At 76.0% G+C, this 55,260-nt stretch carries 56 protein-coding genes and 1 tRNA gene (1 of these 57 only partly in view); 32 read left to right on the plus strand and 25 right to left on the minus strand.

Annotation, left to right across the window (positions count from 1 at the left end; all coding sequences use genetic code 11):
- Positions 1-885, plus strand: an 885-nt coding sequence (locus AC3WUG_RS08240; RefSeq protein ID WP_492327237.1) for an alpha/beta hydrolase, incomplete at its 5' end; no start/stop codon positions are given.
- Positions 886-1,036: 151 nt separating this feature from the next.
- Here the strand turns inward: AC3WUG_RS08240 and AC3WUG_RS08245 are convergent.
- Complete coding sequence (locus AC3WUG_RS08245) at positions 1,037-2,692, minus strand: PucR family transcriptional regulator (protein ID WP_492327238.1); 1,656 nt, start codon at positions 2,690-2,692, stop codon at positions 1,037-1,039.
- Positions 2,693-2,784: 92 nt separating this feature from the next.
- On the opposite strand from AC3WUG_RS08245, the gene AC3WUG_RS08250 reads away from it, so the two are divergent.
- The 7 genes from AC3WUG_RS08250 to AC3WUG_RS08280 are packed head-to-tail and all read left to right on the plus strand — an operon-like array spanning position 2,785 to position 10,639.
- Positions 2,785-3,879: an S-methyl thiohydantoin desulfurase family protein gene (locus tag AC3WUG_RS08250; RefSeq protein WP_492327239.1), complete on the plus strand. Its 1,095-nt coding sequence runs from the start codon at positions 2,785-2,787 to the stop codon at positions 3,877-3,879.
- Positions 3,872-5,449, plus strand: coding sequence for a hydantoinase/oxoprolinase N-terminal domain-containing protein (locus tag AC3WUG_RS08255; RefSeq protein WP_492327240.1), 1,578 nt, complete (start codon positions 3,872-3,874; stop codon positions 5,447-5,449). The genes AC3WUG_RS08250 and AC3WUG_RS08255 overlap by 8 nt, the downstream gene beginning before the upstream one ends.
- A 38-nt stretch (positions 5,450-5,487) precedes the next feature.
- Positions 5,488-7,077 carry an ABC transporter substrate-binding protein gene (locus AC3WUG_RS08260; RefSeq protein ID WP_492327241.1) on the plus strand — a complete coding sequence of 530 codons (1,590 nt, stop codon included), beginning with the start codon at positions 5,488-5,490 and terminating at the stop codon, positions 7,075-7,077.
- Between the two features lie 2 nt (positions 7,078-7,079).
- Entirely contained in the window at positions 7,080-8,108 is a 1,029-nt protein-coding gene (locus tag AC3WUG_RS08265) for an ABC transporter permease (RefSeq protein ID WP_492327242.1), read from the plus strand.
- A complete protein-coding gene (locus AC3WUG_RS08270; RefSeq protein ID WP_492327243.1) occupies positions 8,105-9,040 on the plus strand; it encodes an ABC transporter permease in 936 nt (311 codons plus the stop codon). The genes AC3WUG_RS08265 and AC3WUG_RS08270 overlap by 4 nt, the downstream gene beginning before the upstream one ends.
- Positions 9,037-9,861 carry an ATP-binding cassette domain-containing protein gene (locus tag AC3WUG_RS08275; RefSeq protein WP_492327244.1) on the plus strand — a complete coding sequence of 275 codons (825 nt, stop codon included), beginning with the start codon at positions 9,037-9,039 and terminating at the stop codon, positions 9,859-9,861. Before AC3WUG_RS08270 ends, AC3WUG_RS08275 begins: the two co-directional genes overlap by 4 nt.
- On the plus strand, positions 9,854-10,639 hold the full coding sequence (locus tag AC3WUG_RS08280) for an ABC transporter ATP-binding protein (RefSeq protein WP_492327245.1): 786 nt from the start codon (positions 9,854-9,856) through the stop codon (positions 10,637-10,639). The genes AC3WUG_RS08275 and AC3WUG_RS08280 overlap by 8 nt, the downstream gene beginning before the upstream one ends.
- Before the next feature lie 159 nt (positions 10,640-10,798).
- Here the strand turns inward: AC3WUG_RS08280 and AC3WUG_RS08285 are convergent, their stop codons facing one another.
- Both AC3WUG_RS08285 and AC3WUG_RS08290 read right to left on the minus strand, forming a co-directional pair.
- Positions 10,799-11,476, minus strand: a complete 678-nt coding sequence (locus AC3WUG_RS08285) for a cation efflux transmembrane domain-containing protein (RefSeq protein WP_239199830.1) — start codon at positions 11,474-11,476, stop codon at positions 10,799-10,801.
- Positions 11,473-11,802 carry an ArsR/SmtB family transcription factor gene (locus AC3WUG_RS08290; protein WP_239199828.1) on the minus strand — a complete coding sequence of 110 codons (330 nt, stop codon included), beginning with the start codon at positions 11,800-11,802 and terminating at the stop codon, positions 11,473-11,475. The genes AC3WUG_RS08285 and AC3WUG_RS08290 overlap by 4 nt, the downstream gene beginning before the upstream one ends.
- An 84-nt stretch (positions 11,803-11,886) precedes the next feature.
- On the opposite strand from AC3WUG_RS08290, the gene AC3WUG_RS08295 reads away from it, so the two are divergent.
- The 5 genes from AC3WUG_RS08295 (at position 11,887) to AC3WUG_RS08315 (ending at position 16,986) form a co-directional block, all read left to right on the plus strand.
- Positions 11,887-13,110, plus strand: a complete 1,224-nt coding sequence (locus AC3WUG_RS08295; protein ID WP_492327246.1) for a saccharopine dehydrogenase family protein — start codon at positions 11,887-11,889, stop codon at positions 13,108-13,110.
- A gap of 135 nt (positions 13,111-13,245) precedes the next feature.
- On the plus strand, positions 13,246-14,262 hold the full coding sequence (locus AC3WUG_RS08300; RefSeq protein WP_492327247.1) for an ABC transporter ATP-binding protein: 1,017 nt from the start codon (positions 13,246-13,248) through the stop codon (positions 14,260-14,262).
- The gene (locus AC3WUG_RS08305) at positions 14,259-15,080 is read left to right on the plus strand and encodes an ABC transporter permease (RefSeq protein ID WP_492327248.1); all 822 of its coding nucleotides are present in this window, start codon (positions 14,259-14,261) and stop codon (positions 15,078-15,080) included. The genes AC3WUG_RS08300 and AC3WUG_RS08305 overlap by 4 nt, the downstream gene beginning before the upstream one ends.
- An 86-nt stretch (positions 15,081-15,166) precedes the next feature.
- Positions 15,167-16,351, plus strand: coding sequence for a sensor histidine kinase (locus tag AC3WUG_RS08310; protein WP_492327249.1), 1,185 nt, complete (start codon positions 15,167-15,169; stop codon positions 16,349-16,351).
- Positions 16,348-16,986, plus strand: coding sequence for a response regulator transcription factor (locus tag AC3WUG_RS08315; RefSeq protein ID WP_492327250.1), 639 nt, complete (start codon positions 16,348-16,350; stop codon positions 16,984-16,986). The genes AC3WUG_RS08310 and AC3WUG_RS08315 overlap by 4 nt, the downstream gene beginning before the upstream one ends.
- 129 nt (positions 16,987-17,115) lie before the next feature.
- Here the strand turns inward: AC3WUG_RS08315 and AC3WUG_RS08320 are convergent, their stop codons facing one another.
- Positions 17,116-17,748 carry an FMN-dependent NADH-azoreductase gene (locus tag AC3WUG_RS08320; protein WP_492327251.1) on the minus strand — a complete coding sequence of 211 codons (633 nt, stop codon included), beginning with the start codon at positions 17,746-17,748 and terminating at the stop codon, positions 17,116-17,118.
- Between the two features lie 109 nt (positions 17,749-17,857).
- Between AC3WUG_RS08320 and AC3WUG_RS08325 the strand changes: the two genes are divergently transcribed.
- The 5 genes from AC3WUG_RS08325 to nrdG all read left to right on the plus strand — a co-directional run bounded on the left by AC3WUG_RS08325 (position 17,858) and on the right by nrdG (position 24,381).
- Entirely contained in the window at positions 17,858-18,466 is a 609-nt protein-coding gene (locus tag AC3WUG_RS08325) for a MarR family winged helix-turn-helix transcriptional regulator (RefSeq protein ID WP_492327252.1), read from the plus strand.
- A gap of 142 nt (positions 18,467-18,608) precedes the next feature.
- Positions 18,609-19,103, plus strand: coding sequence for a GNAT family N-acetyltransferase (locus AC3WUG_RS08330; RefSeq protein ID WP_492327253.1), 495 nt, complete (start codon positions 18,609-18,611; stop codon positions 19,101-19,103).
- A 170-nt stretch (positions 19,104-19,273) separates the two neighbouring features.
- Entirely contained in the window at positions 19,274-21,343 is a 2,070-nt protein-coding gene (locus tag AC3WUG_RS08335; RefSeq protein WP_492327254.1) for a discoidin domain-containing protein, read from the plus strand.
- Positions 21,344-21,497: 154 nt separating this feature from the next.
- A complete protein-coding gene (gene nrdD / locus AC3WUG_RS08340; RefSeq protein WP_492327255.1) occupies positions 21,498-23,762 on the plus strand; it encodes an anaerobic ribonucleoside-triphosphate reductase in 2,265 nt (754 codons plus the stop codon).
- 1 nt (position 23,763) lies between these two features.
- Complete coding sequence (nrdG, locus tag AC3WUG_RS08345; protein WP_492327256.1) at positions 23,764-24,381, plus strand: anaerobic ribonucleoside-triphosphate reductase activating protein; 618 nt, start codon at positions 23,764-23,766, stop codon at positions 24,379-24,381.
- A gap of 21 nt (positions 24,382-24,402) precedes the next feature.
- Here the strand turns inward: nrdG and AC3WUG_RS08350 are convergent, their stop codons facing one another.
- Together AC3WUG_RS08350 and AC3WUG_RS08355 are read right to left on the minus strand one after the other, a co-directional pair.
- The gene (locus AC3WUG_RS08350; protein WP_492327257.1) at positions 24,403-24,957 is read right to left on the minus strand and encodes a hypothetical protein; all 555 of its coding nucleotides are present in this window, start codon (positions 24,955-24,957) and stop codon (positions 24,403-24,405) included.
- A gap of 11 nt (positions 24,958-24,968) precedes the next feature.
- A complete protein-coding gene (locus AC3WUG_RS08355) occupies positions 24,969-26,549 on the minus strand; it encodes a GMC oxidoreductase (RefSeq protein WP_492327258.1) in 1,581 nt (526 codons plus the stop codon).
- Positions 26,550-26,683: 134 nt separating this feature from the next.
- Here AC3WUG_RS08355 and zwf point away from each other — a divergent pair, with 134 nt between their 5' ends.
- On the plus strand, positions 26,684-28,090 hold the full coding sequence (gene zwf / locus AC3WUG_RS08360) for a glucose-6-phosphate dehydrogenase (RefSeq protein ID WP_492327259.1): 1,407 nt from the start codon (positions 26,684-26,686) through the stop codon (positions 28,088-28,090).
- Between the two features lie 19 nt (positions 28,091-28,109).
- Here zwf and AC3WUG_RS08365 read toward each other — a convergent pair whose 3' ends face one another.
- Genes AC3WUG_RS08365 through AC3WUG_RS08380 form a run of 4 tightly spaced genes read right to left on the minus strand, consistent with a single transcriptional unit; the run spans position 28,110 to position 33,803 of the window.
- Positions 28,110-29,450: an NAD(P)/FAD-dependent oxidoreductase gene (locus tag AC3WUG_RS08365; RefSeq protein WP_492327260.1), complete on the minus strand. Its 1,341-nt coding sequence runs from the start codon at positions 29,448-29,450 to the stop codon at positions 28,110-28,112.
- Entirely contained in the window at positions 29,447-31,303 is a 1,857-nt protein-coding gene (locus AC3WUG_RS08370) for a glycoside hydrolase family 15 protein (RefSeq protein WP_492327261.1), read from the minus strand. Before AC3WUG_RS08370 ends, AC3WUG_RS08365 begins: the two co-directional genes overlap by 4 nt.
- The gene (locus tag AC3WUG_RS08375) at positions 31,300-32,310 is read right to left on the minus strand and encodes a cytochrome d ubiquinol oxidase subunit II (RefSeq protein WP_492327262.1); all 1,011 of its coding nucleotides are present in this window, start codon (positions 32,308-32,310) and stop codon (positions 31,300-31,302) included. Before AC3WUG_RS08375 ends, AC3WUG_RS08370 begins: the two co-directional genes overlap by 4 nt.
- Positions 32,307-33,803 carry a cytochrome ubiquinol oxidase subunit I gene (locus AC3WUG_RS08380; RefSeq protein ID WP_492327263.1) on the minus strand — a complete coding sequence of 499 codons (1,497 nt, stop codon included), beginning with the start codon at positions 33,801-33,803 and terminating at the stop codon, positions 32,307-32,309. Before AC3WUG_RS08380 ends, AC3WUG_RS08375 begins: the two co-directional genes overlap by 4 nt.
- Before the next feature lie 275 nt (positions 33,804-34,078).
- Between AC3WUG_RS08380 and AC3WUG_RS08385 the strand changes: the two genes are divergently transcribed.
- Positions 34,079-34,330 carry a hypothetical protein gene (locus AC3WUG_RS08385; protein ID WP_492327264.1) on the plus strand — a complete coding sequence of 84 codons (252 nt, stop codon included), beginning with the start codon at positions 34,079-34,081 and terminating at the stop codon, positions 34,328-34,330.
- A 9-nt stretch (positions 34,331-34,339) separates the two neighbouring features.
- On the opposite strand, the gene AC3WUG_RS08390 is transcribed toward AC3WUG_RS08385, so the two are convergent.
- Genes AC3WUG_RS08390 through AC3WUG_RS08400 form a run of 3 tightly spaced genes read right to left on the minus strand, consistent with a single transcriptional unit; the run spans position 34,340 to position 35,869 of the window.
- Positions 34,340-34,534: a hypothetical protein gene (locus tag AC3WUG_RS08390; RefSeq protein ID WP_492327265.1), complete on the minus strand. Its 195-nt coding sequence runs from the start codon at positions 34,532-34,534 to the stop codon at positions 34,340-34,342.
- 28 nt (positions 34,535-34,562) lie between these two features.
- Positions 34,563-35,492, minus strand: coding sequence for a cation diffusion facilitator family transporter (locus AC3WUG_RS08395; RefSeq protein WP_492327266.1), 930 nt, complete (start codon positions 35,490-35,492; stop codon positions 34,563-34,565).
- Positions 35,489-35,869 carry an ArsR/SmtB family transcription factor gene (locus AC3WUG_RS08400; protein WP_492327267.1) on the minus strand — a complete coding sequence of 127 codons (381 nt, stop codon included), beginning with the start codon at positions 35,867-35,869 and terminating at the stop codon, positions 35,489-35,491. The genes AC3WUG_RS08395 and AC3WUG_RS08400 overlap by 4 nt, the downstream gene beginning before the upstream one ends.
- 184 nt (positions 35,870-36,053) lie before the next feature.
- On the opposite strand from AC3WUG_RS08400, the gene AC3WUG_RS08405 reads away from it, so the two are divergent.
- The 3 genes from AC3WUG_RS08405 (at position 36,054) to AC3WUG_RS08415 (ending at position 39,194) form a co-directional block, all read left to right on the plus strand.
- The gene (locus AC3WUG_RS08405; RefSeq protein WP_492327268.1) at positions 36,054-37,649 is read left to right on the plus strand and encodes a vWA domain-containing protein; all 1,596 of its coding nucleotides are present in this window, start codon (positions 36,054-36,056) and stop codon (positions 37,647-37,649) included.
- Positions 37,650-37,786: 137 nt separating this feature from the next.
- A tRNA-Lys gene (locus AC3WUG_RS08410) sits at positions 37,787-37,859 on the plus strand.
- 18 nt (positions 37,860-37,877) lie between these two features.
- Positions 37,878-39,194, plus strand: a complete 1,317-nt coding sequence (locus AC3WUG_RS08415; RefSeq protein ID WP_492327269.1) for a glycoside hydrolase family 3 N-terminal domain-containing protein — start codon at positions 37,878-37,880, stop codon at positions 39,192-39,194.
- A gap of 39 nt (positions 39,195-39,233) precedes the next feature.
- Here AC3WUG_RS08415 and AC3WUG_RS08420 read toward each other — a convergent pair whose 3' ends face one another.
- Positions 39,234-39,809, minus strand: coding sequence for a GNAT family N-acetyltransferase (locus AC3WUG_RS08420; protein ID WP_492327270.1), 576 nt, complete (start codon positions 39,807-39,809; stop codon positions 39,234-39,236).
- A gap of 139 nt (positions 39,810-39,948) precedes the next feature.
- Here AC3WUG_RS08420 and AC3WUG_RS08425 point away from each other — a divergent pair, with 139 nt between their 5' ends.
- Entirely contained in the window at positions 39,949-40,593 is a 645-nt protein-coding gene (locus AC3WUG_RS08425) for a hypothetical protein (protein WP_492327271.1), read from the plus strand.
- Positions 40,594-40,597: 4 nt separating this feature from the next.
- Here AC3WUG_RS08425 and AC3WUG_RS08430 read toward each other — a convergent pair whose 3' ends face one another.
- The 3 genes from AC3WUG_RS08430 to AC3WUG_RS08440 form a co-directional block, all read right to left on the minus strand.
- Positions 40,598-41,812, minus strand: a complete 1,215-nt coding sequence (locus AC3WUG_RS08430) for a Fic family protein (RefSeq protein ID WP_492327272.1) — start codon at positions 41,810-41,812, stop codon at positions 40,598-40,600.
- A gap of 126 nt (positions 41,813-41,938) precedes the next feature.
- Positions 41,939-42,526 carry a DUF2238 domain-containing protein gene (locus AC3WUG_RS08435; RefSeq protein ID WP_492327273.1) on the minus strand — a complete coding sequence of 196 codons (588 nt, stop codon included), beginning with the start codon at positions 42,524-42,526 and terminating at the stop codon, positions 41,939-41,941.
- Positions 42,523-43,122 (minus strand): DUF2231 domain-containing protein, encoded by a 600-nt coding sequence (locus tag AC3WUG_RS08440; protein WP_492327274.1) that lies wholly within the window; start codon positions 43,120-43,122, stop codon positions 42,523-42,525. Before AC3WUG_RS08440 ends, AC3WUG_RS08435 begins: the two co-directional genes overlap by 4 nt.
- Before the next feature lie 341 nt (positions 43,123-43,463).
- On the opposite strand from AC3WUG_RS08440, the gene AC3WUG_RS08445 reads away from it, so the two are divergent.
- Genes AC3WUG_RS08445 through AC3WUG_RS08455 form a run of 3 tightly spaced genes read left to right on the plus strand, consistent with a single transcriptional unit; the run spans position 43,464 to position 44,943 of the window.
- Positions 43,464-44,060 carry a hypothetical protein gene (locus AC3WUG_RS08445; protein WP_492327275.1) on the plus strand — a complete coding sequence of 199 codons (597 nt, stop codon included), beginning with the start codon at positions 43,464-43,466 and terminating at the stop codon, positions 44,058-44,060.
- A 53-nt stretch (positions 44,061-44,113) separates the two neighbouring features.
- Positions 44,114-44,488: an ArsR/SmtB family transcription factor gene (locus AC3WUG_RS08450; protein ID WP_492327276.1), complete on the plus strand. Its 375-nt coding sequence runs from the start codon at positions 44,114-44,116 to the stop codon at positions 44,486-44,488.
- Positions 44,485-44,943 (plus strand): SRPBCC family protein, encoded by a 459-nt coding sequence (locus tag AC3WUG_RS08455; protein ID WP_492327277.1) that lies wholly within the window; start codon positions 44,485-44,487, stop codon positions 44,941-44,943. The genes AC3WUG_RS08450 and AC3WUG_RS08455 overlap by 4 nt, the downstream gene beginning before the upstream one ends.
- Before the next feature lie 45 nt (positions 44,944-44,988).
- Here AC3WUG_RS08455 and AC3WUG_RS08460 read toward each other — a convergent pair whose 3' ends face one another.
- The gene (locus AC3WUG_RS08460; protein ID WP_218705349.1) at positions 44,989-45,597 is read right to left on the minus strand and encodes a TetR/AcrR family transcriptional regulator; all 609 of its coding nucleotides are present in this window, start codon (positions 45,595-45,597) and stop codon (positions 44,989-44,991) included.
- Positions 45,598-45,785: 188 nt separating this feature from the next.
- On the opposite strand from AC3WUG_RS08460, the gene AC3WUG_RS08465 reads away from it, so the two are divergent.
- From AC3WUG_RS08465 to AC3WUG_RS08475, 3 genes are all read left to right on the plus strand, one after another.
- A complete protein-coding gene (locus tag AC3WUG_RS08465) occupies positions 45,786-46,133 on the plus strand; it encodes a VOC family protein (protein ID WP_492327278.1) in 348 nt (115 codons plus the stop codon).
- Between the two features lie 146 nt (positions 46,134-46,279).
- Positions 46,280-46,600, plus strand: a complete 321-nt coding sequence (locus AC3WUG_RS08470; protein WP_492327279.1) for a hypothetical protein — start codon at positions 46,280-46,282, stop codon at positions 46,598-46,600.
- A 120-nt stretch (positions 46,601-46,720) separates the two neighbouring features.
- Positions 46,721-46,990, plus strand: coding sequence for a GlsB/YeaQ/YmgE family stress response membrane protein (locus AC3WUG_RS08475; RefSeq protein ID WP_492327280.1), 270 nt, complete (start codon positions 46,721-46,723; stop codon positions 46,988-46,990).
- A gap of 169 nt (positions 46,991-47,159) precedes the next feature.
- Here the strand turns inward: AC3WUG_RS08475 and AC3WUG_RS08480 are convergent, their stop codons facing one another.
- Together AC3WUG_RS08480 and AC3WUG_RS08485 are read right to left on the minus strand one after the other, a co-directional pair.
- On the minus strand, positions 47,160-47,444 hold the full coding sequence (locus tag AC3WUG_RS08480) for an adhesin (RefSeq protein ID WP_217615461.1): 285 nt from the start codon (positions 47,442-47,444) through the stop codon (positions 47,160-47,162).
- A 270-nt stretch (positions 47,445-47,714) separates the two neighbouring features.
- Positions 47,715-49,547, minus strand: a complete 1,833-nt coding sequence (locus AC3WUG_RS08485) for a mechanosensitive ion channel family protein (protein WP_492327281.1) — start codon at positions 49,545-49,547, stop codon at positions 47,715-47,717.
- Positions 49,548-49,751: 204 nt separating this feature from the next.
- Between AC3WUG_RS08485 and AC3WUG_RS08490 the strand changes: the two genes are divergently transcribed.
- A complete protein-coding gene (locus AC3WUG_RS08490) occupies positions 49,752-50,765 on the plus strand; it encodes a 1-phosphofructokinase family hexose kinase (RefSeq protein ID WP_492327282.1) in 1,014 nt (337 codons plus the stop codon).
- A gap of 75 nt (positions 50,766-50,840) precedes the next feature.
- Positions 50,841-51,620, plus strand: a complete 780-nt coding sequence (gene surE / locus AC3WUG_RS08495; RefSeq protein WP_492327283.1) for a 5'/3'-nucleotidase SurE — start codon at positions 50,841-50,843, stop codon at positions 51,618-51,620.
- 9 nt (positions 51,621-51,629) lie between these two features.
- Here surE and AC3WUG_RS08500 read toward each other — a convergent pair whose 3' ends face one another.
- The 5 genes in view from AC3WUG_RS08500 to AC3WUG_RS08520 are tightly spaced (each overlapping or abutting the next) and all read right to left on the minus strand, a layout consistent with a single transcriptional unit that may run on beyond the window.
- Complete coding sequence (locus tag AC3WUG_RS08500; RefSeq protein WP_492327284.1) at positions 51,630-52,502, minus strand: prenyltransferase; 873 nt, start codon at positions 52,500-52,502, stop codon at positions 51,630-51,632.
- Positions 52,499-52,834 carry a lycopene cyclase domain-containing protein gene (locus AC3WUG_RS08505; RefSeq protein ID WP_492327285.1) on the minus strand — a complete coding sequence of 112 codons (336 nt, stop codon included), beginning with the start codon at positions 52,832-52,834 and terminating at the stop codon, positions 52,499-52,501. Before AC3WUG_RS08505 ends, AC3WUG_RS08500 begins: the two co-directional genes overlap by 4 nt.
- A complete protein-coding gene (locus AC3WUG_RS08510; protein WP_492327286.1) occupies positions 52,831-53,196 on the minus strand; it encodes a lycopene cyclase domain-containing protein in 366 nt (121 codons plus the stop codon). Before AC3WUG_RS08510 ends, AC3WUG_RS08505 begins: the two co-directional genes overlap by 4 nt.
- Positions 53,193-54,869: a phytoene desaturase family protein gene (gene crtI, locus AC3WUG_RS08515; protein WP_492327287.1), complete on the minus strand. Its 1,677-nt coding sequence runs from the start codon at positions 54,867-54,869 to the stop codon at positions 53,193-53,195. The genes AC3WUG_RS08510 and crtI overlap by 4 nt, the downstream gene beginning before the upstream one ends.
- Positions 54,866-55,260 carry the final stretch of a phytoene/squalene synthase family protein gene (locus AC3WUG_RS08520; RefSeq protein WP_492327288.1) on the minus strand. The gene runs 574 nt beyond the window's last position, so only the last 395 of its 969 coding nucleotides appear in the window; its start codon lies beyond the right edge, outside the window — the gene reads right to left on this strand; the stop codon is at positions 54,866-54,868. Before AC3WUG_RS08520 ends, crtI begins: the two co-directional genes overlap by 4 nt.

Genomic DNA, 55,260 nt, shown 5'->3' on the forward strand with positions numbered 1-55,260 from the left:
CCGCCGACCGGCGGCCGGCGGCCGGGCGTCGCGCACCCGACCGCCGCGTCGCCCCACGCCGGGCCCGCCGCCTCGCCCCATGCCGAGCCCGCCCCGTCGCCCCACGCCGAGCCCGCCGCGGGCCCGGCGCCGGCGCGCCCCCGCGGCCGCCGCGTGCTGCGCGCCACCGGCGCCGGGGTCGGCCTCGCGCTGCTCGCCGTGCTCGCCGCCGCGACCGCCTGGCTCCGCCCGTTCCCCGCGACCGACGCCGCGCTCGACGCCCTGCGCGGCGACGACGCCGTCGAGGTGCGGGAGTCGGCTGGCTGGTACGCGTTCGTCCCGCGCGGGGCCGAGCCGACGACCGGCCTGGTCTACTCCCCCGGCGCCCGGGTCGACGTCCGGGCCACCGCCGCCGTGCTGCGGCCGCTCGCCGAGGCCGGGTACCTGGTGGTCGCCCTGAAGGAGCCGATGGGCATCGCGCTGACCTCCCCCGACCAGCCGGCGTCGGCGATGTCGGCGTTCGACGGCGTCGAGCGCTGGGCGGTCGGCGGGCACTCGCTCGGAGGGGTCGCGGCGTCCTCCTTCGCGGCCGCGCACGACGACGAGGTGGCCGGGCTGCTGCTGCACGCGTCGTACCCGCTCGGCGACATGGCCGACGCGGACCTGGTCGTCGCGTCGGTGTCCGGGTCCGAGGACGGGCTGACCACGCCGGCCGACGTCGACGCGTCGCGCGCGGACCTGCCGGCGGCGACGACGTTCACCGAGGTCGACGGCGCGGTGCACGCGTTCTTCGCCGACTACGGGCCGCAGCCGGGCGACGGCACCCCGACGGTCCCCCGCGAGGAGGCGCAGGCGGAGATCGTCGCCGCCAGCCTCGCCCTGCTCGACGAGGTCGCCGCCGGCTGACGTCCGTCCCGAGCGCACCCTGCGCACCCGCGCAACCCGCCGAGCTTGCACTTGTTGCGGGGTTCCGATGCCGCGAACCCCGCAACAAGTGCAAGCTCGGCGCCGGCGGCGAGGGCCGCGCGGGCGGCGCGCGGCCGCGCGGGCTGGCGCGTCAGGAGGCCGGGGCCGCGTCCAGGAGGCCCCGCATCCGGCACGCGAGGTGCAGGCCGAGGCGCACGTCCGGGTCGGCCAGGTCGACGCCCAGCGTCTCCGTGATCCGCTGGATCCGGTAGGTGACCGCGTTCGGGTGCAGGTGCAGGGCGGCCCCGGCGTGCTTCGGCGAGCACTGGTGGTCCAGGTAGGCCGACAGCGTCCGCACGGCCGTCGCCGCCCGGGCCGGCCCCAGCGCGTCGACCGGCGCGAGCAGCTCGCCCATCACGCGGCGGGACAGCGGGGACGCGTGCAGGTCGGCCAGCACCCGGCGCAGACCCGTGGTGTCCATGACGGTGATGACCCCGTGCCGTCCGGTGCGCAGCGCGAGCTCGGCCGCGGACCGCGCCTCGACCGACGACTGCCGGATACCGCCGAGGCCGCGCTGGTCGGTGCCCATGCCGACGTGCACCACGGCGCCCTCGTCCGCGACCAGCCGCGCCACGGCCACGTCGACGTCGGCGCGCGCCGCCCGCACCAGCAGCTGGCCGTCGCCGCCGTCGTCGTCGCTGGCCAGCAGGAGCAGGCTGCCGCCGACCCGGACCACGTGCCACCAGGTGTCGGACGGGTGCATGATCTCGAGGCAGAGCATCTCGGCGCTGGACAGCAGCCGGCGGCGCTCCGCGATCGGCGGGTCGCCCTCGCCGTCGTGCCGCGGGCGCAGGTCGACCCAGAACGCCACGTGGGTGCTGTCGACGGGCAGGCCGATGCTCCGCGCCTGCTCGGTGAGGCCGACCAGGTGGGTCGGCTCGGCGACGACGATCTGCGCCAGCAGCTCCGCACGGGTCTGCGACGGCGCGAACCGGTGCTCCAGGGTGCGGCGGACCAGGCGGCCCACCGCCGCCGCGACGGACGGGATGACGAGGTCCGCCGCCCGGTCGGGGACGGCGCACCGGACGGTGCCGACCACGCGCTCGCCGACGAGCACCGCGCCGGGGTCGGCGGACCCGTCGACGGACCCGGCGGCCCCGGCGGACCCCGCGGACCCCGCGGACCCCGCCGCGGCAGCCCCTCGCCCGACGCCCCCGAGGCCCCCGGCGTCCCCGTGCAGCTCCACCGGCCGCCCCAGCGCGTCGGACACCGCCGCGAGCAGCGCCGCCACCCCGCCGTCCTCGGCCTCGTCGTCGCCGGCCGCACCCCGGGCCAGCACGTCCAGCACCGCCTCGGCCCGCGCCACGGTGTCGGAGGTCCCGCCGCGCACGGTGCGGTTCAGCCAGACGATGAGCTCGTTCACGTCCGCCGTCGCCGGCACCGCGAGCAGCGGCAGCCCGGCGCGCGCGGCGATGCGGGCCGCGGTCACCGGCACCCGGTCGGCGCCGACCAGCACCAGCCCCGCGTGCGAGCGTTGCGCGGACCGGCGGACCGCGACGTCGACCTCGTACGGCTCGGCGGCCCGCAGCGCCCCGGCCATGAGGACGACGAGCGCACCGGCGGCCGGCGACCCGACCGAGGCCAGGTCGCCGACCGTCGCGACCTCGCGCACCTCCGCCGCCTCGGCTGCCGCGCCCGCCTCACCCCCGGCCCCGCCGGCCCCGGCGGCCGCCGCCGGATCACCCGCCCCGAGCACCCGCAGACCGTGATGCGCGCCACGCGCCACCAGCTCACCGACCGTCGCCATGCCCCGAATTGTGTCCGCAGCACAGTTCTGCGCCAAAACTCGTGATGAGACGACATTCTCACCACCCGGACCCGGCCCGCAGACTCCAGAGCGTGAGCGTGTTCTCCCCCATCCAGACCATCGACGCGGAGTCGGTCGGCGCCCTCGGGCGCGGCTGCGCCGTGCTCAGCACCGGCGGAGGCGGCGGCGTCGAGACCGGGCTGCTGGCCGCCGGCCACGCCCTCGAGCAGTACGGGCCCGTCGAGGTGGTCCAGCCGGGCGACGTCGCCCCGGACGCCCTCGTCGTGCCGCTGTCGGGCATCGGCGCCCCCACCGTGTCGGCCGAGATGATCCCCGACGCGGACGACGTGCTGCGGCTGCGGGACGCGGTCGAGGAGCTGACCGGCCGCGAGGTGGCCGCCGTCATGTCCTCCGAGATCGGCGGCTCCAACGGCGTGCAGCCGGTCGCCTGGGCCGCGCGCCTCGGCGTGCCGCTGGTGGACGCCGACGGCATGGGCCGCGCGTTCCCCGAGGTCCAGATGATCTCGATGTACGTCGCCGGGCTGCCGGTGAACTCGATCGTGCTGGCCGACACCCTGGGCAACGTCACGACGATGAAGCCGGTCGACGGCCTGTGGGCCGAGCGGCTGGCCCGCGCGGTCGCCGTGGCCGCCGGGTCGCACGCCCTGATGGCCGACTACCTGCTGGACGGCGCGCAGCTCGACGGCGCGGTCATCCCCGGCACCGTGAGCCAGGCGGTCCGGCTCGGCCACGCCACCGAGGGCGCGGAGGACCCGCTGGCCGCGCTCGTCGAGGCGCTGGACGCCCGCGTGCTGGTCACCGGCAAGATCATCGACATCGAGCGCCGCACCGGCGGCGGCTTCGTCCGGGGCTCCGTCGTCATCGACGGCCTGGGTGACGACCGCGGCCGCCTGGTCCGCGTCGAGATCCAGAACGAGAACCTCGTCGTGCTCGACGAGGGCACACTGCTCGCCTCCGTGCCGGACCTCATCACCGTGGTCGACACCGCGAGCGCCCGCGCCGTCCAGACCGAGAACCTCCGCTACGGCCAGCGCGTCAGCGTCCTGGCCTGGGCGTGCCATCCCCTGTGGCGCTCGAAGCGCGGGCTCGAGGTCGTCGGCCCCCGGGCCTTCGGCTACGACCTGGACTACGTCCCCGTCGAGGAGATCGGAGCCGTCCGTGGCTGACCTGCGGCAGCGCCCGCTGCGCATCGGGATCGACGTCGGCGGGACGAACACCGACGCCGTGGTGCTCGACGAGAGCGGCACCGTCCTGGCCTGGACCAAGCAGGCCACCACCCGCGACGTGACCTCCGGCCTGCAGGCCGCGGTCGGCGCGGTCCTCGACCAGCTCGGCAACGACCGCGCCCGCGTCGGCCGGGTCATGCTCGGCACCACGCACGCGACGAACGCGATCCTGGAGCGCCGCGGCCTCGGCCGGGTCGGCGTCATCCGGATCGGGGCGCCCGCGACGACCGCCGTGCCGCCGCTGTACTCCTGGCCGAAGGACCTGCGCGACGCCGCCCTCGTCGACGCCGTCGTGGTCGGCGGCGGGCACCTGATCGACGGCTACCCGATCGCACCGCTGGACACCGAGGCGATCCGGGCGTTCGTCCGGAAGCACCGGGAGGCGGCCGACGCGTTCGCCGTGACCGGCGTGTTCAGCCCGGCGTTCCGGGACCAGGAGCTCGAGGTCGCGCAGATCGTCGCGGACGAGGCCGGCGCGGACGTGCCGGTGTCGCTCAGCCACGAGATCGGCTCGCTCGGCCTGGTCGAGCGGGAGAACGCCACCGCGCTGAACGCCGCGCTGTACGGCGTGGCCCGGGATGTCACCGACGCGCTCGACCACGTGGTCCGCGCGCACGGCCTGGACGTCGTCACGTACTTCGCGCAGAACGACGGCACCCTGATGGCGCCCGACTACGCGGCGCGCTACCCGGTGCTGACCATCGGCTCCGGCCCGGCGAACTCGCTGCGCGGCGCCGCCTACCTGTCCCGGGTGCAGGACGCCGTCGTGATCGACGTCGGCGGCACCTCCAGCGACCTGGGCGTGCTGCTCAAGGGCTTCCCGCGGGAGTCGGCGCTGGCGGTCGACATCGGCGGGGTGCGGACGAACTTCCGGATGCCCGACATCCTCGGCATCGCGGTCGGCGGCGGCACCCGGGTGCGCGGCACCGCCGACGAGGTCCGCATCGGGCCCGACTCGGTCGGCTACGCGCTGCCGCAGCACGGCCTCGCGTTCGGCGGCGAGACCCCGACGCTGACGGACGGCGGCCTGGTCGCCGGCCGGACCACGATCGACATCGCGGACGCCGCGCGCGTCGGCGAGGACGACCGCGCGCTGCTCGCCGCCGGCCTGGCCGCCGCGGACGAGGCGATCGCCGAGGCCGTCGACATGGTGACGATGGGCCGCTCCGAGCAGCCGCTGGTCGCCGTCGGCGGCGGGGCGTTCCTGGTCCCGGACGACGTGCCCGGCGTGGCCGCGGTGCTCCGCCCGGAGTTCGGCCAGGTCGCCAACGCCGTGGGGGCCGCCATCGCGCTGGCGTCGGGCCGCTGGGAGGCGATCGTCCCCGCCGGGGCGGGCCGCACCGAGGCGCTCGACGAGGCCAAGTCGGTCGCGTGCCGCCGGGCGATCCAGGCCGGCGCCGACCCCGAGCACGTCGAGGTCGTCGAGCTGACCGAGGTCCCGCTCTCCTACCTCCCCGAGCCCGCGATCCGCGTGCAGGTCAAGGCCGCCGGCCCCCTCGGCGCGCTCTGACCCTCCCCTCCCCCTCCCCCGCAGAACGGAGCACCCCCGTGCGACGCAGCATCCTGACCACCACCGGCGCGGTCGCCGTCCTCGCCCTGGTCGCCGCGTGCGGCGGCGGCCAGACGCGCGGCACCGGCGAGACCGCCGCGGCCTCGTCCTCGGACGACACCTTCACGTTCGTCACGAACACCGAGATCGTCACCGAGTGGGACCCCGCCCTGTCCTACTCCAACGAGATCCGGGCGATGGAGAACGTCTACGAGTCGCTGACCTGGTACGACGCGGCTACCGAGACCGTCGAGCCCCGCCTCGCGACCGACTGGGAGTCGTCGGAGGACGGCCTGACCTGGACGTTCACGCTGCGCGACGACGTCACGTTCCACACCGGGCGCGCGCTCGACGCCACGGCCGCCAAGGAGGCGCTGGACCGCACGATCGCGAAGGCCGGCGGCGCCGCGTACATCTGGGACGCCGTCGACTCGATCGAGGCCGCCGACGCCACGACGCTGGTGTTCCACCTGTCCTACGCGGCCCCGGTCGACCTGATCGCGTCGTCCGCGTACGCGGCGTACGTCTACGACACCGAGGCCGCCGGCGACGGCGGCGACCTGGACGCCTGGTTCGCCGAGGGCAACGAGGCCGGCACCGGCCCGTACGCCGTCGAGGACTGGGCCAGCGGCCAGGAGTACGAGCTCACGCTCGGCGCCTACGACGGCTACTGGGGCGGCTGGGAGGACGGCCAGTACACGACGGTCGAGTACCGCGTGACCCCGCAGACCACCACCGCCTGGCAGCTGCTGCAGAACGGCGAGGTCGACTTCGTCGAGACGCTGAACCCGGAGATCTTCGACCAGGCCGAGTCGACCGACGGCGTCGCCACCTCGGAGACCGGCTCGTTCCAGAACCTGCTCGCGCTCTACAACACCGCCGACGGCCCGCTGGCCGACGTGCGGGTGCGGCAGGCCGTGCAGCTCGCGACCGACACCCCCGGGCTGGTCGACGCGCTCAACGGCTCCGGCGTCGCCGCGCAGGGCATCGTCCCCGACGGCCTGCTCGGCTCCGGCGCGGGCATCAGCACCGAGCAGGACCTCGACGCGGCGCGCGACCTGCTGGCCGAGGCCGGATACGGCGACGGCAACCCGCTGACGCTGACCATGACCTACGCCCAGGGCGACGACAACCAGCAGCTCTACGTCACGCTGCTCACCTCCGCGCTCGCCGAGCTCGGCGTCACCCTCGACGCGCAGCCGCTGCAGTGGAACGCGCAGTGGGACCAGGCGCGCACCGGCGACCGCCAGGACATCTTCGTCATGTACTGGTACCCGGACTACGCCGACGCGTACTCCTGGTTCGTCAACGTGTTCCGCTCCTCCGACGAGCCGTACTTCAACCTGTCGTACCTGGCCGACCCCGAGGTCGACGCCCTCATCGACGAGCTGCCGGCCCTGACCGCGACCGACACCGACGCCGCCCAGGCCGCCTACGAGCAGCTGCAGCAGCGCATCGAGGTCGAGGACGCCGCCGTCAGCACCCTGTGGGTCGACACCTACCAGCGCGCGTTCCGCGACGACGTCCAGGGCTACACCGACAACCCGGCCTACCCGAACGTTGTGTTCGTGCACGAGCTGAGCCGCTGACCGTGCTGGCCCGTCACCTGGTGCGCCGCCTGGCGCAGGCCGCCGTCGTCGTGCTCGGCGTGGTGGTCGTGAGCTTCCTCGTCGCGCGCGCGGTCCCCGGTGACGCGGCCGTCTCGGCGACCGGCGCGCGGGCCAGCGCGTCGGAGCTCGCCGCCGCCCGGGAGCGGCTGGGCCTCGACCAGCCGCTCCCGGTGCAGCTCGTCCGCTACCTCGGGGACCTCGTCCGCGGGGACCTCGGCACCAGCCTGCACACCCGGCAGCCGGTGGCGTCCGACCTCGGGTCGGCGCTGCCGGCGTCGCTGGAGCTGGTCGGCGCCGCGATGCTGCTGGCCGTGCTGCTCGGCGTCCCGCTCGGGATCCTGGCCGCGCGGTACCGGGGCGGGCGCGCCGGCGGCGTGGACGTGTCGGTGCGGGTCGGCTCGGTGCTCGCGGTGTCCGCGCCCGTGTTCCTGCTGGCGCTCGTGCTCCAGCTGGTGTTCGCGACCCGGCTCGGCTGGTTCCCGACCGCCGGCGAGTACGACCGCGCGCTCGACTCGACCAGCCCGCTCAGCGTGTGGACGGACATCACCGTCGTGGACGCCCTGATCACCGGGAACTGGGCCATGGTCGGCAGCGTGCTGCACCACCTGGTGCTGCCCGCGCTCGCGCTCGCCGCGTACCCGACCGGCGTCATCGCGCAGATGACCCGCGCGGCGCTGCTCGAGGAGGCGGCGCAGGACCACGCCCGCATGGAGCGGGCGCTCGGCTTCGGGCGGCTCGCCGTGCTGGTGCGGTTCTCGCTGCGGGCGGCCTCGGCGCCCGTGCTGCAGCTGGTCGCGCTGGTGTTCGCCTACGCGCTGGTGAACAGCTTCCTGGTCGAGTCGATCTTCAACTGGCCCGGCCTCGGCTCCTACACGGCGACCGCCATCTCGTCCGTCGACACCCCCGCCATCGCGGGCGTCACCCTGACGGTCGCGCTGGTCTACGTCGTCCTCAACCTCGCCGTCGACCTCGCGCAGACGGCCCTCGACCCCCGGGTCCGGCTGACATGAGCATCCACCCCTCCCCCGTGACCTCCGCGGCGCCCGCCCCGCCGGTGCCGCCGGCCTCCCGCGTGCCGGGCGCCGGTTCGCTCGCCACCCGGCTCGGCCGGCTGGTGGGCCGCGACCGGCTCGCCGCCGCCTCCGCCGTCGCCCTCCTCGTGATCGTCGTGCTCGCGGTGCTGGCGCCGTGGGTCGCGCCGTTCCCCGGCGACGGCACCACCGCCACGCACCCCGCCGACCGGCTGCTCGCGCCCGGTGCGGAGCACTGGTTCGGCACCGACCAGGTCGGCCGCGACGTGCTCAGCCGCGTGCTCTACGGCGCGCGCACCTCGCTCGGCATCGCGGTCGCGGTGCTCGCGATCTCGGCGCTGGTCGGCGTGACGCTCGGCGTCGTCGCGGGCTTCGCCGGCGGCTGGCTGCGGGACGTGATCATGCGGGTCACCGACGTGTTCCTCGCGTTCCCGGCGCTGCTGCTGTCGCTCGCGCTGGCCGCGATCCTGCGCCCGAGCGTGGAGACGACGATCATCGCGATCGCCGCCACGTGGTGGCCCTGGTACGCCCGGCTGTCCGCGTCGGTCGCGCAGTCCGTCCGCACCCGCCCCTACGTCGACGCGGCCCGCTGCCTCGGCGTGCACCCGGTGAAGATCGTCCTGCGGCACGTGCTGCCGAACTCGCTGACGCCGGTGCTGGTGCAGCTCTCCCTCGACGCCGGCGGCGTCATCCTGACCGCGGCGTCCCTGTCGTACCTCGGGCTGGGCGCGACCGAGCCGACCAGCGAGTGGGGCCTGATGGTGCAGTCCGGGCAGTCGCTGTTCACGACGCACTGGTGGGTGTCTGCGTTCCCGGGCCTTGCGATCCTCGTGACGGCCTTCTGCTTCAACATGCTGGGCGAGGGGCTGCGGGACCTGCTCGACCCGCGGGCCGCAGGAGGCCGGTCGTGACCGCCGGGGCCGCCGCCGCGGCGCCGCTGGTGTCCGTCCGCGACCTGGAGGTCCGGTACGGCGACCGGGTCGTGTCCGCCGTGCCGAGCCTCGACGTCCGCCCCGGCCAGTGCGTCGCCGTCGTCGGCGAGTCCGGCTCGGGCAAGTCGACGCTGCTGCTCGCGGTCCTCGGCCTGCTGAACGGGACCCCCGCGCGGGTGTCCGGGTCCGTGGTCGTCGGCGGCACCGAGATGGTGGGCGTGTCCGAGCGCGCCGCCGGGGGCGTCCGCGGCTCGGCGGTGTCGCTGGTGCTGCAGAGCCCGCAGGGGTCGCTGAACCCGACGATGCGGCTCGGCCGGCTGGCGCGGCACGCGCTGCGCCGGCACGGGGTCCGCGGGGCCGAGGCGCGGCGCCGGGTCGCCGCGGCGCTGGAGGCCGTGCGGCTGCCCGCCGACGTCGTCGACCGGTACCCGCACGAGGTGTCCGGCGGCCAGGCGCAGCGGTTCGCGATCGCGACCGCCGTGGCCCTGGGCGCGCCGGTGATCGCCGCCGACGAGCCGACCAGCGCGCTGGACGTCACCGTGCAGGCCGAGGTCATGGCCGTGCTCGACCGGCTGCGGCGCGAGCAGGGCACCGCGGTGCTGCTCGTGTCCCACGACCTCGCGCTGGTGTCGACCGTCGCCGACCACGTCGTCGTCATGCAGGACGGTGCCGTGGTGGACGCGGGCGACGTGGACCACGTGCTGCACCGCTCGACCGTGCCGTACACGCGGGCGCTGCTGGCCGCGGTGCCGCGGCTGGGGCACGGCCGTGCCGCCGAGGAGGAGGTCACCGGTGCCTGAGGCCCCGATCATCGAGCTGTCCGGCGCCGACCTGGCGTACGGGAGGCGGACCGTCGTGCACGGCCTCGACCTGGCCGTGGCGGAGGGCGCGTCCGTCGCGCTCATCGGCGAGTCGGGCTCCGGCAAGTCGACGGCGGCCCGCGCCGCGCTCGGCCTGCTCCGCCCGGTCGGCGGCGAGGTCCGGTACCGCGGCACCGCGCTCGACCGCCTCGACGCCGCGGGTCGCCGCGCCTACCGCGCCGCGGTGCAGCCGGTGTTCCAGGACGGGCCGGAGACGCTCGACCCGCGCCAGCGGGTGGGGTCGGCGGTGGCCGAGGGGCTGGGGGTGCCGCGCGCGCAGCGGGCGCGCGCCGTCGCCGGGCTGCTGGCGGACGTCGGGCTGGACCCCGCCGTGGCCGACCGCCGCCCGCACGAGCTGTCCGGCGGCCAGCGGCAGCGCGTCGGCATCGCCCGGGCGCTGGCGGCCGAACCGCGGCTGCTGGTGCTCGACGAGCCGACGTCCGCCCTCGACGTCACCGTGCAGGCGCGCATCCTCGACCTGCTGGAGCGGCTGCGCGCCGAGCGCGGGCTGGCCATGCTGCTGATCACGCACAACCTCGCCGTCGTCGACCGGCTGTGCGACGACGCCGTGGTCCTCGAGGCCGGGCGGGTCGTCGAGCGCGGCCCCGCCCGGCGGGTGCTGGACGTGCCCGCGCACCCGTACACCGCGCGGCTGCGCGCGGCGGTGCCCGAGCTGGGCGGCGCGCTCCCGGGCACGGCCCCGGCGCGGGGTGCCTGACCGGCCGCCCCCCTGACCCCCGCCGCGGTCGCGGCCCCGACCCCTGCGCGGGACGGCGGCCGCGGCGGGTCTGTCCTCGGCCGAGGTCGAGCGTCTCCCGTCCGCTGACCGGGAGAACCCCTCGACCTCGACGGAAGCCCTCGACCTCGGCGGAGCCGGTCAGCAGCAGTCGTCGTGCGCGGCCCGGGCGTCGCCGCCGACCAGGTCCGCCAGGGGCGTGCCGCAGGCGTCGCCGCGCCAGGCCTCGACGCCCTCGCGCACCGCGAAGCCCGCGATCACCAGCGCCGCCACCGGGTCCGCCCACCACCAGCCGAGCGCGCCGTTGAGCAGCAGCCCGACGAGCAGCACCGCCGACAGGTACGAGCAGATCAGCGTCTGCTTCGAGTCCGCGACCGCGGACGCGGAGCCGAGCTCGCGGCCGGTGCGCCGCTCGATCCAGGACAGCCCCGGCATCACGGCCAGGCTGACGGCGGCGAGCACGACCCCGGCCGTCGAGTGGTCCGGCTCCCCCGCGCCGAGCAGCGCCCGGGCGGCGTCGACGGTCACGAACACCGCGAGCCCGAGGAAGGACACGGCGATCGCGCGCATGGCGACCCGCTCGCGGGTCTCGGGGTCGGGCGCGGCGAACTGCCAGGCGACCGCCGCCGCGGACAGCACCTCGACCACCGAGTCGAGCCCGAACGCGATCAGCGCGGCGGACGACGCCGCCCGCCCGGCGGCGATCGCGACCACCGCCTCGACGACGTTGTACGCGATCGTCGCCGCGACGACGAGGCGGATGCGCCGCTGGAGCACCGCGCGGCGGGCAGGACCGAGGGACGGGGCGGCGGCGGTCATGCGCAGGCGCAGTCGGGGCCGCAGCAGTCCGGGTCGACGGCGACGACCAGCGCGAGCAGGTCGCCCAGCGCCGGCGCGAGGTGCCCGTCCGCGAGCCGGTACCAGACGCGCCGGCCGTCGGGGATCGCCTCGACCAGCCCGCAGCCGCGCAGGCAGGCGAGCTGGTTCGACATGACCTGCCGGGAGACGCCGAGCGCGTCGGCGAGGTCGGAGGGGTAGGCCGGTGCCTCGCGGAGCGCGAGCAGGATCCGCGCGCGGGTCTCGTCGGACAGCGCGTGGCCCAGCCGCGCGAGCGCGGCCGTGTGCGTGAGCGTCACCGTCTCCATGGCGCACGACAGTACAGCGCAGCGTGTACTCCCGGAACCCCTCCGCCGCGCGCCCGGGACCGGCCCGTGCCTACGGTGCGGCGCATGGCCGACCGCGAGCACGACCTGGTCCTGCTGGGCGCGACGAGCTTCGTCGGCGCGCTGACCGCCGAGCACCTCGCCCGCGTCGCCCCGCCCGGCACCCGGGTGGCGCTGGCGGGCCGGGACCCGGAGCGGCTGGCCGCGGTGCGTCGCCGGCTGCCCGCGCGCGCCGCGTACTGGCCGCTGGTCGTCGTCGACGTGACGGACGCGCCCGCGCTGCGCCGGGCGTCGGGGTCGGCCACCGCCCTCGCGTCGACCGTCGGCCCCTACGGCCGCCACGGCCTGCCCGTGGTCGAGGCGTGCGCCGCCACGGGGACGCACTACGCCGACCTCAGCGGCGAGCTGGCGTTCGTCCGGGCCGCCGTCGACGCGACCGACGCGCGGGCGCGCGCCACCGGCGCCCGGCTGGTGCACGCGTGCGGGTACGACTCGATCCCGTCCGACCTGGGCGTGCACCTGCTGCACCGGGCCGCGGCGGACGCGGGCGACGACGGCGGGCTCGGGGACGTGCAGGCCCTCGTCGCGGCGCGCGGCGGGGTGTCCGGCGGGACGGTGGCCTCGCTGCTCGGCGAGGCCGAGGCGGTGCGCACCGACCCGGCCGCGCGGCGGCTGCACGCCGACGCGCACGCGCTGTCCCCCGACCGCGCCGCGGAGCCGGGCACGCCCCAGCCCCGGCTGCTCACGCCGCCGCACCGGGTCGCCGGGCGGTGGGCGGCGCCGTCGGTGATGGCCCCGTTCGACGCGCAGGTGGTCCGGCGGTCGAACGCCCTGACCGGCTGGGCGTACGGCCGCGGGCTCCGCTACGCCGAGCACCTCGACGCCGGGCGCGGCCCCGCCGGGCTCCTGCGCGCCGCCGCGCTGACCGGGGCGACCGCGCTGGGCGCCGCCGCGCTCGCGCTGCCGCCGACCCGCGCGCTGGTCGAGCGCGCGCTGCCCGCGGCGGGCGACGGCCCGGACGCCGCGACCCGGGAGGCGGGCTGGTTCCGGCACCGGTTCCTCGCGACCTCCGCGTCCGGACGGCGGTACGCGGCGCGGGTGCAGGCGTCCGGCGACCCCGGCTACGCGGCGACCGCGGTGATGCTGGGCGAGGCCGCGCTGGCGCTCGCGCTCGACGGGTCGGCGCTCCCCGACCGCGCGGGCTCGCTGACCCCGGCCACGGCGCTCGGCGACGCCCTGGTCGACCGGCTGCGCGCCCGCGGCTTCCGGCTGGACGCGGTCGCCGTCTGAGCGACGGGCGCGGCCGAGCCGCGCGACGGTGCCCCCGACCGGTCGCGCGCGCCTGCACGACGATGACATCCGTCATGCCGAGCCGGTGACGGGCGGCCGGGGAGCGCCGCGACCGCCCGCGCCAGGCTGGTCGGCATGGACACCACCGCACCCCTGGCCGCGACGGGCGCCCCCGCGGCCCCGACCGGGCCGCTCGCCATCGACCTCCGCGGCCTGCGGAAGTCGTTCGGCACGGTCCGGGCCGTCGACGGCATCGACCTGGCGGTCCGCCCGGGCGAGGTCGTCGCGTTCCTCGGGCCGAACGGCGCCGGCAAGACGACCACGATCGACATGCTGCTCGGCCTGGCGCGGCCCGACGCCGGCACCGTGCAGGTGCACGGCCTCGACCCCGACCGCGCGATCGCCGAGGGGCGGGTCGCCGCGGTGCTGCAGACCGGCGGGCTGCTGAAGGACCTGACCGTCCGGGAGACGGTTCGGGTCACCGCGTCGTTCTTCCGCGCCACCCGGTCGACCGCCGAGGTGCTGCGCCGCGCGGGCATCGAGGACGTCGCCGACCGGCCCGTGGGCAAGTGCTCCGGCGGGCAGCAGCAGCGGCTGCGGTTCGCGCTCGCGCTGCTGCCCGACCCGGACGTCCTGGTGCTCGACGAGCCGACGACCGGCATGGACGTCGAGGGCCGGCGCGCGTTCTGGGACGCGCTGCGCGCCGACGCCGACCGGGGGCGCACCATCCTGTTCGCCACGCACTACCTGGACGAGGCCGACGCCTACGCCGACCGGGTCGTCCTGGTCAGCCACGGCCGGGTGGTCGCCGACGGGTCGGCGGCCCAGGTGAAGAACCTCGCGGCCGGCCGGCTGGTGTCGGCCGCGCTGCCCGGCGCCGACGACGCCGAGGTCGCGGCCCTGCGCACGCTGCCCGGGGTCCGCTCGGTCGAGCGGCGGGGTGACCGGCTGCTGGTCCGCACCACCGACTCCGACGGCGTCGCCCGGCACCTGCTGACCGCCACCGCCGCGTCCGACGTCGAGATCACCGCCCGCGGGCTGGAGGACGCGTTCCTCGCGCTCACCGGGGACGGCGCCGCCGACGAGGCGACCGCCGACACGGACGCCGCCCCCGCCGACCGCCCCACCGAGACCGCCCGGAGCCTCGCATGACCGCCGCAGCCGCCCGCACCGCCACCACCACCGCGACCGGCACCGCAGCCGCCTCCGCCGACGCCGCCCGCGCCCCGCGCGCCGGCCTGCTCAACCCCGCGTTCCTCGCGGTCGAGCTGCGCCGCCTGCTCCGCAACCGCCGGACCATCGTGTTCACGCTGGTCATGCCGCCGGTGTTCTTCCTCATCTTCGGCACCGCCGACGCCTACACGACCCAGTCCGTCGGCCACGCGAACGTCACCGCCTGGATCATGAGCTCGATGGCCCTGTACGGCGCGATGCTCGCGACGACCGGGGGCGGCGCGAGCGTCTCCGTCGAGCGCGCCCAGGGCTGGACCCGGCAGCTGCGGCTGACCCCGCTCCGCCCGGCCACGTACGTCGCGACCAAGGTCGTGCTGGCGATGGTGCTGGGGCTGGCGTCCGTGCTGGTCGTGACGCTGGTCGGCCTGGTCTCCGGTGCGAGCGGCGACGCCGGCCGGATCGCGCTGAGCGTCGGCCTGGCCTGGGCCGGGTCGGTGGTGTTCGCGGCGTTCGGCCTGTTCATGGGCTACCTGCTCCCGGCCGAGAACGTCATGCAGATCCTCGGCCCGGTGCTCGCGCTGCTGGCGTTCGCCGGCGGGCTGTTCGTGCCGCTCGGCGACGGGCTGTTCGCGGACATCGCGCAGGTGTCGCCGACCTACGGGCTGGCCGAGATCGTGCGCGCCCCGCTCACCGGCGACGGGGTCTCGGTGTGGGCCGTCGTCAACGTGGTGGCCTGGGCGGCCGTGTTCGTCGGCGGCGCCGCCTGGCGGTTCCGGCGCGACACGGCCCGGGTGTGACCACCGGCCCGCGTGCGACCGCCGGCCCGGTCGCCGGCGCGGACGCCTGCACCGGGGCGTACGGCCACCTGGCTACGGTGGGCGGCGTGAGCACCGACGGGACCGCCGACGCACCCCGGCGCCCCGCACAGGGGGCCGGGTGGGCGCCGGACCACCCGCGCCGCGCGGCGCGGATGCGCGTCGTCGGCCCCGTGCTCGGCGTGGTCTGGCTGGTGTTCCTGCTCCAGCCCTGGCAGGCGGCGTGGGACGCACGCCCCGGTGCGGATCGGGACCTGTCGCTGGCCGCCGTCGCGCTGCTCGCGGCGTCGTTCGCCTGGGTGGTGACCCGGCGCGCCGCGCCGTTCGCCCCGCCGACCCCGCTCCCGCAGGCCGCGGCCGTCCTGGCCGCCCAGCTCGCCCTCGTCGCGCTGTCCACGCTCGCCGCCGACGAGGTCGGGCTCGTCGGGCTGGTGTTCATCGGGGTGTCGGCGATCTTCCTGCTCCGCGACCCGCGGGCGCTGCTGGTCGCCCCGGTGTCGATCGCGGCGATCCTCGTGCTGCCGCGGGTCGTCCCGGGCTGGGAGCCGATCGACGACCTGGTGATCTCCGTCGTGCTGGCGACGCTGGCCGTGTTCGGGTTCACCCAGCTCGTGCAGCGGAACCGCCAGCTCCAGGCAGCCCGGGACGAGGTGGCGGTGCTCGCCGTCGAGCAGGAGCGCGAGCGGATCGCCCGCGACATGCACGACATCCTCGGGCACAGCCTGACGGTCATCTCGGTCAAGGCGGAGCTCGCCTCGCGGCTGATGGACGTCGACGCCGACCGGGCGCGCGCCGAGGTGCTGGAGGTGCAGGGCCTCGCCCGGGCGGCGCTCGCCGACGTGCGCGGCATGGTCGCCGGCACCCGCGCGGTGACCCTGGCCGGCGAGCTCGCCGGCGCCCGGCAGGCGTTCGACGCCGCGGGGATCCAGGCCGACGTGCCCGGCGCGCTGGACGCCGTGCCCGACCACCTGCGCGAGCTGTTCGCGTGGGCCGTCCGCGAGGGGACCACCAACGTGCTGCGCCACGCCGCCGCGACCCAGGTCGCCGTGACCCTGTCCGCCGACACCCTGACGATCGACGACGACGGCGCCGTCGAGGACCCGGTCGACGCCGCCGGCCGCACGCCCGGCACCGGCCTCGCCGGGCTGTCCGAGCGCGCCCGCCGCGCCGGGGCGCGCGTCGAGACGGGCCGCGGCCCGCTGGGCGGCTACCGGCTGCGGGTCACCACGGCGCCGGCCGGGGCCACCCGGTGACCGCGGCCGCCGCCGCCGCGCCCATCCGGCTGCTGCTGGCCGACGACCAGGCGCTGGTCCGCGGGGCGCTCGCCGCGCTGCTCGACCTGGAGCCGGACCTGGCGGTCGTCGCGCAGGTTGGCCGCGGCGACGAGGTGGTCCCGGCCGCGCGCGCCTCCGCCGCCGACGTCGCGCTGCTGGACGTCGAGATGCCCGGGCTGGACGGCATCGCCGCGGCGGCGGCCCTGCGCCGGGAGCACCCCGCGTGCCGGTCGCTGATCGTCACGACGTTCGGCCGGCCCGGGTACCTGCGGCGCGCGCTCGACGCCGGCGCGAGCGGGTTCGTCGTCAAGGACACCCCGGCCGAGCAGCTCGCCGACGCGGTGCGCCGGGTGCACCGCGGGCTGCGGGTGGTCGACCCGGACCTCGCGGTCGAGTCGCTCGCCATCGGCACCAGCCCGCTGACCGAGCGGGAGCGGGACGTGCTCGTGCACGCCGCGGGCGGCGGGACCGTCGCCGACATCGCGCGCGAGACGTACCTGTCCGAGGGCACGGTCCGGAACTACCTGTCCTCGGCGATGGGCAAGACCGGCGGCCGCACCCGGGCGGAGGCGGTCCGGATCGCGCAGGACAACGGCTGGCTGCTCGGCCGCTGACGCGCGGCACCGCGCCGCCCTCGCCGCGCCGCGGTCGCCGCGCGGTCGCCGAGGTTGCACTCGTCGCGGGGTTCCCCGGCCGGGAACCCCGCAACAGATGCGATCCCGGCGGTCGGGAGCGCGCGGAGGTCAGCGCGCCGCGAGCGCCCGGCCGGCGGCCGCGGCCGCCGCCTCGGCCTCCTTCTTCATGAGTTCGGCCGGCTCGGCCAGCGCGTCCATCGCGGGGTTCACGCCGACGAGGGTCAGCTCGCGCTCGATCACGGTGAGGTCCGCGCCCCACACCTCGCCGACGATCCGGCGCAGGTAGTCGATGCTGTGGTCCCAGCCGTGCTTCGGGGTGCCCGGGCCGTAGCCGCCGCCGCGGGTCACGATGAGCACGACCGGCTTGCCCGCCAGGTACGCGTCGCCCGGGGTGCCGCCCGCGATCGCGAGGTCGATCCAGGTCTTCACGTGCTGCGAGACGCCCCAGTTGTACAGCGGGAGCGCGAGCACGGCGGCGTCGGCCGCGCGGAGCTCGTCGGCGACCTCGACCGCGATCGCCACGGCGGCGGCCTGCTCGGGGGTGCGCTGCTCGGCGGGCGTCCAGCCGGCGCCCACGGCGGTGGCCCACGCGTCGGCGGGCAGCGGCTGCTCGCCGAGGTGCCGGCGGACGACGGTCTCGTCGGGGCGCGCGGCCGCGAGCTCGGCGGTGACGAGGTCGGCGAGCGCGGTGCTCGCCGAGCGCGCGCCCTGGATGGAGGCGTCGATGCGCAGCACGGTCATGGGGACTCCCGGGGGGGACGGCGCCGCGGGCACGCGACGCGCTGTTGAATGTTCAACACGCACCCTAGGCACTCCGGTGTTGAATGTTCAAGTCCGGTACCATCGTGGCATGAGCCAGCGGGTCGAGGACGCCACCCCGTGGCTCTCCGACGCCCAGGTCGAGGGCTGGAAGGCCGTCGTCGCGCTGCTCACGACGCTGCCCGCGGCGCTCGACGCGCAGCTCAAGCGGGACTCGGGGATGAACCTCTACGAGTACAACGTGCTGGTCGCGCTGTCCGAGCGGCCGCACGGCGAGATCCCGATGAGCGACCTGGCGCGCCTCACGCAGAGCTCGCCGTCCCGGCTGTCGCACGCCGTCGGGCGGCTCGAGCAGGCGGGCTGGGTCACCCGCGGGTCGTGCGTGGCGGCCGGCAAGCGCACCAGCGCGCGGCTCACCGAGGGCGGCGAGGACCAGCTCCGGCGCGCGGCGCCGGGCCACGTCCGGGAGGTGCGCCGGCTGGTGGTCGACGCACTCGGCCCGGACCGCATGGCGGCGCTCGGCGACGCGGCGCTCACCGTCGTCCGGCAGGCGGCGCCCGAGGTCGCGGACCTGCTGCCGGCCTGCACCGCCGCGGACACCACCGTCTCGGCCGCGTGCGCCGCGGCGGCGGCCGGCGACGACGACGCCCCCGCGGGAGCGGTGAGCGCGATCGCGGCCGGCGACCGCCGGGACGCCTGACCGCGACCTCCCGACCGCCGGCTCCCGGCCGTGCCGCCGCCCGAGCCCGCGGCCGCCCGCGGGCCCCGTCGCACCCGCGTGCTACGTTGCGCGGCGCGCACCCCGGGCCGGGGGCCGCGCGCACCGGGGAGGGACCAGCCGCATGACCACCACGTCCGACGCGTCGTACACGCTCGAGTCCGTCGAGTGGGCCGATCCGCGCGCCGCCGCCCTGCGCGACGCGATGGACGCCGAGATGGGCGCGCGCTACGCGTCGGCCGGCCCGATGAGCGCCGAGGCGCACGCCGCCCTCACCGTCGACCCGGCCGCGGTCCGGCACGTGGTGCTCGCCGTCGACCACGACGGCACCCCGATCGGCCACGCCGCCCTGCGGGACCACGGCGGCGAGTGGGAGGTCAAGCGCGTCGTGGTGGCCGCCGGCCAGCGCGGCCGCGGGGTGGGGCGCGCGATCATGTCCGAGGTCGAGCGGGTCGCCCGCGCCGCGGGCGCCGACCGCGTGATCCTGCAGACCGGCGACCGCCAGCCCGAGGCCGAGGCGCTGTACGCCGCGCTGGGCTGGACCCGGATCCCGACCTACCCGCCGTACGACACCGCGCTGCCGCTGCAGTCCCGGTGCTACGAGAAGCGCCTGGCCTGACCGACCCGATCACCACGGCGCGCCGACGCGCCCGGACGCCCCGCGCGGGCAGGCCCGACCCGCTCTGATCGCCGCGCGGACCCGACGGTGGAAGGTTGTGACCCACACGCCGTCGGCGTGTCCGTCAGGACCTTCCACTCTCGCGCACGGGCCGATCTCAGGGGGCGACGATGTCGGAGCGACCCACCGGGGACGCGCCCCGGCGCCGCGCCCCGCGCGCGCTCCTGGTCGCCGCGGCACTGGTGGCCGCGCTGGCCGTCGCGGTGCCGCTGCTGCTGTCCCGCACCGGGGAGGACCGCGCGCCCGACGGCGACCCCGCCGCCCGGGTCGCCGAGGTGTGGACCACGACCGCGGACGGCGGGCACCGCGTCGAGCGGACCGCGACGGTCGACCCGACCCCCGCCGGCACGCCCGACCCGGGCACCCCCACGATCACCGTCGCCGACCCCGCGGACCCGGCGGACCCCGCCGACCCCGGCCCGGAGGTCGCCGGCTTCGGCGCCGCGCTCACCCTGTCCTCCGCGTCGCTGCTGCTCGCGATGCCCGAGGACGCCCGTCGCGCCCTGCTCACCGAGCTGTTCGACCCGGCCGGCCCGGTGCGGCTGTCGGTCGTCCGGGTCGCGCTCGGCGGCTCCGACTTCGTGCCCGGCCCCGGGCCCGCCCGCACCTACGACGACCTGCCGCCCGGCGAGACGGACGGGGACCTCGAGGAGCTCAGCAGCGCGGGCGACGAGCCGGTGCGCGCGCTGCTCCGCGAGATCCGGGTGCTGGCGCCGGACCTGACGGTGATCGCGTCGCCGTGGAGCCCGCCGGCCTGGCTGAAGACCTCGGGCAGCCTGGAGGGCGGCCGGCTGCTCGACGACGACCGGGCGTACGCGACCTACGCCGCGTACCTGGTGCGGGCGCTCCAGGAGTGGGCCGCAGCCGGCGTGCCGGTCGACGCGCTCACCGTGCAGAACGAGCCCCAGGCCCGGCACCCGGACGGCTACCCGGGCACGGACATGCCGGTCGCCGACCAGGTGCGGCTGCTCGACGCGCTGGGCCCCGCGCTGGCCGACGCCGGCCTCGACCCCGACGTGCTCGCGTACGACCACAACTGGGCGCTGCACCCCGCGGACGCCGCCTCGACCCCGGAGGGCGCCGACCCGGAGGCCGACTACCCGCTGGGCGTGCTGCGCAGCGGCGCCGCGCGCTGGGTCGCCGGGGTGGCCTTCCACTGCTACTCCGGCGACGCCTCGGCGCAGGACGCGGTCCGGGACGAGTTCCCGGACGCGGCGGTCTGGGTCACCGAGTGCTCGGGCTCGCACGCCCCGGGCACCCCGCCGGAGCAGGCGTTCGCGGACACCCTCACCTGGCAGTCCCGGAACCTGCTGGTGGCCTCGCTCGCGCACGGGGCGTCGGCGGTGCTCACCTGGAACCTGGCGCTCGACCCGGACGGCGGCCCGCACGTCGGCGGCTGCGGCACCTGCACCGGGGTGGTCACCGTCGACGGGGCGGAGGCGACGCCGGACGCGGAGCACGACGTGCTCGCGCACGCGTCGCGGTTCCTGCCGCGCGGCTCGACCCGGGTCGGCTCGACGTCCACCGCCGGCGACGCCGTGGTGCAGGTGGCGCTCCGGACCCCGGCCGGCGCGACGGTCCTGCTCGTCGCCCACGACGGCGACGAGGACGCGTCCGTCGACGTGCTGGACGGCGGCGCCCGCTACCCCGTCCGCCTCCCGCCGCGCTCGCTGAGCACGGTCCTCGTCGGCGACGCGGGCGCCCGCGCGGTCGCCGACCCCGCGGCTGCGCGCGCCGCTGCCCCCGACGCCCCCGCGCTCCCCGCCGAGGTCGACCTGGCGGGGGCCACCGCCACCGCCGACCCCGCCGCCCCGGACGACCCGTGCTGCGCCGGCGACGTCGCCGCGCGCGCGGTCGACGGCGACCCGGCGACGCGGTGGTCCACCGGCCGCCCGCAGCGCCCCGGCGACGCGCTGGAGGTCGACCTCGGCCGAGCCGTCGCGGTCCGCGGCGTCGTCCTCGACGCCGGCGCGGGGAGCGCGGGCGACTGGCCCCGCGGCTACGAGGTGCTCGCCAGCGCGGACGGCGCGTCGTGGACCGTCGCCGCCCCCGCCCGCGCGGGGGCCGGGCAGGTGGCCGCCGCCGCGCTCGACGGGGCCGAGGTGCGGTACCTCCGCGTCCGGCTCACCGCCGACGCCGACCCGTGGTGGAGCGTCGCGGAGCTCCGCGTCCTGGCGTGACGGGCGCGGTGCTCCGATCGGGTGAACGGCCCCACCCCGCCCCGCGGGACGGCGCACCTGCGGGACGTTCGTCCCATTGAACCCCACATGTGGGGTTGCGAGGCTGTTCCCGGCACTACATCTAGTGCCGCGAGCAGACCGGGAGTGGATACGCATGACACTGGTGGGACCGCACGTCTCGGAGCTCGCGGGGGCCGCGCCGGCCGCCGTGGCCCCGCACTCCCCCTCGGCCGCCGCGGGGCTCGTCGTGCGGAAGCGGGACGGCCGCGCGCTGCCCTTCGACCCGATCCGGGTGCACAGCGCGCTGGGCCGGGCGTTCGCGCACGTGCACGGCCTGCTGGGCCCGCTGCACGACCTCACGATCGCCGAGCTGGTCGAGCGGATCGACGCCGAGCTCGCCGCCCGGTTCACCGGCGAGGTGCGGATCTACGAGATCCAGAACGTCGTCGAGCACACGCTCCTGGAGGCCCGCGAGTACGAGGTCGCCGAGGCCTACATCGACTACCGGGTGCAGCGGGACCTGGCGCGGTCGAAGGCGCTGGACGTCAACCACTCGATCGGCCAGCTGGTCGGCAAGGACTCGTCCGTCGTCCACGAGAACGCGAACAAGGACGCCGACGTCTTCAACACCCAGCGCGACCTCACGGCCGGCGCGGTGGGCAAGGCCATCGGCCTGCGGATGCTGCCGCCGCACGTCGCGAACGCGCACGCCAAGGGCGACCTGCACTACCACGACCTCGACTACCACCCCTACGCCCCGATGACGAACTGCTGCCTCATCGACTTCCGGACGATGCTGTCCGAGGGGTTCCGGATCGGGAACGCCCAGGTCGACCCGCCGCGGTCCATCCAGACGGCCACCGCGCAGATCTCGCAGATCATCGCCAACGTGTCGTCGAGCCAGTACGGCGGCTGCTCGGTCAACCGGATCGACGAGCTGCTGGCCCCGTACGCCGAGCGGAACTTCGCCAAGCACCTGGCCGACGCCGAGCAGTGGGTCACCGAGCCGGAGCGCCGTCGCGCGTACGCGGAGGAGAAGACGCGCAAGGACGTCTACGACGCGATGCAGAGCCTCGAGTACGAGATCAACACCCTGTTCACGTCGAACGGGCAGACCCCGTTCACGTCGGTCGGGTTCGGCCTCGGCACGGGCTGGTTCGAGCGGGAGATCCAGCGCGCCATCCTGCAGATCCGCATCCTCGGGCTGGGCAAGGAGCGCCGCACCGCGATCTTCCCCAAGCTCATCTTCACGCTGCGCCGCGGCGTGAACCTCACCGCGGACGACCCCAACTTCGACATCAAGCAGCTGGCCGTCGAGTGCGCGACCAAGCGCATGTACCCGGACATCCTCAGCTACGACAAGATCGTCGAGATCACCGGCTCGTTCAAGGTGCCGATGGGCTGCCGGTCCTTCCTGCAGGGCTGGGAGGACGCCGACGGGAACGACGTCGTCGAGGGCCGGATGAACCTCGGCGTCGTCACCCTCAACGTCCCCCGGATCGCCCTGGAGACCCGCGGCGACCCGGACGCGTTCTGGGCCCTCCTCGACGAGCGGCTGGAGACCGTGCACGACGCGCTGCTCTACCGCGTCGAGCGGTGCAAGGAGGCCGTGCCGGCGAACGCCCCGATCCTGTACGTGCACGGCGCGTTCGGGCAGCGGCTGGCGCCGGACGACGACGTCGACGCGCTGTTCCGGGGCGGCCGCGCGACGGTCTCGCTCGGGTACATCGGGCTGTACGAGGCCGCGGCCGCGTTCTACGGCGGCGACTGGGAGTCCGACCCCGAGGCCAAGGAGTTCACGCTGCGCGTGCTGCGCACGCTCGCCGCCCGCGCGAAGGAGTGGACCACCCGGCACGGCTACCAGTTCTCGGTGTACTCGACGCCGTCCGAGTCGCTCACCGACCGGTTCTGCCGGCTGGACACCAAGAAGTTCGGGCGGGTGCCGGACATCACGGACAAGGACTACTACACGAACTCGTTCCACTACGACGTCCGCAAGGCCCCGACGCCGTTCGAGAAGCTCGACTTCGAGGCCGAGTACCCGCAGCACGCCTCCGGCGGGTTCATCCACTACTGCGAGTACCCCGTGCTGCAGCAGAACCCGAAGGCGCTCGAGGCCGTGTGGGACTACGCCTACGACCGGGTCGGCTACCTCGGCACGAACACCCCGATCGACCGCTGCCTGGAGTGCGGGTTCTCCGGCGACTTCACCCCGACCGAGCGCGGCTTCGCCTGCCCGGGCTGCGGCAACAGCGACCCGCGCACCTGCGACGTCGTCAAGCGGACCTGCGGCTACCTGGGCAACCCGCAGCAGCGGCCGATGGTGCACGGCCGGCACGTCGAGATCTCGTCCCGGGTCAAGCACCTCGCCGGCCCGACGTCGCTCGCGGCGGCGGTCGGGGACGCCGGGGGCGCCTGACGTGGCCCGCACGCCCGCCGTCGGCCAGTGGCGCGCGGCGGCCCTGAGCCAGGACCGCGTCGCCGACTACAAGCCGTTCGTCATGGTCGACGGCGAGGGCGTGCGGTGCAGCCTGTACGTGTCGGGCTGCCCGTTCGCCTGCGCCGGCTGCTTCAACGAGGCGGCCTGGTCGTTCCGGTACGGCACGCCGTTCGACGACGCGCTCGCGGACCGGATCGCCGCCGACCTCGCCCACGAGGCCGTGCAGGGGCTGTCCCTGCTCGGCGGCGAGCCGTTCCTCAACACCGGCGCGTGCCTGCGGGTGGTGCGCCGGCTGCGGGCCGCGCACGGGCGGGCCAAGGACGTGTGGTGCTGGTCGGGCTACACGTTCGAGGAGCTGCTCGCCGAGGCGGCCGCGGGGCAGGCCGACAAGGCCGAGCTGCTCGGCGAGCTCGACGTGCTGGTCGACGGCCGGTTCGAGCTCGCGCAGCGCGACCTCACGCTGGCGTTCCGCGGCAGCCGGAACCAGCGGGTGCTGGACGTCCCCGCCTCGCTGGCCGCGGGCCGGGCGGTGCCGCGCGGCGGCCTGGTCGCCGCCGGCGACGTCGGGGCGCCCCCGGACCGGCGCGCGCTGATCTGACCGCGGCACCCGCGCCCGGCGTCAGCCCTCGTCGATCACCCACTGGGGGTCGCTCGACCCCGCGGGCAGCGTGACGTCCCCGGCCGGCCCGAGCTCGACCCGCAGGTCGCCCGAGCCGACGTCCGGCACCGCCACGACGCTCGTCGCCGGCACGTAGTCCGCGGTGCACGCCCCGGCGGTCGGCTCGGGGAAGGTGATCTCGACGGCGGCCGACCCGGCCGCGCCGGTCGCGACGGCGGTCGGGTCCGCGACCATCGGGCAGGTGCTCGACCCGAAGGTGATGACGTAGATCAGCGAGGGGTCGGTGGTGCGCGCCGCCCCGGCCACCGCGCCCGCCGGGGGCGCGGCCACGCGCTCGGGCAGCCCGACGACGGACGACCCGGCGGTCAGCGCGAGGGGGGAGCCGGACGGCGCCGGGGCCGTCGGCGCCGCGGACGCGCTCGCGGAGCCGCTCGGCGACGGGCTCTCCGACGACGCGCCGCCGTACCCGCCGGACCCGCCCGAGCAGGCGGTGGCCAGCGCCAGCAGCCCGGTGACCAGCAACCCGGCGGCCGCCACCCCGTGCCGCGCGCGCACGCCCGGGCCGCTCACCGCAGCCGGTCCAGGAGGTGGTCCCCGACCCGCAGCGCGTTCGCGATCGCGGTCAGCGACGGGTTCACGGCGCCGATGCTCGGGAAGAAGCTGGTGTCCACCACGTACAGGTTGTCGAGGTCGTGCGCCTTGCAGTCGGGGTCGAGCGCGCTGCTCGCCGGGTCGGTGCCGAACCGCACCGTCCCGGCCTGGTGCGCGGTCGCGCCGATCGGCATCGACTTGTGCAGGTACAGGCTGTGGTCGAGCAGGTGGTGCGGCCGCATCCCGAGCCTGGAGAGCAGGCCGTCGAGCTTCCGCCGCAGCCGCCGCACGCCCTCGACGTTGTTGCGCTCGTCCAGCGCGAGGTGCACCCGGCCGTCGCGGTCGACCGTCACGCGGTTGTCCGGGTCCGGCAGGTCCTCGCCGCACAGCCAGAAGTCGACGGCGTGGTGCGCGATCACCTCGAACGGCAGGTCCGGCGACAGCCGCCCCGCCCAGCGCGGCGCCTCGGCGTGGATCATCGCCTGGTCGGACTTGCCGAGCAGCTGGATGCCGCCGAGCGGGTAGTCCCAGTCGTCCGACCCGAGGTACCAGTCGTTCAGCGCGAGGGTCTTCTGGAACCGGGTGGGGTTCGGCTCGGTCGACACGGCCATCACGGCGACGTTGTTGTGCCGGAGGTAGTGCCGGCCCACCACGCCCGAGGAGTTGGCCAGCCCGTCGGGGTGCGCGTCCGACCGGGAGCGCAGCAGCAGCGCGGCGGAGTTGACCGCGCCGCACGCGACCACGACGACGCCACCGGTGAACGTGGTGCTGCTGCCGTCGGCGAGGGTCGCCTCGACGCCCGTGACGGTCGTCCCGGCCGCGTCGGTGGTCAGCCGCTGGACCGACGCCCCCGTGACCAGCGTGACGTTGTCGCGACCCAGCACCGGGTCGACGCAGATCACCTCCGCGTCCGACTTCGCCCGCACCAGGCACGGGAAGCCGTCGACCTTCGAGCACCGCAGGCAGGGGCTGCCGAGCGTGGCGTGCCCGGGCGACTCCTCCACCAGGTCCACCCCGATCGGCAGGTGGAAGGGGTGCAGCCCGGCTCGCTCGAGGTCGTCGCTGAGCTGCTGGATCCGCGGCTCGTGCGCCACCGGCCCGTGCGCGTAGTCCGCACCCGCCGGGCCCTCGCTCGGGTCCTCGCCGTGCCGGCCGTGCACCTTGTACAGGTGCTCGGCCTCCGTGTAGTACGGCTCGAAGTCCGTGTAGGACAGCGGCCACGCGGGCGAGATGCCGCCGTGGTGCACCAGCTCGCCGAAGTCCTCCGGGCGGAGCCGGAACAGCGCCGCCCCGTAGAACTTGGTGTTCCCGCCGACGTAGTAGTTGACCTCGGGCTGGAACTCGTGGCCGTGCCGGTCGTACCACTGCTCCGGCGCGAGGTAGGCGCCGCGCACGAACACCGCCCGGGTGTCCCAGTTGTCGAGCTCGCGGGGCAGGAAGCCCCCGCGTTCGAGCCACAGGACGCGCACCCCGTTCGTCGCGAGCCGGTGCCCGAGGGTGCCGCCGCCCGCGCCCGTGCCGACGATGATCACGTCGTAGTGCCGGTCGTCCGCCATGGCCCCACGCAACTCCCCGCCTCCCCTCCCCGCATCGCCCGCGGCGGATGAGGACGGGCGCGCCGCGCCGGAGTTGGCTCGGACCGGACCCGGGGTCGCGATCACGCGCACCCGGCCCCGCCGAGGAGGCAGCGATGAGTGGAACCCGCGCGGCCACGGAGCCGCGACCCGCCGACGTCCTGGTCGTGTTCGGCATCACCGGCGACCTGGCCCGCGTGATGACCTTCCGGTCGCTGTACCGGCTGGAGAGCCGCGGCCTGCTGGACCTGCCGGTCGTCGGGGTCGCGGTCGACGACTGGCCGCTCGACCGGCTGGTCGAGCGCGCGCGGACCTCGATCGAGGCGACGGGGCAGCAGATCGACGAGGAGGTGTTCGCCCGGTTCGCCAGCCGGCTGTCCTACGTCAGCGGCGACTTCACCGACCCGCAGACCTACGAGCGGGTCGCGAAGGCGGTCGACGGTGCGGCGACCCCGGTGTTCTACCTGGAGATCCCGCCCTCGCTGTTCGGCCGGGTCGTGGACGGCCTCGCCGGGGCGGACCTGACCGAGCACGCGCGGGTCGTCGTCGAGAAGCCGTTCGGGCACGACCTCGCGTCCGCCCGGGAGCTCGCCGACCAGCTGCACGAGCACCTGGACGAGTCGCAGCTGTTCCGGATCGACCACTACCTCGGGAAGATGGGGCTGGAGGAGATCCTGCACCTGCGGTTCGCCAACGCGATCCTGGAGCCGCTGTGGAGCCGCAGCTACCTGGAGTGCGTGCAGATCACGATGGCCGAGGACTTCGGCGTCGACGACCGCGGCCACTTCTACGACCCGGTCGGCGCGCTGCGGGACGTCGTGGTCAACCACCTCATGCAGGTGGTGGCGGCCTCCGCGATGGAGCCGCCGTCCCGGGGCGACCCGGCGACGCTGAAGGACTCCGAGGCCGCGCTGTTCCGGGCGGTGGTCGAGGCCGACCCGCGGCACTACGTCCGCGGCCAGTACGACGGGTACCGGGACGTCGCGGGCGTCGCCCCGGGGTCGACCACGGAGACCTACGCGGCGCTGCGGCTCGAGATCGAGAACTGGCGCTGGGCCGGGGTGCCGTTCTACCTCCGGACCGGGAAGAAGCTGCGCGCGACGCAGACCGAGCTGCGGCTGGTGTTCCAGCGGCCGCCGCGGCTCGGGTTCGGGCCGCGCGGCGGCGTGGTGGAGCCGAACCAGCTGATCGTCCGCCTCGACCCCTCGACGGGGATCCGGATCGTCGTGGACGCGCACCGCGCGGACGTCGCCCGGCTGGCCGCGCCGATCGAGCTCGACATGCAGTTCGCCGACGAGGGCGGCGAGGGCCCGACGCCGTACGAGGTGCTGCTGCAGGCGGCGCTCTCCGGGGTGAGCACGCGGTTCGCCCGGCAGGACGCCGTCGAGGAGACGTGGCGGATCATGCAGCCGCTGCTGGACGACCCGCCGCCGGTGCACGCCTACGCCCCGGGCACGTGGGGGCCCGCCGCCGCCGACGCGCTCACCGAGCGGTCGGGGGGCTGGCGGGGGCCGTGGGTCTGAGCCGCGGCCCTCGCGGGCCTCACGACCCCGGGTCGATGTGCGGCACGTCCGCCGTCGTGTCCTCCCACGCGATCCGGTGCGGGGCGTCCGTCATCTCCACCAGCGCCGAGTGGTCCCGGTCGAAGTAGTCCCACGCCCAGGACAGGAACGCGTCGGTCTTGGAGTGCGCGCCGCTGAGCAGCATCGCGTGCACCCCGAGCCACGCGGCGAACGCGACCGGGCCCTCGACCGTGTGGTGCCGGTGCCCGACCTCGGCGACCGCCGCGTTGCGGCCGATCATCGCCATGATGCCCTTGTCCTTGTACCGGAACGGCTCGGTCGGCGCCCCGCGCCGCTCGCGGAGCACGTTCGCCCCCGCGGCCCGGCCGGACTGCTGCGCGACGGAGCCGAGCTGGGGCAGCGTGCGGCCGTCCGGGCCCGGGATGTTGGCGGCGTCGCCGACCGCGTAGACGCCGGGCAGCCCGGGCACGCTCAGGTCCCCCGCCACGTCCACGCGGCCGCCGCGGCCGGTCGGCACGCCCGCGCCGAGCACGATCGGCGCCGCCGACTCCCCGCCGCCCCAGACGACGGTCCGGGTGGGGATCGCCGTGCCGTCGTCGAGCTCGACCCGGTCGGGGTGCACGGCCGCGACCCCGGTGCCCAGCCGGACCTCGACGCCGACGCTCGTCAGGTGCCCGTGCGCGTAGTGGTGCGCCGCGTCGGTGAACGGCGCGAGCAGGGCGGTGCCGCGGTCGACCAGGACGACACGCGCCGGCGCGGCCAGGCGCCCGGTGCGGGTCAGCGCGGCCATCAGCTCGGCCACGGCGCCCGCCGTCTCGACGCCGGTCGGGCCGCCGCCGACCACGACGACGTCCAGCGCGCCCGCGGGCGGCTCCGGCGCGTCCTGCGTCCCGGGCGCGTGCGCGTGCTCCCGCACGAGGCCGTGCAGGTGCCGCCGCAGCCGTTCCGCGTCCACCACCGAGTACAGCGGGAAGGCGTGCTCCGCCGCGCCGGGCACCCCGAAGAACTCGGGCTGCGCCCCCGCGGCCAGCACCAGCTGCGACCCCGTGAGCTCCGTGCCGTCGCCCAGCGTGACCCGGTGCGCGGCGGCGTCCACCGCGACCGCCTCGGCGGTCAGCACGCGCACGGTGGGGTGCTGGTGGAAGATCGCCCGGTGCGGGCGCGCGACGTCCTCGGCGGGCAGCTGCGACGTCGCCACCTGGTAGAGCAGCGGCTGGAACTGGTGGTAGTCGTTCCGGTCGACCAGCACGACCGGCTCTCCCGCGTCGCCCAGGGTGTGGGCGCACGCGACGCCCGCGAGGCCGCCGCCGAGGACGACGACCGGGTCCTGCGGCAGGTCCACCGCGCCGTCGGCGGTCACAGCGACATCTCCTTGCGGAAGTCGGTGAGGATGATCCGCCCCGCCGCCTGCATCAGCGCCAGGTGGGAGAACGCCTGCGGCACGTTGCCGAGGTGCCGGGACCGCTCGACCTCGTACTCCTCGGCGTACAGGCCGAGCGGGGAGGCGATGCGCAGCAGCCGCTCCATGAGGTCGTTGGCCCGCTCGGACTCGCCGATCGCCGCGAGCGCCGACACCAACCAGAACGAGCAGATGAGGAACGTGCCCTCCTTGCCGGACATGCCGTCGTCGGTCTCGTCGGTGCGGTAGCGGAGCACGTACCCGTTCTCGGTCAGCTCGTTGCCGACCGCCTCGACCGTGGCCCGGATCCGCGGGTCCTCCGGCGGCAGGAAGCCGAACAGGGGCGCGAGCAGCGTCGAGGCGTCGAGCGCGTCCGTGTCGTAGTGCTGCCGCAGCGCGCCGTCGTCGCGCAGCCCGTGCTCCAGGATGTCGGCCCGGATCTCGTCGGCGGTCGCCCGCCACTGCTCCGCGTGCTCCCGGTCGTCCCGGATGCCCGCGAGCTGCGCGGCGCGGTCCAGCGCCACCCAGCCCATGAGCTTGGACGACACGTAGTGCTGCGGCTTCCCGCGCGCCTCCCAGATGCCCTGGTCGGGCTCCTTCCAGGTGGCGATCGCCGCCGCGGCCTGCGACTCGACCAGCGGCCACAGGCGCCGGGGGACGTGCCGGCTGCGGACCGTGTGCAGCAGGATCGAGTCCAGCACGGCGCCGTAGACGTCGTTCTGCCGCTGGTCGAACGCCGCGTTGCCGATCCGGACCGGGCGCGCGTGCTCGTAGCCGGTGAGCTCGTCCCGGGTGGACTCCGTGAGGTCCCGGCGCCCGTCGACCCCGTACATGATCTGCAGCCCGCCGTCCTCGGCCGGCTCCAGGTCGGCGACGAACTGCATGAACTCGTCGGCCTCCCAGTCCAGGTTGAGGTAGTGCAGCGCCTGCAGCGTGAACGTGGTGTCCCGGATCCAGGTGTACCGGTAGTCCCAGTTCCGCTCGCCGCCGGGCGTCTCGGGCAGCGACGTGGTGAGCGCGGCGACCGTGGCCCCGGTCGGCATGTACGTCAGGCCCTTGATGGTCAGCGCCGACCGCTCGATGGCGGCGCGCAGGTGGTGGTCGGGCACCCGGGCCCGGGCGAGCCAGTTCCGCCAGAAGTCGATCGTGGCCCGCACGCGGCCCTCGGCGTCGGCGTCGTCGACCGGCACCGCCAGCCCCTCCGCCCAGGACACGACGCAGTACGCGGTCTCGCCCTCCGCGAGCACGTGCCGGGCGCGGGCGGACCCGCCCTCGATGCCGATCCGCATGTCCGTCGCGAGCCGGAACGTCTGCCCCGCGCCGGTCGCGTCGGCCGCGTGGCCGTCGTCGCCCACGGCGGTCCAGGTGGCCGGCGTGCGCCCGTAGTCGAACGCGGGCTCGCAGACGAGCTCGACCTCGATGCTGCCGCTCAGGCACTTCACCGTCCGGACCAGGAGGTGCTCCGCGTCGTCGTCGGCCGGGGGCCGGGTGTGCGGGGTGATCGCGTCGTGGCCGGTGCTCGGCCCCATGGTCAGCGCGTCGTGCACCAGCAGCCAGCCGCCCGGGGTGTGCCAGGTCGTGGTCATGACGTTGGTGCCGGGCACGTAGGCGCGCGCCGTCGGCACGTTGATGCCGTACGGCCCGAACCGGAACGACCCGGCCCCGCGGTCCAGCAGGTTGCCGAACACGGCCGGCGAGTCGAACGACGGCAGGCACAGCCAGTCGACCGAGCCGTCGGGGGCGATCAGCGCACCGGTGTGGCAGTTCGACAGGAACGCGTAGTCGGCGATCGGCGGGAACGGGGACACGCTCATGGTTCGACACCTTCCTCGGGGAGCAGCCGGCGCTGCGCCAGGACGTACAGCAGGACGAAGGACGGGGCGACGAGCAGCAGCCCGAGCCCGACGGCGGCGACCAGGGCGGTGAGCGTCCCGTCGGGGGCGGCGGCGTCGGCGACGCTGAGGGCGCCCGGCAGCAGGTCGGGCCACTGCGCCACCCCCCACGCGGCGATGACGCCGGTGACGGCGAGCACGGCGAGCACCCGGGCCCCGCGGGTCGCGTCGCGCAGCAGGAGCAGCAGGGCGCCCACCGCGCACAGCGTCCCGGCCACGACCAGGGGCAGCGCGGTGGTCACCAGCTCCTCGAAGACGGGGTGCGCGTCCCGGTCCACCACGACCAGCCCCACCGCGGCGACGACGCCGGCCACCACCGCGGCCACCACCGCCCGGCGCCGGAAGTAGCCGACCATCGCCGGGTCGTCGCCGTGCCGGGCGTCCCGCACGAGGTACACCGCCGCGAGGTAGGCCGCGAGCGCCACCGCGAGCACGCCCACCGCGATCGACACCGGGTTCAGCCAGCTGGTGACGGGGTCGCCCGCCCGGCCGCCCGCGGGCACCTCCCCCGCGGCGATGCCGCCGGCGACGGCGCCCAGGCAGAACGGCACCAGCACCGACGACAGCGCGAACGCGCCGCCGAACACCCGCCGCGCGCCCGTGCCGACCACGGCCTTGCGGAACGCGAAGCTCGCGCCGCGCAGCACGATGCCCACCGCCGCGATCGTCAGCGGGACGAACATGGTGAGCCAGATCGCCGCGTACGCCTCGGGGAACGCCGTCCACGTCACCACCAGGACGAAGATCAGCCACACGTGGTTGGCCTCCCACACCGGGCCGATCGACCGCTCGACGACGGCCCGCGGCGCGGCCCCCCGCTCGGCGCCGCCCGCGGTCAGGTCCCAGAACCCCGCGCCGAAGTCCGCCCCGCCGAACGCGGCGTAGGCCGCGAGCGCGAGCAGCAGCACGACGGCGACGGCGGTGCTCATCGCGGCCCCCGCGCGTCGTGGTCCGGCGCCGCACCGCCCGCTGCCGGCTCCGGGGCGCGGGCGTCGTCGGGCACCCGCCCCACCCCGTCGGGCGACGGCCCGTAGGGGGTGTCGTCGTCCCGGAACGCCGCCTGCCGCCGGAACCGCCGGCTCATCGCGCGCAGCACCAGCACCGTCGTCGTGCCGAGGACCAGGTACAGCAGGACGACGCCGAGGAAGGTCGCCCACACGCCCTCGTTGCCGGTGGCGGCGTCCTCGACCCGCATCACCTCGTAGACGATCCACGGCTGCCGACCGACCTCGGTCACGATCCAGCCGGCCTCCATCGCCAGCACGGCGAGCACGCCGGAGGCGGACACCGCCGCGAGGAACAGCCGTCCCCGCGGCGCCCGGCGCCGGACGAGCCAGACCACCCCGTACCAGCCGGCCAGCAGCAGGAGCAGCGTGCCGATCCCGACCATGACGTCCCAGGCGAGGTGCACGGTGTTGACCTCGCGGGTGGTCGGCCGCTCGTCCGCCGGCACCGAGTCGAGACCCTGCACGACGGTGTCCCGCCCCGTGCTCGGGTCCGACAGCCAGGACGCCAGCCCGGGGATCGGCAGCCCGCCCTCGACCTCCCCGTCCGGGCCCAGCCGGCCGAGCAGCGTCTCCGGCACGTCCGACGACGTCTCGGGCACCAGCTCGATCGCGGCGAACTTCACCGGCTGGTTCTCGTAGACCCAGCGCGCCAGCCCGTCGCCGACCCCCATCTGGATCGGTGCCGCGATCGCCGCGACCGTGAACGCGATCGTGAACCCGAGCCGGTGGTACCGGTCCCGCCGGCCGCGGAGCATCGCGAACGCGTACACCGACGCCACCAGGCACCCGCCGACCAGGTACGCCGCGACCACCATGTGCGCGGCCTGCCAGGGCATCGAGTCGTTGAAGATGACCCGCACCGGGTCGACCGCGACGATCTGGCCGTCGGCGCCGAGCGTGTACCCCGTGGGGGCGTTCATCCACGCGTTCGCCGCGACCACCGACACCGAGCCCAGCACGCCCGTCAGCACGATCGGCACGCCGGTCCAGAAGTGCGGCCAGGGCCGCAGCCGCCGCCAGCCGAAGATGTAGATCGCGACGAAGATCGCCTCGAGGAAGAAGAAGATCCCCTCGAACGCGAACGGCACGCCGAACGCGTCGCCCCACTGGGCCATGAACCGCGGCCAGAGCAGCCCGAACTCGAAGCTCAGCACCGTCCCGGTCACCGCGCCGACCGCGAACGTCACCGCCATGTACTTCGACCAGCGCTGCGCGAGCTCCATCGCGTCGCGGTCGTCGTGCTTCACCCCGCGGTAGTTCGCGATGAGCGCCATCGCCGCCCACGAGACCCCGAGCGGCACCAGGATGATGTGGAACCCCAGCGTGAACGCCATCTGCGAGCGGGCCCACGGCACCGGGTCGACCGCGCTGACGGCGGCCGCGGCGGCGGCGAGCTGGTCGACGGGAAGCACCACGCGTCTCCTCACCCGTGCGGGGGCGACCGCCGGTGGCGGTGCCCGTCCGGGGGGTGTGGCGGCCCGTCCGCGTCGCGAGGACGCGGTGCGGGGCGCGCAGGACGGCGGCGGGGTGGCTCTCGAGCCACCCGTCAGCGCGACCATACCGGACATATCGGACCGGGCACAGGGGTCCCGTCCGTCCGGATGCGCACGCCCGGGACGGGCGTAGCGTCGGGTGGACGCAGGGTCGCGGCGCTCCGTACGCGACCCGCCCCCGTGCGAAGGAGATCGCCATGACGACCACGCCGGACCCCCGCGACGAGCCCGTCCGCACGCCCGCCGAGGCACCCACCCGCCCGTCGAGCCCCGGGCCGGACCCCGACGACATCAACCAGGGCGACCCCCGGCACGAGGCGCACCGCGCCGAGCGCGCGTCGGGCGCGGCCGGCGCCGGCGCCGAGGCGGTGCCGGGGACCCCGTCCGGGGCACCGGGCGCCGCGCGGCCGACGAGCCCCGGTCCGGAGCCGGAGGACGTCGACCGCTGAACCCGCGGGTCAGCGCCGGCGGCGGAAGTACCAGACCCGGGTCGCGAGCGAGCAGACGAACAGCACGAGCACCCCGGCGACCGTCACCGCCGGGGTGCTCGTGAGCACACCGCCCAGGGTCAGCGCACCCCCGAGCACCAGGGTCGCGACGATCCGGATGATCGCGGGGCGGTCGTCGGCCGGCAGGCGGGGAGCGTCGGGCATGGGACGAGCCTCGCACGCCCCGGACGGGTCAGGCGTGCCCGAGGTGCTCGTGCGTGCGGTGCGACGCGGGCTCGATCTGGAACGTCGAGTGCTCGACCGAGATCGGGAAGTGCGTGGCCAGGCAGTCCTGGAGCTGGTCGAGGATCCGCGCGGTGTGCCCGTCGGAGAAGCACTCGTCGTCGACCGTGATGTGCGCCGTGACCACCGGCAGCCCCGTCGCGACCAGCGTCGCGTGCAGGTCGTGCACCGAGCGCACGTGCTCGACGCCGAGCAGGTGGTCCCGCACCGCGTCGAGGTCGAGCCCGGGCGGCGTCGACTCCAGCAGGACCGCGGCCGTCTCGCGCAGCAGCCGGATCGCGCGGGGGACGATCAGGGCGCCGATGAGCAGGCCCGCGACCGCGTCGGCCTGCTGCCAGCCCGTGGTCGCGATCACGACCGCGGCGACGATGACGCCGACCGAGCCGAGCGCGTCGTTCAGCACCTCGAGGAAGGCGGCGCGCAGGTTGAAGCTCGCCTTCCTGCCCCCGGCCAGCACCGCGATCGCGAGCAGGTTCGCGACGAGCCCGATGACGCCGAACACGATCAGCTCGGTCGACGGCACGTCGGGCGGCGCGAACAGGCGCCGGACGCCCTCGACCAGCACGTACCCGCCGACGGCGAGCAGCACCGCGGACTGCGCGAGCGCGCCCAGCACCTCGGCCCGCCGGTAGCCCCAGGTCCGCCGCGACGTCGCCGGCTTGAGCGCGAGGTGCGCGGCGACCAGCGCCGTGGCGAGCCCCGCGGCGTCGGTGAGCATGTGCGCGGTGTCCACGAGCAGCGCGAGGCTCCCGGTGACCAGCGCGCCGACCGCCTGGGCGACCAGCACCGACGCGGTCAGGCCGAAGGCGATCGCGAGCCGCCGCCGGTGGTCCGCGGGGGCGCCGTCGGCACCGCCGCCGTGCCCGTGGTCGTGGCTCACGAGGGCTCCTCCGCGAGGTGCGCGCAGGCGTCCGGGCTCGACCCCCCGCGCAGCAGGTCCTCCGCCGCGCCGACGAGCGTCGCCAGGCGGCCGGGGTCGGCGATCGCGTAGATGGAGGACCGGCCGCGCTGCCGGACCGTGACCAGCCCGCAGTCCCGGAGGCAGGCGAGGTGCACGCTGACGGTGCTCTGCGCGAGGCCGAGGTGCTCGGTCAGCTCGCGCACCGAGTGCTCGCCCGTGAACAGGTGGCGGAGCATCGTCAGCCGGGCGGGCTCGCCGAGGGCCCGGAACAGCGCGGCGGTCGGCGCGGTGAGCGCGGCGTCGTCGACGGAACGGGTCTCGTTCTCGTCATCGATAACCGGGGATGTCATCGCCATGTGGCGATGATGGCTGCCGGCGCCCGGGGGCGTCAACCACTCTCCGGCGCGCCGGGGTCGCCCGAACGGGTGGTCGCAGGGCCGGCCGTGACCGGAACGGGACGTCAGCGTGATGCTCCCGTGCTGTCCACCCTGGTCACGGAGCCGGAAGCATGCCGTCCATCGGACGATGGAGGGGGATCTCATGCGTGGTCGGACGTCGACGGAAGCGGCTCGTCCCGGGACGGCGCGGCGCTCGCGGGACCGCCTGGTCGCCGCGGTCGCGGTGGTGGCGCTGGGAGCGCTCGGCGCGTGCAGCTCGGGGGGCGCGAGCGACGCCTCCTACGGCCAGGAGGTCGCGCAGGACGACGCGTACGCGCCCGATCCGTGGCCCTACGCCCCCTCCGAGTCGCGGGAGGAGTACGACGACTCGCCGGAGCAGCCGTTCCAGGACGTGGCGACCAGCCCGCTGTCGACGTTCGCCTCCGACGTGGACACCGCGTCGTACAGCAACCTGCGCCGCCAGCTGACCCAGGGCACCCGGCCCGAGGGCGTGCGGATCGAGGAGCTCGTCAACTACTTCGACTACGACTACCCGGCGCCCGCGCCGGACGCGGAGGACCCGTTCACGGTGACGACGCAGGTCGCGGACGCGCCGTGGGACCCGGACCACCGGCTGGCGATGATCGGCGTGCAGGCCACGGACGCCGTCCCCACGAGCCGGGGCAACAACATCGTCTTCCTGCTCGACGTGTCCGGCTCGATGGACGAGCCGGACAAGCTGCCGCTGCTCGCGCGGTCGTTCGAGCTCCTGGTCGAGCAGCTCGACGAGGACGACACCGTCTCGATCGTGACGTACGCCGGCAGCGACACCGTCCTGGCCGACTCCGTGCCGGGGGACCAGCGGAGCACGCTCGTCGGGATCCTGCGCGAGCTCAGCGCCGGCGGGTCGACCGGCGGCGCCCGGGGCCTGGAGACGGCGTACGAGCTCGCCACGAAGAACTTCGTCGAGGGCGGCAACAACCGGGTCGTCCTGGCCACCGACGGCGACTTCAACGTCGGGCCGTCGACGCCCGAGGAGCTGACCGACCTCATCGAGGAGCACGCCCGGACCGGCGTGCACATCTCGGTCCTCGGGTTCGGCATGGGCAACCTCAAGGACAGCACCATGGAGGCGATCGCCGACCACGGGAACGGCAACTACGCCTACATCGACACCCTCGACGAGGCGCGCAAGGTCCTGGTGGACGAGTTCGACTCCACGATGTTCGTCGTCGCCCAGGACCTCAAGCTCCAGGTCGAGCTCAACCCCGCCACCGTGCAGCAGTACCGGCTGCTCGGCTACGACAACCGCCGCCTGGAGGACGAGGACTTCGACGACGACACCAAGGACGCCGGCGACGTCGGCGCCGGGCACTCGGTCACGGCGTTCTACGAGCTCGTGCCGGCCGGCCGCGGGGACCGGGGCGACGACGACCTCGACTACCAGGACCGGAAGACGCGCGGCTCCGACGACTTCCTCACGGTGCACGTCCGGTACAAGGACCCCGGGGCGACCGAGAGCACCGAGGTCGTCGTCCCGGCCGGCGCGGACGCGTACACCCGCTCCCCCGGCGCGGACTTCCGGTTCGCGTCCGCGGTGGCGGAGTTCGGCCTCGTCGCGTCCGGCTCCGCGTACGCCGACGGCGCCGACCCCCGCCGCGCCCGCGACCGGGCCGAGGAGGCGCTCGGCGAGGACCCGTACGGGCTGCGGTCGGAGTTCGTCGGGCTCGTCGAGCGGTACGAGCAGGTGGCGGGCTGAGGGGCGGAGGGCGGGCCCGGCGGCGCCGACCGGGGTCGGCGTGACAAGGCGGTACCGTCGACCTCGGCACCCCGCGCAGCACGTCGCCGCCCCGGGGTGCCGCGGGTGCCCCACGCGGGAGCGCCCGCGCACCTCCCGGGCCTCTAGCTCAACTGGCAGAGCAGCGGACTTTTAATCCGCGGGTTGTGGGTTCGATCCCCACGGGGCCCACCCACGTACCCTTCCGGAGTGAGCCTCCCGACGACCCCCGGCCCGTCCGGCCGGCCGCCGCGGCACGCCCGCCGCGCTCGGCGGTCCCGCCGGGCGACGGGCGTCCTGCTCACCGCGCTGGTTGCCGCCGCGGCGACCGCCGTGCCCCTCGCCTGGGCGACGGAGGGCGACCCGGCCGGCCCCGCGCCCGCGGTCAGCGAGGCCGCCGCCGTCGCCGCCGCACCGACGTCGGAGCCGCCCGCCCCCACCCCCACGTGCACCCCGCAGCCCCTCGAGACCCGCGCGGCCGCCGTGCTCGTCGTCGGGCTGCCGGGCGTGACGCGCGCGGACGACGCGCTCGCGCAGCAGGTCGTCGGGCTCGGCGTCGGCGGCGTGTTCCTGGCGGGCGGGAACGCCCGGAGCGCCGAGCAGGTGGCGGCGCTCACCACCGGGCTGCGCGCCGCGGCGGGCCGGCCGCTCCTGGTGTCGACCGACGAGGAGTCCGGTCGCGTGGCGCACATGCGCCAGGTCGTCGGCGCGGGGCCGTCGCCGCGGCGCATGGCCCGGGAGGAGTCGCCGGACGACGTCCGCGCCCGGGCCGCGGAGACCGGTCGGGTGCTGGCCGGCGTCGGCGTGGACCTCGACCTGGCGCCCGTGCTCGACCTCGACGACGGCCCCGCGACGGGCGTGATCGGCGACCGGTCGTTCAGCGCCGACCCGCAGGGGGCGGCGACGTACGGGCTCGCCTACGCGCACGGGCTCGCCGACGCGGGCGTCACCTCGGCGGTCAAGCACTTCCCCGGGCACGGGCGGTCGGCGGTCGACTCGCACCGCGAGTCGTCCCTCGTCGAGGCGGCCCTGGACGAGCTCGCGGCGACCGACCTCGTGCCGTTCCAGGCAGCGGTCGACGCCGGCGCGCCCGTCGTCATGCTCAACCACCTGCAGTACGCGGCCCTCGACCCCGACCTGCCCGCGTCGCTCAGCCCGCGCGCCTACGCGCTGCTGCGCGACATGGGCTTCGAGGGGGTCGCGATGACGGACTCGGTCGGGATGGGCGCGGTCAACCTCCGCTGGGACTTCCCCGACGCAGCGGTGCAGGCCGTGTCCGCGGGCGCCGACGCGGTCCTCGCGACCGACGGCAACCACGCGACCCGGATGCGCGACGGGCTCGTGGCCGCGGTCCGCTCGGGGCAGCTGCCCGAGGCCCGGCTGTCGGAGGCGGCGGCGCGCGTCACGGCGCTGGCGGGCGGCGACCCGGTGGCGATGTCGTGCCTCGACGTGGAGCTGCCGCGGCTGGGCACGGGCGCGGGAGGTGGCGCGACCGCCGGGGCGGAGGGGGTCAGCCCGGCGCCGTGACGCCGGGCCTCGCGTTCCGGGCGCGGCCCGGCCCCCGGGTCAGCGCGCCGCCGCCCACTCCTCGCGCAGCAGCGCGTACGCGTACGAGTCCAGCCACCGCCCGTCCCGGTGCAGCGAGTCCGCCCGGTACTCCCCCTCGCGCCGCATCCCCACCCGCTCCATGAGCCGCCAGGACGGCGCGTTGTCCGCGAAGCAGAGCGCGGTGAGCCGCCGCAGGCCGAGGTCGGTTAAGCAGACGTCGAGCAGCCGGCGCACCGCCTCGGTCGCGAGGCCGCGACCCTGCGCGGCGGGGTCGAACGCCCAGCCGATCTCGGCCTGGGTCCGCTTCGCCTGCTCGGCGACCTCCGTCTGGCCCCAGCCGTCCTCGATGCGGACCATGAGGTCGCCGACGACGGCGCCGTCCCGCTCGACGACGAGGGTCGGGCCGAGGCGGTCGGGCTCGACGAACCGCGCGGCGAACGCCTGCTCGTCGTCGGGCAGCGCGGTCATCCAGCGGGCGACCTCGGGGAGCCGGCGGTAGACCCAGACCGCCGACGCGTCCTCGGCCGTCGCGGGGCGCAGCACGAGGCGCTCGGTGGTGATCGGCCAGGGGGCGTCCAGGTACGGGGCGGTCACACGGGCAGGCTAGCCGCGCCCGACAGCCTGTGGACCCCCGCGGACAGGTTGTGCCGGACGACCGCCGCCGGGCCCGCCGGTCGGCTTACCTGTCCTCGGCCCGGGACGGACCGGGCGCGCCCACGCCAGGAGGACCCCCATGCTCAGCCGCACCCGCCGCGCCTGGCGGCGCTTCGCCGAGGCACGTCCCGCCGTCGCGGAGTTCGCGCTGTTCACCGGCATCAGCATGGCCATGACGGTCCTGCAGCTCGCGCTCATGCCGGTGCTGAAGTGGGTGTTCGGCCTGACCCCGCTCGTCGACACCGCGTTCCAGGTGCTCGGGGTCAACACGAACGCCGACGGCAGCACGTTCTACGTCTTCGACTACGCCGCGGGGGCGCTGCCCGAGGGCGGCGGCGGGCTCGCCTACTTCCTGGCCGTGCAGATCACCCTGGCGATCGCGCAGATCATCAACTTCTTCCTGCAGCGCACCGTGACGTTCAAGTCGGACACGAACGTGTGGCGGGCCGCCGCCTGGTACGCGTTCGCGTACGTCGTCATCACGTTCGCCGCCGCCTGGCTCCAGGGCTTCTACAAGGCGCCGATCTACCGGTGGATGATCGACCGCTGGGGCAGCACGGGCGAGGCGGGCGCCGACGTGGTCACCATGATCATCAACGCGCTGATCTCGTTCGTGGTGTTCTTCCCGATCCTCAAGATCATCTTCCGCACGGTCCCGGCGGACGACGCCGACGAGGACCGGGACGCGACCGCCCCGGCGCGGGCGGGCGCGGGAGCGCGCTGACCGCTCACCCGTCCCGGAGCCGGTCCACCATGAGGTCGGCCTCGTCCAGCACCTCGCCGGCCGCCCAGGTCATGTCGCGGCGGGACTCGGTGATCGGGCGCAGCACGTCCTCCTCGACCAGCCTCTCGACGGCCGCGTAGGCCCGGGCGGACGAGACCCCGGTCAGGCGCATCACGTCGGAGGCGTCCACCACCGGACGGCTCACGAGCAGCGGCAGCAGGGTGGCGACCGCCGACCCGGCGCGCGGGCGTACGCGCGCCTGCCACTCGCCGGGGAGCGCCAGCAGCCGCTGCGCGGACACCTCGGCGGCCGCGACCGCCCGCGACGCCGCGTCGGCGAGGTACGCGGCGAACGGCTCGACGTCACCGTCGCGGTAGCCGTTCACCAGCGCGAAGTAGTGCTCGCGGTCCGCGACGATGGCGGAGGCCACCGGGACGGCCATCTCCCGTGTCGCGCCGCGGAACCGCCACACCGCGTTGATGAGGGAGCGGCCGAGACGCCCGTTGCCGTCGGTGAACGGGTGGATCGACTCGAACTGCGCGTGCACGACCGCCGCCTGCACGACGGGGTCGAGATCGGTCCGGCGGGCGAACCGGATGAGGTCGTCCATCAGCCCCGGGACACGAGCGGGTGCGGGCGGCACGTGCACCGCGCCTCGCGGCGAGCGGTTCGAGCCGCCGATCCAGTTCTGCACCGTCCGGAGCCGACCCGCGTCCCACTTCTCGTGCGGGTCGTCCGCCATGAGCGGCCGGTGCGCGGCCAGCACGTCGTCCAGCACGATCCCGCCGCCTGCGCGTTCCACGAGGAGCGCGAGCCCGTCGATGGCCCCCTTCACGGTCCGGGCGGTGCGCGGTGCACGGATGCCGTACTGCGCGCGCGCCAGCTGGTCGACCGTCGTGAGCTCCTCCTCGATCTGCGAGGAGGCGATGGCCTCCGTGCGGAGCAGGAACGGCTCCAACGCCGCGACCTGGTCCGCGTGGGCGTGCTCCAGGACCCCGATCTCGACCTGGGCGCGGCGCGCGGCCTCCAGGAGCGTGCGCGACGGCCGGAGGTCGACATCGGCGATCAGCGGGGGGACCGATGCCCGGTACTCGTCGATCTCCGTCCGCCGAGAGGACCGCGACGTCCACGGCAGGACCTCGGACCCGTGCGGCGGCACGCGGGCGCCGGCCGCGTCGTTCGACGCGGCCGTCGGCGCGTGCTGCGCACCCTGGGTCATCGGGCTCCTGAGCGAGAAGAGGTTCGCCGCTATTCTCGCTTATCGTCGTAAGCGAGAACAAGCGGTCCGCTGTTCTCGCTTACCGCCCCGGCGGATCGGCTCGGCGCGTCGTCGAGACGGCCGGCGTCAGCCCCGCCTCCCGGCCGCGACGCCCGCCCCGACCAGCGCCAGCCCCGCGGCCAGCGAGCCGAGCCCGCCGAGGGCCATGTCGCCGATCGTGTCCCGGTACCCCACGTGGATCGACGCGTCGATGTACGTGTTCCCGAGGTACTCGCCCACCTCCCACAGCACGCTGAGCCCGAGCCCGAGCGCCGTCGTCACGCCGACCGAGCCCACGCGCGTGCGCCGGGCCGCCGGCAGGACCGGGTCGACGACGGCCCCCGTGGCGCGCGCGACCACGAGGTGCGCGACGGCGGCGATCAGGCCGGTGACGACCAGGTGCATGACGACGTCGAGCCACGAGATGCGCTGGTAGAGGTCGAGCGCCCCCGCCCAGCCGGCGGCGAGCAGCCCGATGCCGTACGCCGCGTCGAGCCGCGGGTCGGCGCGGACGGCCGGGGGCACCACCAGACCGGCGAGCACGAGCAGCAGGAGCGCCGCCCCCACCGGGCCGTCGACGACCGCCGCGGCGACCACGCTCAGGGCGCCGAGCACGCGCACGACACCGCCGGGGCCGCGCAGCAGCAGCGCGGCGGCCGAGCGCCGCGCGGTCACGCGGTCGCGTCGGCCGCCGTGCCCTCGCGGCCCTCCGGCTCGGCCGGGCCGGACGCCGACGTGGGCGGCGAGCCGAGCCGGGACGCCATGTGCCCGCCGAGGTAGCCGCTGGCGCCGAGGACGCCGCCCGCGCCCAGCGCGACCGCGACGCCGAGCCCGCGGCGCCCGCCACGGCGCAGCAGCCACGACGTGCCGTACAGGCCGAGCGCGATGTTGTTGAGGAACCCGTGCACGGTCCCGACCCGGAGCGTCCTCCGGTCGGAGACCGCCCAGTCCGCGAGGCCGGTGACCGCGGCCGGCACGGCGGCCAGGATGCCGAGGCCGAGCAGCCGGTCGGCGGCGCGGCGGCGGCCGTCCCCACCGCCCGGCGTCAGGTCGAGCACGGTCGCGCTCGCCCAGAAGCCGATCGGCACGTCCGTGAGCAGCGGGTGCGCGGCGTGGCCCAGCGGCCGGCCGTGCAGCAGCGACGCGAGCCGCGGGCTGGTCCGCAGCGCCTTGAGGACGACGGGCTGCACCCGGTCGACCGCCTCGTCCAGGGCGGTGGCGCGCTCCAGGCGCCGGGTCGCGGTCAGCAGGGGGCTCTCGTCGGCGTGCACGGCGTCTCCTCGTCGGCCGGGGGCGGGGCGTCCAGGTCCCGAGCATCGCCCCGCCGCGCCGGTCCCGCACGGCGGGGACGTCCCGGGTGCGGCCCCGGGTGCGCCCCGGGGGACGCCGACGCATGCTGGAGGTCGCGTCGGGCACCGGCGCCGCCGCCCGCCGCACAGCCGCTCGCCGGTGCGCACGACGGAGGGATCTCCACGATGTCCGCCTCCACCCCCGCCGCCCGCACGACGCCGACGACGGTGCGCACCTGAACCGCGCGCACGGGGCCTCGCGCCCCGCCGGGACTGCGCCGGCGGTCGACGCCGCCGGCGCAGTCCTGCGCGCGCTCGTCGGCGTGGTCGACCGCGTCCGGCCGTCCCCGCGGCCGCTGCACCCGCGCGGTGTCGTCCGGCACGGCACCCTGCTCGTCGACGACACCGACGCCCCCGGCGCCCGCGAGCTCGGCGCGCCGCTGGTGGTCCCCGCGGTCGCCCGGGTGTCGCGGGCCGCCGGCCTGCCCGCCCCGCTCCCCGACGTGTTCGGCGTCGCGGTGCGGTGGGAGGTCGGCGGGCGGACCCACGACCTGCTGCTGTCCGCGACCGGGCTGGGCCCGGTGAGCCGGTTCGTCCTCGTGCCCCGCCGTCGGCCGCTCACCGGCCCGCACGGGACGCTGATGCCGTTCCTCGACGCCGGCGGCCGGGCGCTGCTGGTCGCCGCGGTGCCCGCACCCGGCGCACCGCGGGACGGGGGCGTCGACCTGCTGCTGCTCTCGGCGCGCCCGGGCGGCCGCTGGCAGCGCCTCGGCCGGCTGGTGTGCCCGGCACGCCCGGTCGACGGCGACGACCCGGGGCTGCGGTTCGACCCGGTGCTGCACGTCCCCGGGGACCTGCGGGTCCCGGGCTGGGCCGCGCGGCTGCGGCTGCCGTCGTACCGCCGCGCCCGCGCGGGCTGAGCCGCCGGCGAAGGGGATTGTGCACCGATCGGTTCAGCGTTATGGTGAACCGCATGGTTCAGCAACAGCGCCTGGACGAGGTGTTCGCCGCCCTGTCCGACGCGACCCGGCGCGACGTCCTCGTGCGCCTCGGCGACGGCCCCGCGACCATCGGGCAGCTCGCCGAGCCGTACGGCATCACCCTCACCGGCATGACGAAGCACGTGCGGGTGCTCGAGGACGCGGGCCTGGTCGTCACCGAGAAGGTCGGGCGCGCCCGGCAGTGCCGCCTCGGGACGGAGCGCCTGGACGACGCGATGTCCTGGATCGGGTTCTACCAGCGGCTCTGGGAGCGCCGGCTGGACGGGCTCGAGGCCTTCTTCACCCTGCAGCGCGGGCACGCCGACGAGGCGGCCCGCCGGACGCGACCGGAAGGACCCACGCCATGACCACCGACGCCACCGACCTCGAGCTCCGCGCCCAGCGCGTCCTGCCCGCCACCCCGGACGAGGTCTTCGACGCCTACACCGACGCCGAGAAGCAGCGCACCTGGTTCGCGATCCTCGACACCGAGCCGGGGATCGTCGAGATCGAGGTCGACCTGCGGGTCGGCGGGCAGCAGACCGCGGTCTGGGGCCCGAGCCGCGACGAGCTGTTCCGCGAGACCCAGACGTTCCTGGAGATCGACCGCCCGCACCGCCTGGTCACCGACTCGGTCGGCAGCAGCCCGGACGGCGCGACGATGGCGACGCGCGTGGTCGTCACGTTCGAGGCCGTCGACGGCGGCACGCTGATGAGCGTCGTGCAGAGCGGCTTCCCGACGCCCGAGATCCGGGACTTCTTCGCCGAGCACGCCTGGGTGGGCGCGTTCGACCGGATCGGCGCGTACCTGTCCCGCGCCTGAGCCGCCGGGCCGAGAGCGACGACGGCGCCCGCCCCGGGGACGACCTCAGGGGCGGGCGTCGCCCGCGCCGTAGCGCAGCCCGTCGACGACCAGGTCGAGCAGCCCCCGCACGCGCTCGGCCCACCGGTCGGAGTCGGGCACGTTCCACACGCCGCCCATCGCGAGCATCACCTGCTCGCCGTCGACGTCGGGCCGCACCGAGCCGTCCGCGCGGCCGGCCGCGAGCAGCTCGTCGATCGCGGCGATGATCCCCGCTTTCGTGTCGGCGAACAGCGACGAGTCCGAGCCCACCGCCGTGCGCAGCGCCGCACCCATCCCCCGCTTGGTGGCGGCATACCGGACGAACCGGCCCATCCAGTCGCGCAGCGCCTCCACCGCGGGGCGGTCGTCGTCCAGCAGCGCCGGCGCGGCGTCGCACAGGGCGCTGACCTCCTGGCGGTAGGCCGCCTCGACCAGCGCGCTGCGCTCCGGGAAGTGCCGGTAGAGCGTGCCGATGCCCACGCCGGCCTGCTGGGCGATGGACTCCAGCGGGGCGTCGCCGTCCTCGGCCAGCGCGGTCGCGGCGCACTCCAGCAGCCGGGCTCGGTTGCGCGCGGCGTCGGCGCGCAGCGGCCGCGGTGCGGGGCGCTCGGCGGGGGCGGACGGGGTGGTCACGGAACTGCTCCTCGGGATTGCTCTTGCGATGCGGAGGATCCTCCGGTTAGAGTCGAACGCGAAACGGAGGCACCTCCGTTCCAGGGTACGCCGCTTCCGACGCCCGGTCACCTCCCCGCCCCGCGGGGGGCCGGGCACCGTCGACGCCGGCCCGCGAACCCGCACCACGACCACCCCAGGAGGCCCCGATGGCCAGCACCTTCCACGGCGTGACGTTCGACGCCTACGACGCCCAGGCCGTCGCCCGGTTCTGGGGCGCCGCGCTCGGCCGGGACGTCGCCCCCGGCGCCAGCCCCGAGCACGCCGAGCTGCTCGACCACACCGGCGCACCGCGCCTCGTCTTCGACCGCGTGCCCTCCGGCGGCGTGGTGCGCAACGCCCTGCACCTCGACCTCGTCACCACCGACCTCGAGTCCGAGTCCGAGCGGCTCGTCCGCCTCGGCGCGCGCCGGGTCGGCGCCGTCGGCGGCACCGCCCGGTGGGTCAACCTCACGGACCCCGAGGGCAACGCCTTCGCCCTGCTCCCCGCCGCCTGAGGCCCCGCCGCGCCGCCACCCGGACGGGTGACGGCGCGGTCTCGACGGGCGCGCATGTCGCATTCGCCCTAGTTTTCGGCGTGCCGCCCCGATGGCGGCCGGATCTGCGCACGACCCGCGCCGAGAACGAGACAGGGGACACAGCCATGACGCACCCGTACGGTCAGGACCCGCACCAGCCCGCCTCGACCCCGCCGGCGGCCCCGCCCGCAGGCGCGGCCGGCTACGGCACGCCCGCCCCGGCCGGCGCGAGCACCGGCACCCCGGTGCTGTCGATCATCACGTTCGTCCTGTCGGCGATCGCGATCCTGTTCCTGCCGATCGTGTTCGGCCTCGCCGGCATCGTCACCGGCATCGTGGCCGTCGTCCGCAAGGAGCGCCTCGGCAAGATCGCGTTGATCGTCGCGGTCGTCGCGACCATCATCGGCTTCGCGCTCGGCGCGCTCGTCGTGAGCCAGATGTCCTGACGACCACCCGCCGGGCGCGGCGCGGACCCCTCACCAGCGGGCCCGCGCGCGTTCCGGATGCGGACCGCGACCACCCGTGTCACGGTTCTCTCCGTCCGAACGAGACGTTGGAGGTGCCAGATGGGATTCTTCGCTTTCCTGCTGCTGGGTCTGATCGCGGGGGCTATCGCGAAGGCGATCCTGCCGGGGCGTCAGGCCGGTGGCTGGTTCGTGACGCTGCTCCTGGGAGTGGTCGGGGCGCTGCTGGGCGGCTGGCTGGGCAGCGTGCTGTTCGACCGTCCGCTCGAGGACTTCTTCTCGATCCAGACGTGGCTGCTCGCCATCGGGGGCTCGATCGTCGTGCTGCTGATCTACGGCGCGCTGACCGGCCGCAAGGGCGCTCGCGCCTGACGCACGGCCGGCCGTGACCCGGTCCGGCGACGGTGGGAGACCGTCGCCGGACCGTTGCCGGGCACCAGCCCCGGACGGTGGGAGACCGCCCGGGGCGCCCGGCACGACGAGGGCCCGCACATCCGCACCAAGCGGCTGCGCGGGCCCTCGCTGTGCGCCCGGGGAGTGGTCAGCCCTGGGGCGCCAGGGTGAAGCCCGGGGCGCCGGTCGCCGACGGGTCGGCGTCGAGCGTGAGGTCCGCGAGCGCCGTCGACGTCTCCGGGGAGACGAACACGGTCGCACCGTCGGAGTCGATGACGTCGTCGCCCGGCACGGCCTCCGGGACGAGCGCGAGCTCGAACGAGCCGAGCTGCTGCTGGGACTCGGCGATGCGCAGACCGCCCGAGTCGGGGAGCCCCGCGCGGGTGGTGAGGTCGCGGACGGCGGTGCTGGCGTTCTCGGTCAGGGTGAGCACACGTGCTCCTCTCGTGGCCGGTGGCGGTCGTGACGCCGGGGCGCCGCGACCATCGGACCCTTCCACCGTCGGCGGGTCCGCGGCGGGACGCAACCGCGCGTCCGCTGGGCAAGACCGTGCGCGTCCGCTGCTCGGAGCCCGCTGGACACCCGCGCCGCGATCCCGCACCCTCCTCCCCCTGGACGCCCGCGCGGCGGCGCCGACCACGCAGAAGATGCGGGGTTCGAGCCTCTCGAACCCCGCATCTTCTGCGATCTCGGCGAGCCCGCGTCAACGGGTGGGGCGGTCCCGCGGGTCGATCGGGGCGCTGCGCACCGAGCGGCGGGTCGGGGGCGCGGGGGTGTCGCCCGACGGGGGCTCCGCGTCCGCGCCCGGCGCTGCCGTCGCGGGGTCGGCAGGGGCGGCGGGGTCCGCCGGGACGACGGGCTGGACCTGGGTCTCGCCGGTGTCGCCGGTGTCGCCGGTGTCGCCGGTGTCTCCGGACGGACGCTCCGCGCCGTAGGCGGGCAGGATCATCGTGCCGGAGTCCTGGCCCGGCTCGGTCCGGGCGGGGCGCACCTCCGCCGACGGGGAGGCGGGCGTCGTCGCGGTCGCGGTCGCGGGCTCCGCGGCCGGCGGCACCGACGCCGGTGCCGTGACCCCGATCGCCCCGGTCGCCCCCGCGGCCGCGGCGCCGGTCTCGGCCCCGGACGCCGGTGCGACCGGCACCGCGTCACCCGGGGCACCCGAGACCGCCAGCGGCACCGCGTCCGTCCCGGGCGCCGGCACGACGCCGACCTTCCGCCCGCCGGACGACCGACCCGCGGTGCCCTCGGCCTCCTGCCGGGCCTCCGCGGCGTGCTCCTCGCGCTCGGCGATCACGTCCTCCCCCGGTCCGGCGAACGACCCGGCGCGCTGCATCGCCTCGACGCTCCCGGTGAACAGCCGGGCGTCGAGCTGCCCGGTCTCGGCCGGCGGCTCCACGATCGCGTGCGCGCCGGTCCGCGGCCGGCGGGGCTCCGCGGGCGCGGGCTCGGCGACCGGCAGCGGCGCGCCCCTCGTCGTCTCGATGCGGGTGCGCGGCAGGCCCTGCGGGGCGTTCCGCTGCAGGTAGGAGACCAGCCCCTCGCGCAGGTAGCAGCGCAGGTCGAACAGTGTCGGGGCGTCGACGGCGCTCGCCAGCGCGCGCAGCCGGACGACCCCGCCGACCGCGTCGGTGACCTGGAGGATGCCGACGCGGTGGTCCCACAGGTCGGTGTCGGCGAGCAGCCGGTTGAGCTCGGCGCGCAGCTCGTCCACCGGCACCTGCCAGTCGACGTCGATCTCGACGGTGCCGAGCAGCTCGGCGGCGCGGCGGGTCCAGTTCTCGAACGGGGTCTGCGTGAAGTAGGTCGACGGCAGGATGAGCCGGCGGTCGTCCCAGATGTGCACGACCACGTAGGTGAGGGTGATCTCCTCGATCCGGCCCCACTGGTCCTCGACGATCACGACGTCGTCCACCCGGATGCCGTCGGTGAACGCGATCTGCAGGCCGGCGAACACGTTCGCCAGGGAGCTCTGCGCCGCGAGACCGGCGACCACCGACAGCAGACCGGCGGACGCCAGCAGGCTGGCGCCGAACGCCGAGACGCCCGGGAAGGTCAGCAGCACCGCGGCGACGCCGACGACGACCAGCACCGCGACGGTGATCCGCCGCAGCAGCTGGACCTGGGTGCGCACCCGGCGCGCGTGCCGGTTGTCCTTCACGTCGACCCGGTAGCGCTGCAGCGCGAGGTCCTCCACGACGAACGCCAGGGTCCCGACGAGCCAGGTCGCCGCGGCGATCAGCGCGATGAGCAGCACGTGCCCGATCGCCCGCATCCACGAGCTCTGCCAGTCGGCGTCCGGCACGGAGATGGCCAGCGCCACCCACACCGCGATGACGATGAGCACCGCCCGCAGCGGCCGCCTGGACCGGCGGGCCAGGTCGGCGGCGAGGGCGGACTTCTTGGCGACGGTGCGGACCAGGGCGCCGATCAGCACCGCGACCAGGAGGGCCACCACGACGGCGCCGGCCACCCAGAGCACGGGGACCAGCACGTCGCGGGCGGTGTCGACGGCCTCGTCGGTCGTCGCGGCGGGCACGGAGAGCGGTGTTGCTGCACGGATCACGCGAGCCATCGAACACGCCCGGCCGCGCGGTCACCACCCGGGGCCGGGCGCTCCGCCGAGCCTGCGCACGACCTGCACACCGTGCGGCGCCGCCCGGGCCGCCGCCCGCTCCGGTCGCACCGCGCGTCGCCGCACGTCAGCATGGGTCGGGACGACCCCGAGCCCAGGAGGACGCCCGTGCCGACCAGCCGCAACCCGCGCGTGTGCGTGCTCGCCCCGACCCCGATCCTCACGGTGACGCTGGAGACCGGCTCCGACGACGAGAGCCCCGAGCTGCACGTGCACTCCGGCGGCCAGGGCCTGTGGGTGGCGCGGATGGCGTACTCGCTCGGGGCGGACGTCGTGGTGTGCGGGCCGTTCGGCGGCGAGACCGGCACCGTGCTCGGGCACCTCGCGGAGACGGAGAACCTGCGGGTGCGGCGGGTGTCCTACGCCGGCGGCAACGGCGCCTACCTGCACGACCGCCGCGGCGGGGAGCGCACCGAGCTCGCGTTCATGCCGCCCGCGCGGCTGGACCGGCACGAGATCGACGACCTCTACGGCACGATCCTCGTCGAGGCGCTGGACGCCGACGTGTGCGTGATCACCGGCGCCTACCCGTCTCCGCTGCTGCCGGCGACGTTCTTCGGCCGGCTGATCGGCGACCTGCGCGCCGCGGGCGTGAAGACCGTCGCGGACCTCTCGGGCAAGGCCGCCGTCGAGGCCGCGAGGGCCGGCGTCGACGTGCTCAAGATGTCGCACGAGGAGCTCCTCGAGGCCGGGCTCGCCGAGGACGGCTCGGTGGACTCGCTCCGCGAGGGCGCCCGGCGGCTGCTGCGCCCGGACCCGGGGCTGCCCGAGGGCCACGGGGACGAGTTCCCCGACGACCCGATCGACGTCGACGCCGAGGCCCCCGGGCAGGTGGGCGCGATGGTGGTGTCCCGCGCCGCCGACCCGGCGCTGCTGGTGACGGCGTCGGGCGTCTCGGAGGTCGTGGCGCCGTCGGTGACGACGGTCGACCACCGCGGCGCCGGCGACTCGATGACCGCGGGCATGGCCGTCGGCGTCGGGCGTGGGCTGCGGCTGACCGAGGCGGCGCGGCTCGGCGCGGCGGCCGGGGCGCTGAACGTCACGCGCCGCGGGCTCGGGACCGGGCACCGGGAGCAGATCGAGCGGTTCGCCGAGCAGATCGTGGTGCGGGAGGTCGGCTGACCGCCGGCCCGACGACCGAGGACCGACGACCGAGGACCGACGACCCCGGCGCCGCCGGGACGAGGAGGAGCGACGATGCGCGTCCTGGTGACGAACGACGACGGGATCGAGTCCGAGGGGCTGGCGGTGCTGGCGCGGGCGGCGCTCGCCGCCGGCGCGGACGAGGTGGTGGTCGCGGCGCCCGCCCGGGACTCCTCCGGCGCGAGCGCGTCGCTGCTCGGCGCCGAGCACGACGGGCGCCTGGTCGTCGACCGGAAGGACGCGCCGGACCTGCCGCCGGGCGTCGACTCGTACGCCGTCCGGGCGGCACCGGCGCTGATCGCGTTCGTCGCCGCGCACGGCGGGTTCGGCCCGAAGCCGGACCTGGTGCTCTCCGGCGTGAACCGCGGCGCCAACACCGGCCACGCGGTGCTGCACTCCGGCACGGTCGGTGCCGCGCTGTCGGCGGCCACGCACGGGATCCGCGGGCTCGCGGTGTCGCTCGGCGACGCCCGGCCGCGGCACTGGGCCACCGCCGAGGCGTACACCACCCACGTGCTCCGCTGGATGCTGGACCGGCCGCGGCAGCCGGACAGGGTGCTGAACCTGAACGTCCCCGACCGGCCGCTCGCCGAGGTGCGCGGCCTGCGCCGGGCGCCGCTCGCCGCGTTCGGCGCGGTGCAGGCGCGGGTGCACGAGGTCGAGCACGGCAACCTCATGCTCACGTACTCGGAGCTGGCGGCGTCGCAGGAGTCGGAGACCGACGCGGGTCTGCTGCTGCGCGGGTGGGCGACGGTGACGCTGCTGCACGCCCCGGCGTTCGAGGCGGACGCGCCCCTCCCGGAGCTGCACGCGCCGCTGGGGACCGGGGACTGACCCGCCGGCTCAGGTGGTGAGCGCGATCGCGATCAGCAGCATCGTCACCAGGAACCCGACGACGAGGTTGAGCCACAGGAACGTTCGCCACCCGGCGTTCGCCCGCTCGCAGTCCTCGTCCCGCACCGACCAGAACCGCGCGGTGCTCGCGGCGTACACGAGCGGCAGCACGGCGGCGAGCCACCCCGGCCACGGCAGCACCAGCAGCACGACGGCGGCCAGGACGTACGCACCCGTCGCGAGCACGACGGTCGCGTGCGCGCCGAGCACCGTCGCGACGGAGCCGATCCCGCCCTCGCGGTCGGCCCGCACGTCCTGCACGGCGCCGAACGCGTGCGACGCCATGCCCCACAGCACGAACGCCACCAGCACCGGCCACACCGACCGGGACCCGAGGTCGGCGCCGACGAGCACCAGCGCGTAGAGCAGCGGACCGACGAAGTGCATCGCGGACGTCGCCGAGTCGAGGACCGGGCGCTCCTTGAACCGCAGCACCGGCGCCGAGTACGCGACGACCAGGAACACCACCAGCAGCAGCGTCAGCCCGGCCGCCAGGGACCCGACCACCAGGAGGTAGACCAGGAACGGCAGCACCGACAGCGCGCTCGCCCACAGGATCCGCCGGTGCACCACCCGCGCCACGGCCGGGTCGGCGAGCGCCCCCTCGATGCCGCCCTTGCGCGGGTTCTGCAGGTCGGAGGCGTAGTCGAAGACGTCGTTCACGCCGTACATCAGCAGGTTGTACGGGATCAGGAAGAACAGCGTCCCGACCACGAACGTGAGGTCGACCCGGCCCTCGGTCGCCAGCAGGTAGCCGGCGGCGAACGGGTAGGCGGTGTTGATCCACGAGAACGGCCGCGAGGCCGCGAGCACCTGCCTCACGCGCGGCCCTCCGGGGTCCTGGCGCCGGGCGCCGACGCGCGCGCCGCGGACCGGCGCTCCAGCACGGTCCACAGCACCGGCATCGCCAGCGCGGCGACGACGGCGTAGAAGAAGTCCTCCAGCGGAGCCCCCCAGAGGTAGACGCCGAGGATCTTGTCCTCGTCGAAGACGTACAGGTCGGCGGCGATCATCAGGGTGTCGAACACCAGGGTCAGCGCGCACAGCACGAGCGCCGCGCCGGCGACGGGGCCGAGGCGCATCCCGCGCAGCACGCGCCAGGAGACCGCGACGACCGCCGCGAGCACGATCGCGTTCAGCACGATGTTGGTCACCGGGCCGCCTCCCCCGCGGCACCGGCCGGGCCCGCGGCCCGCGACCGCCGCCACGCCAGCGCCCGGTCGATCCCGCGCCACGCCAGCAGCGCGTTGTAGCAGAGCAGCGTGAGGAACACCGCCTCCTCGACCGGGAGGTCGGGCGCCAGCAGCAGGCCGGTCATGTGCGGGCTCTCGCCGCGCGCGAAGATGCCGAGCAGCAGCCCGGCGACGTCCCAGAGCAGGAAGCCGACGACGCCGGTCCCGACGCACAGCGCCGCGCGCCGCGGGGCGTCCCAGAACGCGAGGCGCCACCGGCGGTCGATCATGGCGAGGCCCCCCAGCGCGAGCAGCAGCGCGCCGAGGTAGGCGAACCGGATCACCGCGCCCCCGCCGGGACGGCCTCGGTCCACGCCCCGCGCCGCCGGGCGGCGTCGAGGTACCCGCTGCGCAGCGGCGCCGGCAGCGGGCTCGGCGAGGTCTCGCCGAGCAGGCGCTTGGCGACGAGCTCGGCGCTGATCAGGCACATCGGCAGCCCGACGCCGGGCACGGTGCCGCCGCCGACGTGCAGCAGGTTCGGCACCCGCGGCGACCGGTCGCCGGGCCGGAACATCGCGCTCTGCCGGAGCGTGTGCTCCATCCCGAGCGCGGTCCCGCGCCACGCGGAGAAGTCGCGGGCGAAGTCCGCGGGGCCGACGACCTTCCGGGTGACGACCCGGGCGCGCAGGTCCGGCACGCCGGCCCAGCGCGCGACCTGGTCGAGGTACCGGTCGGCGTACGAGTCCAGCTCCGCGGCCCCGGCGGGCCCGGCGCCGATCGACGCGTCCGCGGGGAACGGCACCAGCACGAACAGGTTCTCGTGGCCCTCCGGCGCGGCGGACGGGTCCGTGGCCGTGGTGCGCGAGACGTACAGCGAGGCGGAGTCCGGGACCCGGAGGTCCTCCGGCCGCGACGACCGCCCGGGGCCGAGGATCGCGTCGAAGTTGCCCGGCCAGTCGCGCGTGAAGAACAGCGAGTGGTGCGCCAGCTCGGGCAGCTCGCCGCGCACGCCCGCCATGACCAGCAGCGCCGAGATGCCGGGCCCCCGGTCCTGCCACCAGGCCTCCGGCAGCGTGCGGTGCTCGGGCGCCAGCAGCGCGGTCTCGGTGTGGAACAGGTCGGCGCCGGACACCACGACGTCTGCGGGGACGACCTCGCCGGACGCCAGGCGCACGCCCCGGGCCACGCCCGTGCGCCGCGGGTGCCGGGGCGAGCGCGCCGCGCCGTCGACCTCGACCGCGACGACGTCGGCCCCGGTCCGGATCGTCACGCCCTCCTTGACGGCGAGCCGCTCGATCGCCTCGATGAGCGTGTACATGCCGCCGCGCGGGTACCGGACGCCGTCGACGAGGTCGAGGTGGCTCATCAGCGAGTACAGCGCGGGCACGCGGTACGGCGACGAGCCGAGGAACACCGCGTGGTAGCCGAGCACCTGGCGCAGCACCGGGTGGTCCGTGGTCGCGGCGACCTTGTCGGCGAGCGACCGGGTCAGCAGCGACGCCAGCGTCCCGGAGCGCCGCGCGACGTCGGCGGTGATCGCGCGGTCCGGCCGCTCGAAGGTCGTGTAGAGGAAGTGGTCCAGCGCCGTGCGGTACGCGTCGGTCGACTCCGCCGTGTACCGGCGGAACGCCTCGCCCGCGCCGGGCTCCATGGCCTCGAAGGTCGCCCAGTTCGCCTCGGGGTCGCCGACGACGTCGAACGGCTGGGACGCCGCGCCCGGGCCCGCCGCCGCGTCGGGCTCGGGGAACAGCCGGTACGCCGGGTCCAGCCGCACGAGGTCGACGTGGTCCTCGACGCGCTCGCCGAGCAGCGCGAAGAAGTGGTCGAACACCTCCGGCATGAAGTACCAGGACGGCCCGGTGTCGAACCGGAACCCGTCCTGCTCCCAGGTGCCGGTGCGGCCGCCGACGCGGTCGTGCCGCTCCAGCAGCGTGACGTCCGCGCCGCCCCGCGCGAGCAGGGCCGCGGTCGCGAGGCCGCCGATCCCGCCGCCGACCACGACCACCCGACCCGTCACGCCGCACCTCCGTCGTCTCGTCCGTCGTCCTGCACCGTCGCGCCACCGCGCCCGCCCCCGCGCCCGCCGCGCGACCGCGCCGCGTCCGCCGCCTCGCCCGCCAGCGTCCGGGCCAGCACCGCCAGCTTCCGCGGCGTGCTCACCCGCACCCGCGTCGCCAGCACCCGCTCGGGGGGCGTCGCGGCCAGGTCGGCCAGCAGCGTGTCGTACAGCGCCAGCGTCGCCGACACGGCTGCGCGCGCCCGCCGGGGCAGCCGCGGGAGCGCCGCGCGCGCCCGCGCCAGGTCGGCGCCGATCTCGTCCAGGATGGCCGCGAGCTGGGCGTCGGTCGGCCCCTCGGGCCCGACGCCGGGGAAGTACAGCCGGCCCAGCTCGCCGGAGTCGGCGCCGA

It is taken from the genome of Cellulomonas sp. EB106-03-03-XG116, assembly GCF_058792015.1.

Bases quoted from the DNA above. Each gene is read 5' to 3' on its own strand.
- AC3WUG_RS08325 (WP_492327252.1), top strand. From the start codon at position 17,858: ATGAGCCAGCGGGTCGAGGACGCCACCCCGTGGCTCTCCGACGCCCAG.
- AC3WUG_RS08390 (WP_492327265.1), bottom strand. From the start codon at position 34,534: ATGCCCGACGCTCCCCGCCTGCCGGCCGACGACCGCCCCGCGATCATC.
- AC3WUG_RS08300 (WP_492327247.1), top strand. From the start codon at position 13,246: ATGGACACCACCGCACCCCTGGCCGCGACGGGCGCCCCCGCGGCCCCG.
- AC3WUG_RS08405 (WP_492327268.1), top strand. From the start codon at position 36,054: ATGCGTGGTCGGACGTCGACGGAAGCGGCTCGTCCCGGGACGGCGCGG.
- AC3WUG_RS08385 (WP_492327264.1), top strand. From the start codon at position 34,079: ATGACGACCACGCCGGACCCCCGCGACGAGCCCGTCCGCACGCCCGCC.
- AC3WUG_RS08450 (WP_492327276.1), top strand. From the start codon at position 44,114: ATGGTTCAGCAACAGCGCCTGGACGAGGTGTTCGCCGCCCTGTCCGAC.
- AC3WUG_RS08285 (WP_239199830.1), bottom strand. From the start codon at position 11,476: ATGACCGCCGCCGCCCCGTCCCTCGGTCCTGCCCGCCGCGCGGTGCTC.
- AC3WUG_RS08290 (WP_239199828.1), bottom strand. From the start codon at position 11,802: ATGGAGACGGTGACGCTCACGCACACGGCCGCGCTCGCGCGGCTGGGC.
- AC3WUG_RS08425 (WP_492327271.1), top strand. From the start codon at position 39,949: ATGCTCAGCCGCACCCGCCGCGCCTGGCGGCGCTTCGCCGAGGCACGT.
- AC3WUG_RS08320 (WP_492327251.1), bottom strand. From the start codon at position 17,748: ATGACCGTGCTGCGCATCGACGCCTCCATCCAGGGCGCGCGCTCGGCG.
- AC3WUG_RS08370 (WP_492327261.1), bottom strand. From the start codon at position 31,303: ATGAGCGTGTCCCCGTTCCCGCCGATCGCCGACTACGCGTTCCTGTCG.
- AC3WUG_RS08430 (WP_492327272.1), bottom strand. From the start codon at position 41,812: ATGACCCAGGGTGCGCAGCACGCGCCGACGGCCGCGTCGAACGACGCG.
- AC3WUG_RS08465 (WP_492327278.1), top strand. From the start codon at position 45,786: ATGGCCAGCACCTTCCACGGCGTGACGTTCGACGCCTACGACGCCCAG.
- AC3WUG_RS08245 (WP_492327238.1), bottom strand. From the start codon at position 2,692: ATGGCGACGGTCGGTGAGCTGGTGGCGCGTGGCGCGCATCACGGTCTG.
- AC3WUG_RS08355 (WP_492327258.1), bottom strand. From the start codon at position 26,549: ATGGCGGACGACCGGCACTACGACGTGATCATCGTCGGCACGGGCGCG.
- AC3WUG_RS08375 (WP_492327262.1), bottom strand. From the start codon at position 32,310: ATGAGCACCGCCGTCGCCGTCGTGCTGCTGCTCGCGCTCGCGGCCTAC.
- zwf (WP_492327259.1), top strand. From the start codon at position 26,684: ATGAGTGGAACCCGCGCGGCCACGGAGCCGCGACCCGCCGACGTCCTG.
- AC3WUG_RS08305 (WP_492327248.1), top strand. From the start codon at position 14,259: ATGACCGCCGCAGCCGCCCGCACCGCCACCACCACCGCGACCGGCACC.
- AC3WUG_RS08295 (WP_492327246.1), top strand. From the start codon at position 11,887: ATGGCCGACCGCGAGCACGACCTGGTCCTGCTGGGCGCGACGAGCTTC.
- AC3WUG_RS08400 (WP_492327267.1), bottom strand. From the start codon at position 35,869: ATGGCGATGACATCCCCGGTTATCGATGACGAGAACGAGACCCGTTCC.
- AC3WUG_RS08335 (WP_492327254.1), top strand. From the start codon at position 19,274: ATGTCGGAGCGACCCACCGGGGACGCGCCCCGGCGCCGCGCCCCGCGC.
- AC3WUG_RS08470 (WP_492327279.1), top strand. From the start codon at position 46,280: ATGACGCACCCGTACGGTCAGGACCCGCACCAGCCCGCCTCGACCCCG.
- nrdD (WP_492327255.1), top strand. From the start codon at position 21,498: ATGACACTGGTGGGACCGCACGTCTCGGAGCTCGCGGGGGCCGCGCCG.
- AC3WUG_RS08330 (WP_492327253.1), top strand. From the start codon at position 18,609: ATGACCACCACGTCCGACGCGTCGTACACGCTCGAGTCCGTCGAGTGG.
- AC3WUG_RS08455 (WP_492327277.1), top strand. From the start codon at position 44,485: ATGACCACCGACGCCACCGACCTCGAGCTCCGCGCCCAGCGCGTCCTG.
- surE (WP_492327283.1), top strand. From the start codon at position 50,841: ATGCGCGTCCTGGTGACGAACGACGACGGGATCGAGTCCGAGGGGCTG.
- AC3WUG_RS08270 (WP_492327243.1), top strand. From the start codon at position 8,105: ATGAGCATCCACCCCTCCCCCGTGACCTCCGCGGCGCCCGCCCCGCCG.
- AC3WUG_RS08475 (WP_492327280.1), top strand. From the start codon at position 46,721: ATGGGATTCTTCGCTTTCCTGCTGCTGGGTCTGATCGCGGGGGCTATC.